Here is a 41,096-nt window from a genome sequence, read left to right as displayed (position 1 = left end):
GAGCAACGCGCGCTCGACCTCGGCATCGCGCTCGCCGGCGGCGCGCACACGCTGCTGCTCGACGAACCGACCGCGGGCATGAACCGCGCGGAGGCGGCGCGCGCGATCGAGCTGATCCGCGACACCACCGCGGGCCGCACGCTGCTGATGGTCGAGCACGACATGGACGCGGTGTTCGCGATCGCGGATCGGATTTCGGTGCTGGTGCAGGGGCGCATCATCGCGAGCGGGTCGCCGGGCGCGATTCGAGCGGACGCGGCGGTGCGGGCCGCGTATCTGGGTGAGCGCGTCGACCCGGGCTCACGCGCTCGGGCCGGTGACGAACCCGGCAACGGGGCAGGCCGATGAGCGCGCTGCTCGACATTCGCGACCTCAACGCGTGGTACGGCGCGAGCCAGGCGCTGCACGGCGTCACGCTGAGCATCGAGCCCGGCGAAGTGATCGCGCTGGTCGGCCGCAATGGCTCGGGCCGCTCGACGCTCGCCCGCGCGATCATGGGCCTCGTGCGCTGCGAGGGCGAACTGCGTTTCGCGGGGCGCTCGGTCGCGGGTCTGCGCACGTTCGAGATCGCGCGGCTCGGGCTCGGCTACGTGGCCGAGCATCGCGACGTGTTCGCCGCGCTGAGTGTGCATGAGAACCTGCTGCTCGGCATTGCGCCGGCTGCCGCATCGCGTGAGCGTGGCAGCGCGCCGCGCTTCACGCTCGACGACGCCTATGCGCTATTCCCGGTGCTCGCCGAGCGCAAGCGCACGCGTGCCGGCGCGCTGTCGGGCGGCGAGCAACAGATGCTCGCGCTCGCGCGGGCGCTGCTCGGCGACCCCGATCTGCTGCTGATCGACGAGCCCGGCGAAGGGCTCGCGAGTCTCGTGATGCAGCAGGTCGCCGATTGTCTGCATGCGCTGCGCGAGCGTGGCGTCGCGATGTTGCTGATCGAACAGAGGCTCGTGATCGCGCAGGACATCGCGAGCCGCGTCGCGGTGATGGGGCACGGGGAGATCGTGTTCGACGGCGCGCTCGCGTCATTTTTGTCGCGTGACGATGTGATGCGCGAGTGGCTCGGCGTGGGTTGACGCGCAGGCTTGCGCGCGCCCGGAGCGGGGCGGGGGCTACGCTTGGGCACGCCAACGCGTCAAGGGTTTTGGATGCTCAAGCATCCTTATTGATGATCCACTCGTGCACCGGATCGTTATGGAAATGCCAGACCCGCTGGCTACCGGCCATCACGTTCAGATAATACGAGTCGTAGCCATACGGCACGATGACCGGGTGATAGCCGCGCGGCACCATCACGACGTCGTGATCCTCGACGGCCATCGATTCGTCGATATCGCGCGAGTCGGTGTACACGCGCTGAAACGCGAAGCCTTGCGGCGGATCGAGCCGGTGGTAATAGGTTTCTTCGAGCGAGCTTTCGTGCGGAATGTTGTCGGTGTCGTGCTTGTGCGGCGGATAGCTCGACGCGTGACCGCCCGGCGTTCTCACTTCGACCACCAGCAACGACTCCGCCGGCTCGGTCTGCGGAAGAATGTCGCACACGTAGCGCGTATTCAGCGACTTGCCGCGCGTCGAGCGCTTCATCGACGCCGGCTCGATCAGCCGCGCCGGATACTCGCCCTTGGCCGGCGCGCTCGCGACACCAATTTCCGCGTCGCGGTTCGCGCGCACCGTCGCGCGCACGTTCGGCGGCAGATACACCGCGTACGGCGCCGCGTCTTCGAACACGCTGTCGCGCGAACCGAGCGAACTCCAAGTCGTATCCGGCGTTTCGACATCGACCGCGCCGCTCAGCACCACGATGCACGATTCGCGCGCCGGTTCGAATACATACACGAGTTCGTTCGCGCCGACCCGGTACGCGGCGAATCCTACATAGCGCCAGCAGGCCGACTGCGGCGTGACGCGCGCGATCGTCTGGCCTTCGCGCTCTGCCTTTACCAATAAGCTCATGCTGCCTCCTTGCCGAGCGGCGCATCGACGAGCGCCCGCAAAGTACCGTACCCCTTCTGCGCATAATCGAACGACGGTGCGACCACGGGGTCCTGCTCCGCCTCGACCACGAGCCAGCCGCAATAACCATGCCGCTTCAGCCGGTCGATCAGCGCCGGAAAATTGACCGCGCCATCGCCGGGCACCGTGAACGCGCCGGCGATCACCGCATCGAGAAAACTCCAGTTGCGATTGTGCGCGAGCTTCATCACGGCGGGGCGCACGTCCTTGCAGTGCACATGACAAACGCGCGCAATGTGCTTGTCGAGCACGGCCACCGGATCACCGCCCGCGAACGTGATGTGCCCGGCGTCGAACAGCAGGCCTACCGCATCGCTGGTGCGCGCCATCAACTGATCGACGTCGGCTGGCGTTTCGACATACGCGCCCATGTGATGATGATAGGCGAGCCGAACGCCACGGCTCAGCGTATAGCGCGCGAATTCATCGACGCGTGCCGCGTAGCCGGCCCATTGCGCGTCGCTGAAAAAGCGCGGCCGTTGATACAGCGGGCGCGGCGCGCCCTGGATCGAATCGGCGACCTCGCCATACACCATCACTGTCGCGCCGTTCTGCGCGAGCAATTCCAGATGCGAGCCGACCGCGTCGATTTCTTCCGCGACGCTGCGTTTGGCCAGTTGTCCCGAGTACCAGCCTGACACGAGCGCGAGGTCGTATTGCGCGAGCAGCGTTTTCAGCGCTTGCGGCTCGCGGGGAAACTTGTTGCCGAGCTCGAAGCCCTGGTAGCCGATCTGGCGGCCCTCGGTCAGCGCGACTTCGAGCGGCGTCTCGCCGCCGAGCGACGGCAGGTCGTCGTTCATCCACGACAGCGGATTGATGCCGATGCGTACGTCGAAAGCAGTCATGCAGAAGTCCTCATGGTTCTCAGTCGTGATCGGCGCCCTGTGGCGGCGAGGGCGGTGCGGAGGGCGCCGCGCGCGCGGCGAGCTGCGCGTCGTACTTCGCGCGGGCGTCGCGTACCTCGGTGCACGTCGATACTTCGGGCACCGCGACTTCCCACCACCAGCCCCCGTCTTCGGTGGTGCGAGCCGGGTCGGTGTCGATGCTGATCACGTACGTGCCGTTGGCCGCGCGTGCGCGTTGCAGTGCCACTTCGAGTTCGGCGAGATTACGCGCATGTTCGGCTTGCGCGCCGAGCGCGCGCGCATGCGCGGCGAAGTCGATGCGCGGCACGCCTTCCGGTCCTTGCGCGCAATCGTCGAGCAGATTGTTGAACGGTGCGCCGCCGCAAGCCTGTTGCAGCCGGTTGATGCAGCCGAAGCCGCGATTGTCGAGCACGACGACGATCAGCTTCGCGCCGAGCATCACCGAGCTCGCGATCTCGCTGTTCATCATCAGATAGCTGCCGTCGCCGAGAATCACGATCACCTCGCGCTCGGGCCGCGCGAGCTTCACGCCGAGGCCGCCCGCAATCTCGTAGCCCATGCACGAATAGCCATATTCGACGTGATACGCGCCGGGCCGGCCCGCGCGCCACAGCTTGTGCAGATCGGCGGGCAGCGTGCCGGCCGCGCAGACGACGATGTCGTCGGTCGGCGAGCGCGTGCTCGAACGCTGCACCGCGCCGATCACATCGCCCTCGTAGGGCAGCACCGCGCCGCGTTGCGGCGCATGCGTGAGCGTTTGCACGGTGTCGCGCCAACTGGCCGCGAGCTTGTGCGCGCGCGCGGTCCACGCGCGCTCGGCGTGCCAGCCTTGCAGCGGCCCGGCGAGCGCATCGAGCGCGAGCTTCACATCGGCTTCGACGACGAAGCCGCGATGCTTGAGCGCGTCGAAGCCATTCGCGTTGATCGCGATCACGTCGGCTTGCGTGAACAGCGTGTTCGAGCCGGTCGTGAAGTCCTGCAGCCGCGTGCCGAGCGCGAGCACGCAGTCGGCGTCATGCGCGAGCGCATTGGCGGCCGGCGAGCCGGTCACGCCGAGCGCGCCCGCATTCAGCGGATCGTTCCACGCGAGCGAGCTTTTGCCCGCCTGGGTTTCCGCGACCGGCACGCCATGCGCGCTCGCGAAGCGGTGCAGCGCATCGGCCGCGCGGCTGTACAGCACGCCGCCGCCCGCGACGATCAGCGGCCGCTTCGCGTGCCGCAAGCGCGCACACGCGGCGTCGAGATCGTCGCTACGCGGTGCGGGCGCATGAGGGCGCACGACGCGCGGCGTGAAAAAGTCCTCCGGAAAGTCCCATGCCTGCGCCTGCACGTCCTGCGGCAACGCGAGCGTGACGGGGCCACACAACGCCGCATCGGTCAGCACGCGGATCGCGCGCGGCAGCGCGCTCAGCAATTGCGCCGGATGCACGATGCGGTCGAAGTAACGCGACAGCGGCTTGAACGCGTCGTTCGCGGATACGCCGCCGTCGTTGAAATCCTCGAGCTGCTGCAACACCGGATCGGGCGCGCGCGACACGAAGATGTCGCCGGGCAGCAGCAGCACCGGCAGACGGTTCACGTGCGCGAGCGCGGCCGCGGTCAGCAGATTCGTCGCACCGGGGCCGATCGACGTCGTCACCGCCATCATGCGGCGGCGAAAGTGGGCCTTCGCGTAGGCGATCGCACTGTGTGCCATCGCCTGCTCGTTATGCGCCCGGAAAGTGGGCAGCGCGTCGCGATGCTGATACAGCGCCTCGCCGATGCCCGCGACGTTGCCGTGGCCGAAGATCGCGAACACGCCGCCAAACAGTGGTTCGACGCTGGCGCCGTCTTCGCTGGCGACGCGTTGCGCGGCGAGGTAGCGCACCAGCGCCTGTGCCATCGTCAGGCGAATCGTGCCGCCGGTGCGGGCGGGCGCTTGCGGCGCGCCGCTGGTGGATGGAGTGTCGTCATGCATGATGCCCTCGTTCATGCGGCTTGCTCCTGATGAGCGTGATGAGGTGTGCCATGCGCCGTCGGTTCGCCGCGCGCATTGCGCCACGCGGCGATCAGCGTTTCGAACGTGTGGCGCACGCGCGCGATCAGTTCGTCATCGCCGATTTCACCGGCGAGCCACGCATGGCTCGGTTCGTGAAAGATCGTGCGGCCGACCGTGAAGCCGCGGCACGTCGCCGCTTGCGCGGCCGCACGAAAGCCTTCGCTCAACTGCTCGACCGCCGCCGACAAGCCGAGCAGCACGACGCCGCGGCAATACGGATCGCGCTCGGCGATCAGCGCGTCGATGGCCTGCCATTGCGCGGCGTCCATCGGTTCGAGCTTCCACCACTCGGGGTAGATGCCGAGGTTGTACAGGCGCTTCAACGCGCGATACACGATGTCCGGCCCCTGCGGCAGCGACGCATGCTTCGGCGGAATCACTTCGAGCAGCAGTTCGTGGCCACTGGCCTGGGTCGCGTCATACAGCGCGCGCAGTTGCGCCTCCTGTTCGAGCCGCTGCTCGATCGGCTCATCGGGGTGAAACTGCACGAGGCATTTGGCGACGTGCTCCTGCGGCCACGCGATCAGCGTGGTGCCGATCGAGCGGCCATGATCGAACACGAGCGGCACGGAATGGGGCAGCTCGACCGGACGGCCGATCCACCAGCCGCGGCCGGTCGCGGCATTCAGCGCGTCCTGACCATAGCGGTCGTCGATCAATACGCCGATGCGTCCCTGCAGGTTCAATGCGCGCTCGGTCTGGGCTACCGCTTCGACGAACAAGCCCTTCAACGAGGCAATGCGCGCTTCGTCGGCGCCGGTCTGCTGCGCGAGTTCGAAGAACGGGTTGCGATGATCGAACGCGAAGCCGAGTACTTCGTGCCACGCTTTGCGCGCCGGCGACACGCGATGCAGTCTTGCGAGCTTCGCATCGCGATCGGGCCGGCGCATGCGCTGCGGATCGGCCTGCGCTTCGCGCAGGAAGTAGTCGAGTTCGGCCGGGGTCGGCATCGCCGGGGCGCAGCCGTGGCGTGATACGACCAGCGCGCCGCTCGCATTCGCGGCGCGCGCGCAGGCCTCGAGCGGCTGATCGCGCAGCCAGCCTGAGAGGAAGCCGGAAGCGAATGCGTCGCCCGCGCCGAGCACGTTCAGCACTTCGACTTCGACGCCGCCATGAATCGGCGCAGCGTCGAGCGATGCAGGCACCTCGCCGTCGATGATCTGACAGCCGAGCGGCCCGCGCTTCAGCACCAGCGTGGCCGGCGTCACGGCGCGCACCATCGCGAGCGCATCGCGCAGGTCGGTCTTGCCGCCGGCGATGCGAAACTCTTCCTCGGTGCCGATCACCAGATCGAACAGCGGCAGTATCCGCTGCAAATGCGTGCTGACACCCTCGCTCGCGACGAAACGCGTCTCGCCGTCGGCCTTGCTCGTCAGTCCCCACAGCACCGGGCGGTAGTCGATGTCGAGCACGGTGCGCACGTCGTTGCGGCGCGCGTATTCGAGCGCGCGGCGGCTCGTGCGATTGACCTGCTCGGTGGAAAAATGCGTGCCGGTGATCAGCAGCGCTTTCGACGACGCGATGAACGCCTCGTCGAAATCGGCCTCGTCGACCGCCATGTCCGCGCAGTTCTCGCGGTAGAAGATCAGCGGGAACGTGTCGCGGTCCTTCAGGCCGAGCAGCACGAGCGCGGTCAGCCGTTCGTGATCGATGCGCACGTGGCTCACGTCGCAGCCTTCCTTCGCGAGCGTCTCGGTCAGGAAGCGTCCCATGTGATCGTTGCCGACGCGCGCGAGCATGGCTGCGTCAAGCCCGAGCCGCGCGCAGCCGAACGCGATGTTCGCCGACGAGCCGCCTAGATACTTCGCGAAGCTCGACACGTCTTCGAGCCGCGCGCCGACCTGTTGCGCATACAGATCGACGGCCAGCCGGCCGAGGCACACGATGTCGCGGGCGCGCCCCGGCGCGAACCGGCTGCTTGCTGCATTACCGCTGGAGGTGCTGGAGTGAGCCATGAATAGTCCTGAGTAACAGTGCGCGGTAAGTGCGCGGTGGCTGGCCGGGCGAAACGCGTCGAGGCCGGACGTGCCGCGCGAATCAGTCAGATCGTCGCGCCTTCGAGTTCGCCGATCATCTTCTGCATCTCGGCGCCGCCGGCCATCATGTCGAGCACTTCATCCTTGCTAATCGTCTGTTTGGTGAAGGTGCCGAGCGAGCGTCCACGATTGAGCAGCGTGAACGAATCGCCGATCGGATACGCGTGGTGCACGTTGTGCGTGATGAAGATCACCGAGATGCCTTTGGCGCGCGCCTTATGGATCAGCTTCAGCACGTTGAAGCTCTGCTTGACGCCGAGTGCGGCGGTCGGTTCGTCGAGAATCAGCACGCGCGCGCCGAAGTGAATCGCACGCGCGATGGCCAGGCATTGGCGCTCGCCGCCCGACATCGTGCCGATCGGCTGATGCGGGTCGCGCACATTGATGCCCATTTCGGCGAGCTTGTCGCGCGCGGTGATTGCGCAGGTTTCGAGGTCCATCACGTTGAGAAACCCGAACAGCTTTCTCTGCGGTTCGCGGCCCATGAAGAAATTGCGCGCGACCGAGAGCAGCGGCACCAGCGCGAGATCCTGATAGACGGTTGCGATGCCGAGATCGAGCGCGTCTTTCGGTGACGTGAAATGCACCGGCTTGCCGTCCACCCGGTAGGTGCCTTTGCTCGGCTGATACACGCCCGCGAGCGTCTTGATCAGCGTCGATTTGCCCGCGCCGTTGTCGCCGAGCAGACAATGCACTTCACCGCGTTTGAGCCGCAGCGTGATGTCGTTCAGCGCGATGATGTTGCCGAAATAGCGGCTGACGTTTTCGAGCGACAGGATGGTGTCGTCGGGGTTCGGTTCGGGGGTGCTCATCGTGAACCTCCGTCTAGCGCGATGCCGCGACGCGGCCGCGTACGTAGTGGTTGAACAGCACGGCGAACAGCAGCATCACGCCGAGAAACACGCGGAACCAGTCGGAATCGACGTTGGTGTACGTGATGCCGATCTGCACGACGCCGAAGATCAGCGCACCGAAGCAGGCGCCGACCACCGAGCCGTAGCCGCCCGTCAGCAGCGTGCCGCCGATCACCGCGGCGATGATCGCCTCGAACTCCGCCTGCAAACCGCGGTCGGCCGCGGCCGAGCCGATATCGCACACCTGTAGCACCGCATACAGGGCCGAGCAGAACGCGGTCAGCACGAACAGCGAGATCTTCACGCGACGCACTGGCACGCCGACATTCTTGGCCGCGTTGGCATCGCCGCCGACCGCGAAAATCCAGTTGCCGAAGCGCGTCTTCGCGAGCGTGAATGCGCAGACCACCGCGAGCACGAACCACCACAGCAGCACCTTGGGAATGCCCGGCACCAGCGGCGCACCGTTGTCGAGCATCTTCACGAGACCGAGGTGGCCAAGCCATACGAACAGACCTCGGAACGCGACGCCCTGGAAGAACGTGTGCGCGAACCAGTCCTGACGCGCGACGTCGCCGACACCGGAGATGATCGTGCGATCGGCGAACATCACCGATAGCGCGAGCGTCAGACCGCGCAGAATGAACAGGAACGCAAGCGTGACGATGAACGACGGCAGACGCGTGCGTATCACCAGATAGCCGTTGAGCGCGCCGAGCAGCATCGAGCCGACGAACGCGAACACGATCGCAAGCCAGATCGGCCAGTGGAAGTACATGGTCGGCAACGCGACCATCATGCCGGCAAAGCCGATCATCGAGCCGATCGACAGATCGAACTCGCCGGCGATCATCAGCAGGCATGCGCCGACCGAGATCAGACCAAGATAGGCGGCGACCTGCGACCAGTTCATCACGCCGTCGAGGTTGAACATCCCCGAGTTGCCGGCGGCCAGGCCGAACACGATGAACACCATCACGGTGCCGGCGAGCGCCGCGAATTCCGGTCGGCCGAGCAGATGGCGGAACCAGGATTCCTCGCGCACGCGTTCGTCGACGGCAGCGGATTGCGAGGCGGTCGTCGCGCCAGACTGCGCAGGGTCCTGCGGATCGGACGGCGGTTGCTTGCGGTGATGGGGATGAAACAGGTCGGCGACACCCATTGAAGCTCTCCTTGATACGCCCGCGACCGGCGAGTCGTCGCAATGCGTTGGGCGTTTGTGAATCCGCCGGGCGGCATGTCCGCTGGGCGGCATATCCGCTTGGCGGCATGTCCGCTGAGCGGGCGAGTGCCGGCAAGACGCAATGCGTCCCACCGGTCACTGCCTTTTTGAACCTTGCCGCTGGCGCGGCGGCCTGATCGCGCGATGCGGTGCCGTGCGCTCAGCGGTACTGACCCGCGTACTTCAGCACCTTGTCGACGTTTTCCTTGGTGATGAAGCCTGGACCCGAGCCGATATTGCGCGGCCCATACGACGGTGCGAGCCCATAGGTCGCGAGGCGCTCCTTGAACTTCGGATTCGCCTGCAGGACCTCGCGGATCTTCACGGGATCGGTGGTGTTGTTCTTCTTCGCGATCGCCAGCACGGCGACCGGGATATAGCCCTGCAAGTACGGTTGCTGGTCGATCGCGAACTGGATCGTGCCGTCCTGGATGCCCTTCGCGATGTCGCTATCGAAGTCGAAGGTCGCGAACCAGATCTTGCCGGCGAGGCCCATCTGCTGCAGCGCCTTCAAGGTCGGGTCGGCCGATAGCGGACCGAGCGTCAGCACCGCCTGGGTATCCGGATGATTGCGCAGGAACGCGCTGACTTTCGACTGCACGCCGGTCGGGTCCTGGCCCACGTCGAGCGTCGAGGTTTTGAAGTTGGCGCCGATCGCTTCGGCGAAACCGCGGCAGCGTTCGAACGAAGCCGGGTTCGTCGCGTAGTGGTTCACGCACAGGAACGACTTGATGCCGGCGGCCTTGGCCTTTTCGCCGGCGGCTTTGCCGGCCGCGAACTCGGGCTGGCCGACGTGCATGATCGCGCCGAGCTTCGCGCTTTGCTCTTCGGTGCCGGAGTTGATCGTGACGAGCGGAATATGTTTCTCGGTGACCTTCCCGATCGAGCTCTTCAGCACGTCGAAGTCGGCGATCGATACGATCACGCCGTCATAGTTGCGTGCGGCCGCCTGTTCGACGAGACGCGCCATGTCGGCGATGTCGCCGTTCGGCGGGTTGCGGTAGTCGGTCTGAACGTTGAAGTCCTCGTCCGCCTGCTTGATCGCGTTCTTGATCGTGTTCCACCACGAGTCCGAATCCGGCGCGTGGCTGATCAGCACGAAGTGGGCGTCCGCCGCGCGGGCGGCCGAGGCCGCGCCGAATCCCGTCGCCAACGTCAACGCCGTCACCAGAATCCTGAGCGTTGCCTTGCCTCTGCAAAGTCTCATTGTCTCCACCTTTCTCGGTCTGTCGTTCGTTATTGAGGGAGCGCCTGGCGGGTGGCTTGCCATTCCGATGACCCACACAACGAGGCCGAAGCGCCATCGCTCACGACCAAGAGTAGGTCATCTTCCGAGGCCTTGCAAAGAAAATTTCATGACAAATAAAAATGGAAAATACGTTCCATTTGATGGGGCGCCCGCCTATACTCGGCAACGTCGGATGCGCGTTGCGGCGGGCCGCGGGCGCGTCTGTCGCATTGCAGGAAACCCCGAGAGGCAGTCATGGCGGAACAGATCACCGAAGAAGCGTTGCCGAGCGTCGACGAATTGATGCAGCGCATCGCGGATACCTACGAGTCGCTGCCTCGGCAGTTGAAGAGCGTGGCGTCATATATCGAGCAGCATCGCTCGAGCGTGATGATGGATCGCACCAGCGATATCGCCGCGAGCTGCGGTGTGCACCCGTCGGCGGTCGTGCGCTTTGCGCAGCGGTTCGGCTTTTCCGGGTTTTCCGATTTGCAGGCGGTGTTTCGTCAGGCGTATACGGGGCAGGGCGTGTCGTCGTCGAGCTATCAGCAGCGCATCCGCAAGCTGATCGACGAGAAGCCCGGCACGCTGTCGGGTGGCGCGGTCGCGCGCGAGTTCATCGCCGCGTCGCGCGGCGGCCTCGAAGAACTCGAGGCGGGTCTCGACGACAAGCAGTTCGACGCCGCCGTGAAGATGCTGCAGCAGGCCGACAACATCTACGTGATCGGCGTGCGGCGCTCGTTTCCGGTCGCGAGCTACATCGTCTATGCGTTGCAGCACACGCACAAGCGCGTGCATCTGGTGTCCGGCTTCGGCGGCATGTATCGCGAGCAGATCCGCAGCGTCAGGAAGGGCGACGTGGTGATTGCGATCAGCTTCGCGCCGTACGGCAAGGAGACGCAGTACTGTCTGCGCGTCGCGCATCATCATCAGGCGAAGACGCTCGTCATCACGGATAGCCAGCTATCGCCGCTCGCGCGCTACGCGAGCACGCAACTCTACGTGAAAGAGGGCAGCGCGTTCGCGTTCCGCTCGCTGACCAGCACGATCTGCCTGTGCCAGGCGCTGTTCATCGCGCTCGCGTACAAGCTCGAACTGAACGTTGAAGAATCCAACGACACTGGAGGCTACGATGACTGACGCGGTAAGCACGATCGACGTCGCGGTATTCGGCGCGGGACGCATCGGCAAGATCCATGCGGCGAATCTCGCGCGGCAGCCCGGCGTGCGGCTCAAATACGTGGTCGACGTGAATCGCGACGCGGCCGCCGCGCTCGCCGCCCAGCATGGCGCGCAGGTCGCGGATATCGACGGCGCGATCGGCGACGCGTCGATCGGCGCGACCGTGATCTGTTCGAGCACCGACACGCATGCGGACCTGATCGTCAAATCGGCCGCGCAGAACAAGCACGTGTTCTGCGAGAAGCCGGTCGATCTGACGCTGGAGCGCGCGCGGATGTGCGCGCAAGCCGTGGAGCGCGCGGGTATCGTGTGCATGATCGGGTTTCAGCGGCGCTTCGATCCGACGTTTGCCGCATTGAAAGCGCGTCTGGACGCAGGCGAGATCGGCACGCCGGAAATGCTGGTCGTGACGAGCCGCGACCCTGGCGCGCCGCCGGTCGACTACATCCGGCGCTCCGGCGGCATCTTCAAGGACATGCTGATTCACGACTTCGACATCTGCCGGTGGATTCTCGACGACGAAGCCGACACGCTGCACGCCACCGGCAGTTGCCTCACCGACCCCGCGATCGCCGACGCGGGCGACGTCGATTCGACCGCGGTGACGATCCGCACGAGGCGCGGCCGCCTGTGCCAGATCAACACCACGCGGCGCGCCGCGTACGGCTACGACCAGCGCTTCGAAGTGCTCGGCAGCACCGGCATGCTGCAAGCGGGCAACATCCGGCCGACCGAAGTCACCGCGTACGCGAAGACGAAAGTATCGACCGACGTGCCCGAGGCGTTCTTTCTCGAACGCTACCGCGCGGCCTACGCGCTAGAAATCGCGCATTTCTTCGACGCGGTCACGCACGGCAAACCGGTGCGCACGACCGTCGCCGATGGCCTGAAAGCGCTCGAACTCGCGGAAGCCGCGACGCGTTCATGGCGCGAGGGCCGTGCGGTCAAACTCGGCGAGGCCGCGTGATGAAACCCGCCACGGAGCGCCTGCGGATCGGCGTGGTCGGCCTTGGGCGGCTTGGCAAGCGGCATGCGGAGAATCTCGCGTATCGCGTGCCGGGCGCGACGCTCGCGGCCGCGTGCAGTCCGCTCGAAGAGGAACTCGCGTGGGCGCGCGATGCGCTACCCGAGCCGCGTCTTTACGCCGATTACGCGGACCTGCTCGCCGATCCGCAGCTCGATGCGGTATGGCTCGTCACGCCGTCGTCGCTGCATGCGCAGCAGATCGTCGACGCGTTACGCGCCGGCAAGCACGTGTTCTGCGAAAAACCGCTGTCGCTCGATGTCGCCGAATGCGAGCGCGTGCTGGCCGAAGCGGCGCGCTATCCGCATCTGCAAGCGACGATCGGCTTCATGCGCCGCTTCGATCCGAGCTACCGTGACGCGTTCGACAAAATCGCCGCCGGCCAGATCGGCCGGCCGTTCCTCGTGCGCTCGCAGACCACCGATAAAAACGACAACGACGGCTTCTTCGTGCGCTTCGCGGCGAGCTCGGGCGGCATCTTTCTCGACTGCACGGTGCACGACATCGACGTCGCCCGCTGGCTGCTCGGCAAGCCGCGCGCGACACGCGTGTTCGCGGCGGGCACGATCGCGCTGCACGAGGGTCTGCGCGAATTCGGCGACGTCGACAACGGCGTGGCGATCTGCGAATTCGAGGGCGGCAAGCTCGCGATGTTCTACGCGTCGCGCACGCAGGCGCACGGCAACGATACGCATAGCGAAGTCATCGGTACGGCAGGCGCGCTGACGATCGGCCGCAATCCGCGCGCGAACCGCGTCGAGATCTACGACTCGACCGGTATTCGCAACGAGTGCACGCCGAATTTTTTCGACCGCTTCGAGGACGCGTTTCTGCACGAGGCACGCGCATTCGTCGCATCGGTGCAAAAAGGGCCGGGGAAGGGCGATGCGGAACAGAGCGGCGCGACGCTCGCCGATGCGCTCGAAGCGACGCGTATCGGCGCCGCGCTGCGCGAGTCGCTGCAAAGCGGCAGGGCGGTGACGCTGTAGCGGTGCGCTGTCCGGCGCCGCCGCGCCGCCTGCTGTAAAATTTGACCCTCTGTCCGGCGTCGTTAGCGACGCCTCGTCCCGAAGGTCATCGTCGATGCAAATTCAGATTCACAAGGAAGTCGATGCGCGCGGGCTCATGTGCCCGCTGCCCATCCTGCGCGCCAAAAAAGCGCTCGCCGACATGGAAAGCGGCCAGATTCTCAAGGTGCTCGCCACCGATCCCGGCTCGCAGCGCGATTTCGCCGCGTTCGCGAAGCAGACCGGCAACGAGATCGTCGAAAGCTCGGCGCATGACAAGGTGTTTACGTTTCTGATGCGGCGCCGTTGAGCAGCATTCAGTAAATCTGTCCGTCCGATGTAAAAAAGAAGGCGCTGTCCCCATTATTCGGGGTACAGCGCCTTCTTCGTTTCGTCCTGACCTTGGCGTCAGCCTTCGAGGACCGGCGAGCGGGTACGCAGATATTCTTCGAAATCGGACGCCACTTCCGGGTGACGCAGTGCGAACTCGACGGTCGCCTTCAGGTAGCCGAGCTTGCTGCCGCAGTCGAAACGCGTGCCGTGATACTTGTACGCGAGCACCTGTTCATCGGCGAGCAGCGACTGGATCGCGTCCGTCAGTTGCAATTCACCGCCCGCGCCCGGTTTGATCGAGCGCAGATGATCGAAGATGCGCGGCTTCAGCACATATCGGCCGACCACGCCGAGGTTCGACGGCGCCACGCTCGGCTCCGGCTTTTCGATGATGCCCGACATCTTGATGATCGAATCTTCCCATTCCTTGCCATCGACGATGCCGTACGACTTCGTGTCTTCCGGGGGGATCTCTTCGACGCCGATCACCGAGCTGTGATAGTGATCGAACACCTCGATCATCTGCGTCATCACGGGCGGCGTGCCGTACAACAGGTCGTCCGCGAGAATCACGGCAAACGGGTTGTCGCCGACCAGCTTCTCGGCGCACAGCACCGCGTGGCCGAGGCCTAGCGCTTCGGCCTGGCGCACGTAGAAGCAGTCGACGTGGCTCGGCTTGATGCTACGCACGAGTTCGAGCAGCTTGTCCTTGCCGCGTGCTTCGAGTTCGGCCTCGATCTCATAGGACTTGTCGAAATGGTCTTCGATCGCGCGCTTGCTGCGGCCCGTGACGAAGATCATTTCGGTGATGCCGGCCGCCATGGCCTCCTCGACCGCGTACTGAATCAGCGGCTTGTCGACGATCGGCAACATCTCCTTCGGGCTAGCCTTCGTGGCGGGGAGGAAGCGGGTGCCAAGACCTGCGACCGGAAAAACCGCCTTCGTAACTTTTAGCATGTGAATACCCTGAGTCCTCTGGTTAAATCCATGCCCGCCGTTGAGGACGGCGGGCGCGTCGATCAGGCCGGCAAGCGAGCCAGCTGGGCCTTCAGCTTGCCGACGGTGGCTTCGAAATCGGCCAGCCGCTTCTGCTCCTGTTCCACGACCGCGGCCGGCGCCTTCGCGACGAAGGCCTGATTCTGCAGCTTACCGTTGCATTTCACGATTTCGGCGCTCAACCGGGTGATCTCTTTCGACAGGCGTTCGCGTTCGACCGCCGCATCGATTTCGACCTTCAAAACGAGCTTGTCCGTTCCTACGATAGCAATCGGCGCGCCATCCGCCTGGGCATCGAGCGCCGCCTCGTCGGCAATGATCTGCACCTCGGACAGACGCGCAAGCGCCTGAGCATAAGGCGCGAACGTACGAAGACGCTGCGCGTTGCCGGTGGCGAGCAACGGCACCTTCACCGCCGGCGACAAGTTCATTTCGCCGCGCAGATTGCGGCATGCATCGATCACCGCTTTGAGGTCGTTCGCCCACTGCTCGGCGTCTTCGTCGAGCTTCGACGGCTCCGCGATGGGGTACTGCTGCACCATGATGGACGCCTCGCCCTCGGCCTTGCCTTCCGGGTAGCATCCCGCGAGCGGCGCCACTTTCTGCCACAGCGCTTCGGTGATGAACGGGATCACCGGATGCGCGAGGCGCAGCACCGTTTCGAGCACACGCAAAAGCGTGCGACGCGTGGCTCGCTGCTGGTTCGGCTGCCCCGTCTGGATCTGCACCTTGGCGAGCTCGACGTACCAGTCACAATATTCGTCCCAGACGAACTTGTATATGGCGTTGGCCACATTATCAAAACGATAGTCCGAAAAGCCCTTGGCGACTTCCGCTTCCACGCGCTGCAGCTGCGACACGATCCAGCGGTCGGCCTGCGAGAAATGCAGATGGCCTTCTGGCCCGCATTCGCCACATTGCGCCGGTTGGCCGAAACCGCAGTCATGGCCTTCGCAGTTCATCAGCACGAAGCGCGTGGCGTTCCACAGCTTGTTGCAGAAGTTGCGATAGCCTTCACAGCGGGCGAGGTCGAAATTGACGTTGCGGCCGAGCGTGGCCATCGACGCCATCGTGAAGCGCAGCGCGTCGGTGCCGAACGCCGGAATACCGTCCGGAAACTCCTTGCGGGTCTTCTTCTCGATCGACGCGGCCTGCTTCGGGTTCATCAGGCCGGTGGTGCGTTTCGCGACGAGCGCGTCGAGGTCGATGCCATCGACGATATCGATCGGGTCGAGCGTGTTGCCCTTGCTCTTGGACATCTTCTGGCCTTCGGCGTCGCGCACGAGGCCGTGCACGTAGACCGTGTCGAACGGCACTTTGCCGGTGAAGTGCGTGGTCATCATGACCATGCGCGCGACCCAGAAGAAGATGATGTCGAAGCCGGTGACGAGCACCGACGACGGCATGAAGTGCTTCAGTTCTTCCGTTTCGTTCGGCCAGCCGAGCGACGAGAACGGCACCAGAGCCGACGAGAACCACGTGTCGAGCACGTCTTCGTCGCGTTTCAGCGCGCCCGTGTAGCCGGCCGCGACGGCCTTCGCGCGCGCGTCCTCTTCAGTCTTGGCGACGAACACTTCGCCGTTCTCGCCGTACCACGCCGGAATCTGATGACCCCACCACAACTGACGCGAAATGCACCAGTCCTGGATGTTTTCGAGCCACTGGTAGTACGTGGTGGTCCAGTTTTCCGGCACGAATTTGATCTGGCCGTTACGCACGACGTCGAGCGCGGTTTCGGCGATCGACTTGCCCGGATTGAACGTGCCTTCGGGCGCCGGCTTGCTCATCGCGACGAACCACTGGTCGGTCAGCATCGGCTCGATCACGACGCCGGTGCGGTCGCCGCGCGGCACCATCAGCTTGTGCGGCTTGACCGATTCGAGCGCGCCCAGCGCTTCGAGATCGGTGACCACCAGCTTGCGGGCTTCGAAACGGTCGAGGCCGCGGTATTTTTCGGGCGCGTTGTCGTTGATTCTCGCGTCGAGCGTGAGGATTTCGATCTGCGGCAGCTTGTGGCGCAGGCCGACCTGATAGTCGTTGAAATCGTGCGCGGGCGTGACCTTGACGACGCCGGTGCCGAATTCGCGGTCGACGTAATCGTCGGCGATGATCGGCACTTCGCGGTTCGACAGCGGCAGTGTGACGGTCTTGCCGATCAGGTGCGCGTAGCGCTCGTCTTCCGGGTGCACCATCACGGCGGTGTCGCCGAGCATGGTTTCCGGGCGGGTGGTGGCGACGGTCAGATGGCCCGAGCCGTCGGTCAACGGATAGTGGATGTGCCACAGGTGGCCGTTCTCTTCTTCGCTGACCACTTCGAGGTCGGACACGGCGGTGAGCAGCACCGGGTCCCAGTTCACGAGGCGCTTGCCGCGATAGATCAGCCCCTGTTCATACAGACGCACGAACACGTCGCGCACGGCGGCCGACATCTTGTCGTCCATCGTGAAGTATTCGCGCGACCAGTCGATCGACGCACCGAGACGACGCACCTGATTCGTGATGGTCGAGCCGGACTGCTGCTTCCACTCCCACACGCGTTCGACGAATTTTTCGCGGCCGAGGTCGTGGCGCGAGACGCCCTGCGCGTCGAGCTGACGTTCGACGACGATCTGCGTGGCGATGCCCGCGTGGTCGGTACCCGGCACCCACAGCGTGTTTTCGCCGAGCATGCGGTGATAGCGGGTGAGACCGTCCATGATGGTCTGGTTGAACGCGTGGCCCATGTGCAGCGTGCCCGTGACGTTCGGCGGCGGCAGCTGGATCGAGAAATCCTTGCGGTTCGGGTCGAAGGAGGGCGCGGCGTAGGCGCGCTTTTCCCATTCAGGGCCCCAGTGGGCTTCGATGGTGTGGGGTTCGAAGCTTTTTGCAAGCGTCGAGGTCGGGTCGCTCGGGGTGTCGCTCATGTTTCTGGTTAAAAGCAGGATTTTGGAGGCGGAGAATGGTTGATTATAGCTAACGAGGGGTTTTGCCTTGCCGGCGGCTTGGTTTGTCGTTGTTCTGGGTTCTTTGGCCTTTCCTTGCTTTGTTATTGGTCTATTAGACCGACAAGCCAGCAAGGAAAGGCCAAAGAAGCCAGAACAACGACAAAAAAGCGCCGCCCCCACCGGGGCATATAATGTCCCCCGAACTGCGCTCCGCGAAAAAAATGCCCGACCTCCTCTCCAATCTGAACCCCGAACAACACGCCGCCGTAACGCTCCCGAACGAGCCCGCCCTGATCCTGGCGGGCGCCGGCAGCGGCAAAACCCGCGTCCTGATCACCCGCATCGCGTGGCTGATCCAGCAAGGCCTCGCGTCCCCCGCGACCGTCCTCGCGGTGACCTTCACCAACAAAGCCGCCCGCGAAATGATGGCGCGCCTATCGGCGCTCTTGCCGATCGACACGCGCGGCATGTGGATCGGCACGTTCCACGGCCTGTGCAACCGGATGCTGCGCGCGCATCACCGCGACGCCGGGCTGCCCGCCACGTTCCAGATCCTCGATACCGCGGACCAGCTGTCGGCGATCAAGCGCCTGATGAAGGGCCTCAACATCGACGACGAAAAGTACCCGGCGAAAAACCTCCAGTACTTCATCAACAACGCGAAAGAGCAGGGCCTGCGCCCCAAAGACGTCGACGCCACCGACAACTTCAACCGCAAGTTCGTCGAGCTCTACGAAGCCTACGATCAGCAATGCCAGCGCGAAGGCGTCGTCGATTTCCCCGAGCTGCTGCTGCGCTGCTACGAGCTGCTCGCGCATAATCCGCCGCTGCGCGCGCATTACCAGGCGCGCTTCAGGCACATCCTCGTCGACGAGTTTCAGGACACCAACAAGCTGCAATACGCGTGGCTCAAGCTGCTCGCGGGCCAGCACAACGCGATCTTCGCGGTCGGTGACGACGACCAGTCGATCTATGCGTTCCGCGGCGCGAACGTCGGCAACATGCGCGACTTCGAGCACGAGTTCAACGTGCGCAATCTGATCAAGCTCGAGCAGAACTATCGCTCGCATGGCCATATTCTCGATGCGGCGAACCAGCTGATCGCGAACAACTCGCGCCGGCTCGGCAAGAATCTGCGCACCGACGCAGGCCACGGCGAACCGGTGCGCGTCTACGAATCGGCGACCGATTCGCAGGAGGCCGGCTGGATCGTCGAAGAGATCCGCGCGCTCATCAACAACGGCCTGTCGCGCAGCGAGATCGCGGTGCTCTACCGCAGCAACGCGCAGTCGCGCACGATCGAGCACACGCTCGTCAATGCGGGCATCGCGTACCGCGTGTACGGCGGCCTGCGCTTTTTCGAGCGTCAGGAAGTCAAGCACGCGCTCGCGTACCTTCGCCTGATCGACAACCCGAACGACGACACCGCGTTCGGCCGCGTCGTCAATTTCCCGACCCGCGGCATCGGCGCGCGTTCGATCGAACAGCTCGCCGACGCGGCGCGTCTGTACAACTGCTCGATGGCCGCGGCGATTCCGTACGTCGCTGGCAAGGCGGGCTCGAGTCTCGCCGCGTTCGCGAACCTGGTCGGCAAGATGCGCGCCGACATGCAGCAGATGAGCCTGCCGGAGACCGTCGAGTACGTGGTCCGCGCGAGCGGTCTCGCCGACTTCTATCAGAACGAGCGCGAAGGCCAGGAACGGCTCGAGAACTTGCAGGAACTCGTCAACGCGGCCGCCGCGTTCGTCAGCGAGGAAGGCTACGGGCTCGATACGCCTGCGCGTTCGATCCCGCTGCGCCCGGGCGCCAGCGCCGCGCCCGAACTCGCGGTCGCGACCGACGATCCGAACACGGTGGTTCTCGACGCCCCGGGCATCGCCGATCCCGCGCAAAACCCCGACACGATGACGCCGCTCGCGGGCTTCCTGTCGCACGCGTCGCTCGAAGCGGGCGACAACCAGGCGCAGGCCGGCCAGGAAGCGGTGCAACTGATGACGGTGCACGCGGCAAAAGGGCTCGAATTCACCGCGGTGTTCATCACCGGTCTCGAAGAAGGGCTGTTCCCGCACGAGAACAGCGCGATGGAGGCGGACGGCCTCGAAGAAGAGCGGCGCCTGATGTATGTCGCGATCACGCGCGCGAAGGAGCGGCTGTATCTGTCGTTCGCGCAGAGCCGGATGCTGCACGGTCAGACCCGCTACAACATCCGCTCGCGTTTCTTCGACGAATTGCCGCAGGAAACGCTGAAGTGGCTCACGCCGAAGGTCGAGGCGGGCTCGCGCTGGGGCGGTCGCTCGGACAACGCCGGCTACGGGCGCGACTGGTTTGCGCGGCCGGGCTACGGCGGCGGTTCGGCGGCCGCGGTGACTTCTGCGCCGGCGCCGGCCTTCGCGAACGAGCAACGCGCGGCCGAAACGGGCTTCCGCGTCGGCCAGCAGGTGTTCCACACGAAGTTCGGCGAAGGCACGATCACCGCGCTCGAAGGCAACGGCGCCGACGCGAAAGCGCAGGTCCGCTTCAAGCGGCACGGCGAAAAGTGGCTGGCGCTGGCGGTGGCAAAATTGCAGGCGGTCGAATGAGCACGCCCTTGAACCTCAGCCATGGTGCGCGCCGACCGCTCGGCATTCTGGCCGCGTTGCCGCAGGAACTCGGCGACCTGATCGAAGCGATGCGCGCCGAGTCCGGCGTGCGCACGGTCAAGTACGGCCAGCGTGACTACCACGTCGGCACCGTGCACGGCACGCCGTGTGTCGTCACGCTCGCGCGCGTCGGCAAGGTCGCGGCGGCCGCGACGGTCAGCGCGCTGATTCACGCGTTCGATGTCGAAGCCGTGGTGTTCACCGGTGTCGCGGGTGGGGTCGGGGTCGATGTGCATGTCGGCGATATCGTCGTCGCGAGTACGCTGATGCAGCACGATCTCGACGCGTCGCCGCTATTTCCGCGCTTCGAGGTGCCGCTGCTCGGCATGTCGCGCTTTGCCGCCGATGCCGCGCTCGCCGATCGTCTCACGCTCGCATGCGAGCAGTTCGTCGCCGAAGAAGGCGCGGCCTGCGCCGCCCGGTTCGGCACGCGCGAGCCGCGCGTGCATCGCGGCTTGATCGTCAGCGGCGATCAGTTCGTCGCGAGCGCGGCGGCCGTCGCGGCTTTGCGCAACGCGCTGCCCGACGCGCTCGCGGTCGAGATGGAGGGCGCGGCGATCGCGCAGGTCTGCTACGAGTACGGCGTGCTGTGCGCGGTCGTGCGCACGATTTCCGATACGGCCGACGATCACGCGCCCGGATCGTTCATGTCGTTTCTGACCGGCATCGCGGGCACGTATTCGAACGCGATCCTCGCGCGCTTTTTGGGCACGCGGCACGCCGCGGGCTGAGCGCCCGCCGATTCATTTCTTCGTGCCGTCGCCGAGCGCGTCGCGCACCTGCTGTAGCGCGGCCGGATCTTCGATCGTCGGCAGATCTCCGGGCTCGCGTCCCTCGGCGAGCGCCGCGATAGCGCGGCGCAATAGCTTGCCGGAGCGCGTCTTCGGCAGCATCGATACCATCACCACGCGCGCGGGCCGCGCAATCGAGCCGAGATGGCGGTCGACCGTCATCGTCAGCTCGGCGGCGAGCCGCGCGCGCTCGCTCGGGTCGCCTTCGCTTTGCGCGCCGCGCAGCACGACGAAGGCCATCGCCGCCTGACCCTTGACCGGATCGGTCACGCCGACCACCGCGACTTCCGCGACGGCCGCATGGCTCGACAGCGCCTCCTCGATCTCGCGCGTGCCGAGCCGATGGCCCGCGACGTTGATCACGTCGTCGGTGCGGCCGAGGATCGTCACGTAGCCGTCCTCGTCCTGCACGCCCCAGTCGAACGTCGAATAGACCTGCTGGTTCGGCACGCTCGACCAGTAGGTGCCGACGAAGCGCTTGTCGTCGCCCCACACCGTCGACATGCAGCCCGGCGGCAGCGGATAGTCGAGCGTCAGCACGCCTTTCTCGCCGGGCGCGCACGGCTCGCCGGTCAGCTCGTCGCGCACGGTCAGGCTATAGCCGACCGACGGTACGCCCGGCGAGCCGAGCTTGGTCGGCAGTACCTCGATGCCGCGCGGAATCGCGAGCATCGGCCAGCCGGTTTCGGTCTGCCAGTAGTTGTCGATCACCGGCTTGTTCAGCGCGGTCGAGATCCATTCGGCGGTTGGTTCGTCGAGCGGTTCGCCGGCGAGAAACAGCGTGCGCAGGCTCGACAGATCGGCTGCCTTCATCAGCGCCGGGTCCTGCTTCTTCAGCACGCGTATCGCCGTCGGCGCGGTAAACATCAGGTTGATCTTGTGCTGTTCGACGAGGCGCCACCAGATGCCGCCGTCCGGGCGAATCGGCGTGCCTTCGTACATCACCGTGGTCAGCCCCGCGATCAGCGGCGCGTACACGATGTAGCTGTGGCCGACCACCCAGCCGACGTCGGACGCGGTGAACATCGTGTCGCCGGCCTTGCCCTCAAAGATGTATCCATCGATGCCGCGAGCGCGACCGCATAGCCGCCCACATCGCGCTGCACGCCCTTCGGCTTGCCGGTCGTGCCCGACGTGTAAAGCACGTACGACGGCTCGTTCGATTCGAGCCATTCGCACGGCACGTGGGCGTCGAAGAACTGTTCGCGCAGCGGCTCGTAGGCGACGAGGTAGGGCGCGTTCAGGCGCTCGGGCGCGAGCTGCCGGTCGATCAGCAGCACGTGCGGTGTCTTGTGCTTCGCGCGCGACAGCGCTTCGTCGACGAGCGGCGTGTAGTCGACCACTTTGCCGCCGCGCGCGCCGGCGTCGGCGGTCACGATCAGCACCGGCTTCGCGTCGTCGATCCGCGCGGCGAGGTTCGGCGCCGCGAAGCCGCCGAACACGACCGAGTGGATCGCGCCCAGCCGCGCGCAGGCGAGCATCGCGAACAGTGCCTCGGGGATCATCGGCAGATAGATCAGCACGACGTCGCCGCGCTTCACGCCGAGCGAACGCATGACCGCGGCCATGCGGTTGATTTCGGCGTACAGCTCGGCGTAAGTGTACTGCCGCTCGATGCCGGTTTCGGTCGATACGTAGACCAGCGCGTTTTGCTGTGCGCGCTCGGCCAGATGTCGGTCGACCGCGTTATGACAGAGGTTTGTGCGGCCGCCGACGAACCAGCGCGCGAATGGCGGCTTCGAGCGGTCGAGCACGGTGCCGAATGGCGTGTGCCAGTGAATGCGCTGGGCTTCTTCGCGCCAGAAGGCTTCGGGGTGTTCGATCGAGCGGCGGTGGAAATCGCGGTAGCGGGTCATCGGCGGCGATCCTCGTGCGGCGGGAGTGGACGGGGGTGGACGCAAGTTGTGCGCCTGGGGCGGCGCGGGCGGATACACCTTGGCATTGTGCGCCGGAAATTGCTCGGATGCGGGGCGGTTTTCTTTCGTTGGTCTGGCTGTCCATCAGGCCGATCCGATTTTCGAAAGTCTGTTGTCATCGCGCATTCATTAACATTGCCTGACAGACCCGAAGCGATTTCTGGCCTATCTTCGGAAGATAGCCAAAAAAGCGTCACGCAAAATGAATAAGAACATTTTCCGGCTGGTATTCAGCCGCTCCCGGGGCATGCTCGTTGCCGTTGCAGAAACCGCCATCGCCCACGGCCGGGCCGCTGACGGCGGAACCCGCACTCCTTGCACTCCTGTCTTTACCACGCAGTTCGCGATGCGCCACGCGGCCTTTGCCGTGCTGGTACTCGCCGGATTCGCTCCCGCTCTGTCGGACGCACAGATCGTCCCCTCTGGGGCGAACGCGCCGAACGTGATCAGTACGGCGAACGGACTACCACAGGTGAACGTGAACCGGCCCTCGGGGAGTGGTGGCGTATCACTAAATACCTATTCGCAATTTGACGTCTCACGTTCAGGCGCGATTCTGAACAATTCACCCGTGATAACGGGCACGCAGCAGGCCGGGCAGATCAACGGCAACCCGAATCTGGGGGCGAACCAGGCTGCGCGCATCATCGTGAACCAGGTCAGCAGCAGCGCGGCGAGTCAGATCAACGGCATGCTCGAGGTTGCGGGGCAACGCGCAGAGGTGGTGATAGCTAACGGCTCCGGCATTTCGGTGAACGGCGGCGGCTTTCTGAATACCTCGCGCGCCATTCTGACGACAGGCACGCCGAACTTTGCCCCGGATGGTTCGCTCACCGGTTTTAATGTGACTCGCGGCAACATCACCGTGCAGGGAGCGGGACTCGACGGCTCGACTGTGGACCAGGTTGACCTGCTGGCCCGAGCGGTGCAGATCAATGCGGAGGTGTACGCGGGGAAAAACCTGAATGTTATCGCCGGTGCAAACCAGATCGGTCACGACTCACTGGCATTCACGCCGATTGCAGGCGACGGACCTGCACCGGCCGTCTCGATCGATGTGAGCCAGCTGGGCGGCATGTACAGCGGGCGTATTTTTCTGGCGAGCAATGAGTACGGCGTAGGTGTTTCGAACCAGGGCGTGATCGCCGCGCAGGCGGGCGACCTGACGCTGCAATCGGATGGCCTGCTGTCCCTCACCGGCAAGACCAGCGCGAGCGGCAATCTTGCCGCCACCGCTGGCGATATCCAGAACAGCGGCACGACCTACGCGCAGCAAAGCGCGACGCTTTCGGCCAGCGGTACGGTCACGAACAGCGGCCTGGTGGCCGCGCAGCAAAATACAACCGTCAACGCCGCCAGCGTGAATTCAACTGGCACGCTCGCGGCGGGCGTGAACGGCGACGGCTCGCTCGCGCAGACGGGTGACCTGAATGTAAGCGCATCCGGCGCTGTCACTGCAGCCGGCCGCAATGTGGCAGGCGGCAATGCGAGCGTGAGTGGCGCGGCGATTAATCTCGCGGGCGCGACCAGTTCGGCGAATGGCGCGCTTTCACTCGCTGCGAACAGCGGTGACCTGAACCTGTCGGGCGCGACTACGACGGCGGGCGGCACGCTCGACGCTCGCGCGGCAGGCACATTCACGAACGACAACGGCGCAATGTCGTCGGGCGGCGCACAGACCATCACGGCTGGCGCACTCTCGAACCGCAACGGCCAGATCGTTTCGGGCGGTCCGCTGACGGCTAACGTGACAGATGCTGTGTCGAACGCGGGCGGCACGATGCAGGCGGCGGGGGCGCTAACGGCGAACGCAGGCAGCCTCGACAATACGGCAGGTCACATCGCCTCACTCAATGGCGATGGCCTGAGCGTCTTTACGACGGGCCTGCTGAACAACGGCGCTGGCGGCACCATCGGCGGCAACGGGAGCGTGACCGCGCAGGCCGGCCAGCTTGCCAACGCGGGCTCGATCACGGCAGTGCAGTCGCTGATCGCCCGCGCCGTGCAGACGCTATTCAACGGCGGCATCCTGGCCGCCAACGGCAACACGACCGTCTCGGCGGGCACGGTGCTGACCAGTTCCGGCACAATCGCAGCCGGCCAGCTGGCGAGCGCAAGCGCCACGACGATCGACAACAGCGCGGGCGCGATCAGCGCGAATCAGATCGCGCTGCAAGGAACGAATCTCGTCAACCACGGCGGCACGATCACGCAGACCGGAACCGGCGCGACGACGCTCGACGTGACCGGTACGCTCGACAACTCGGCAGGCGGCACACTCCAGACCAACAGCACGGACCTGACCCTTGCACCGGCCGCGTTCGACAACGACGGCGGCACGATTACGCATGCGGGTACCGGCACGCTGACGATTGCGCCGGGTAACGGAGCCGGGTCAATCTCGAACGTTGACGGAACGATCATCACTGCCGGTCAGATCGCCGCGCAGGCCGGGAGCCTGAACAACGCGACGGGCGTGTTCGCCGCCCAGGGCAATATCGCGGCGAGCATCGCAGGCGATATCAACAATACGCAGGGCGCGATGCGCTCGCTCGCGTCCCTCTCGCTCGCCAGTGGCGGCGCGCTGACGAATACGAACGGACAGATCCAGTCGGGCACGGGCGCGGCGGGCGATGCGAGCACGCTCGGCGTTCAGGCTGCGTCGATCGACAATACGAACGGTCTCATCAGCAACCTCGGCACGGGCGATGCGACCGTGCAGGGTGGCAGCCAGATCGTCAACAGTGGCGGTGTCATGACGGGTAACGGTCATGTGGCCGTTGACACGTCATCGCTCTCCAATACCCAGGGTGGTCAACTGAGCGGCGCGAGCCTCGCGGTTCAGGCGGCTACCGTCGACAACAGCGGCGGCAGGATCGGCAGTTTTGCGGGCTCGACCGGCGACGTTGCCATCACGACGACCGGCGCGGTGACGAACGCGAACGGCCAGATTGGCGCGACGCATGATCTGTCCGTGAATGCCGCGACGCTGACGGGCGGTGGTACGTACAGCGCGGCTTATGACGTGGCAGTGAGCGTTCAGGGCGATTTCGCGCCGACGCCCGATGTGCATTTCAACGCCGGTCATGACCTGTCCTTTACCCTGCCGGGCACGTTCAGCAATCGCGCGCTGGTTGAGGCGGCGAACAACCTGAACGTCCATGCCGCCGATGTCCGGAACAGCGGAGTCATGATGGCGGGCAGCACGCTCGCGGCGCATTCGAACACGCTGGAAAATACGGGCGTGATGGTCGGCGGCAGCGTCTCGCTGAACGCCACGCAATCGATCACGAACGTCGGGCCGACCGCGCTGATCGGTGCGACGGACAGTAACGGAACGCTCGAACTGCTCGCACCCGATATCGAGAACCGCGACGACACCACGACGACCGACACGCAGGCGACCACCGCGATATACGGTCTTGGCAAGATGGTGCTGGCGGGTGGAAAAAACGCGGACGGCAGTTATACCAGCGCGAACCTGATCCGCAACCAGTCGGCGCTGATCGAGTCGGCCGGCAACATGGAACTGCACACCGCTCAGGTGACGAACACGCGCACGACGATGACCACGACGGGTCTTAACCAGTCGGTCGATCCGGCCCTGCTCGCGCAGCTCGGCATCAGCCTGTCGGGCTGCACGGCGGTCGACATGGCCGCCTGCTCCGGTCAGGACATAGGCTGGGCCATCTCCCAGCCGGATAACCCGGCATTCCTGACCATGATTGGCGGTGTGTACACGATCCCGCCGCACGGCGGCCAGTGGAATAGCGGCTACCAGTACACGACTTACACGGGCGTGGCGGTGGCGAACCTGATCGCCTCCATCAGCCCGCAGGCGCAGATCATGGCGGGCGGCAACCTGGATGCGTCGAAAGTGGGGCTATTCCAGAACTACTGGAGCGCGGTCGCGGCCGTCGGCAACATCGCCGCGCCCGTGACGCTCGACCAGAATAGCTGGCGCGGGCAACTTGCGCCCGGCGTGCAGGTAACCTATTCAGGCCAGTATCACTACAACAATTACGACAACACCGAACACAACTGGCAGTTGCCGTTCGGCAACGCGACGTTCGTGACCTCCAATCCAGGCGGCTACCAGGTCGCGCCGGCTGACATCCGCACCTACGCGCTGCCGAGCTACGAATCGACGTTTGTCGCGGGCAGCACGCTTTCCGGCACGGGCGTGAACATCGATAACACGGCGGGCAATGCAGGTATCCCATCGCCCGGTCTTGCCCCCGGCCAGTCGCTGGGCGGCGTGACTGTTGGCGCAGTCAGCGGCGGTGGTCTGGTCAATCCGGTCATCGCCAATGCGACTGCGCAGAACGTGCTGCAAAACCTCTCGATTCCCCAGGGCGGGCTGTTCAGCCCCGCCACCTCACCGGGTGCAACCTACCTGATCGAGACCAACCCGGCGTTCACGAACCAGAAGTCGTTCATATCGAGCGACTACTACCTGCAACAGCTTGGCCTGAATCCGCAGACGACGGAAAAGCGCCTGGGCGACGGATTCTACGAACTGCAACTGGTCCGGAACCAGATTACGTCGCTCACTGGCAACGCGGTACTCGGCCCGTACACCGACCTTCAGTCGATGTATCAGGCGATGCTCGACGCGGGTGCGTCACTGTCGAAGTCGCTCGATCTGCCGTTCGGCATGAGCCTGTCGGCTGAGCAGGTGGCCGTGCTCACGACCAACGTCATCATCATGCAGACCGAGACCGTCAACGGGCAGCCGGTACTCGTGCCGGTCGTCTATCTCGCGAAGGCCAGCCAGCAGGACATGAACGGTCCGCTGATCGCGGCGACCGACATCGATCTGCGCAACACGCAGACGTTCACGAATAGCGGCACGATGCAGGCAGGCAATACGCTGTCGATCCAGGGCCAGCAGATCGACAACGCGTTCGGCAAGCTGCAAAGCGGCGGCCTGATGTCGCTGGCGACCACTGGCAATGTGGACCTGACCTCGGCCACGGTGAATGCGGGCAGCCTCGCGCTGAACACGGGCGGCGACCTGTTGCTGAACACGGCGGTCAAGACCATTGATCAGGTCAGCGCAACTGGCGCGACACGCACCAGGACCACGCTTGGCCCCATCGCGAACCTGAACGTGGCGGGCGATGCGGTCATCGTCACGGGCGGCAACATCGAGCAGAACGCGGGCAACCTGACCGTGGGCGGCAACCTCGGCATGGCCGTGGGCGGGAACTACGATATCGGCTCGGTGCAGACCGGCGAGCATAAGGTGGTCGCGGGCGCGAACGGCGTGTCGAACACCAGCATCAACCAGACGACAGGCAGTTCGATTAACGTCGGCGGCGTCTCGCAGATCGGCGTGGGCGGCAACCTGAGCGCGACGGGCGCTGATATCAACCTGGGCGGTGGCGGGACGGTTGCGGCGAACGGCGACGTCACGCTCCAGGCGGCGAAGGCGACCTCGACTGTCGACAGCAGCAGTTCCGGTAGCGATAGCCACGTCAGCTACTCAGCGTCGCAGCATACCTCAGCCGATACCCTGACAGGGACGACGCTCCATGCCGGAGATTCACTGACCGTCGCATCGGGCCACGATCTCAACCTCATCGGCAGCACGATCAGTCTCGACCAGGGGACGGCGACGCTGGCGGCAGCGAACAATGTGAATATCGGTGCGGCCACCGCAACCTATGTCGACAATTCGCAGGAACAGCACAGCCACAGCACTATCGTGAGCGGCAAGGAAGTGGCGAGTTCGGGCAACACCACCGCCACGCTCTCGCAGGGCAGCCTGGTTTCCGCAGACGCCGTGACCATCGCCAGCGGTAACGACATCAATGTGAAAGGCAGCACGATTGTCGGCACGAACGATGTCGCGCTCAGTGCTGCGCATGACGTGAATATCACGACGACGCAGGACACCATGCAGTCGTCCAGCAGTTACCAGGAGAAGCGCACGGGCCTGGGAACGAGCGGCCTGAGCGTGACGGTCGGCACCAGCAAGCTCGCGACGACCAGTGAGGCATCGGGTGTCACGAACAACGCGAGCACGGTCGGCTCGCTGAACGGCGACCTGTCGATCCAGGCGGGTAACACCCTGCACGTTACCGGCAGCGATCTTGTCGCGGGCGGGAACCTCGCTGGAACGGCGGCGAACGTCATCATCGATGCGGCCACCGATACCTCGCACCAGGCGCAGACGCAGAAGACCAGCAGCAGCGGCCTCACGATTGGTCTGGCGGGTTCGGTCGGCGATGCGATCAACAACGCGTATTCGGAAAGTCAGGCCGCGAAGAATTCGGCCAGCACGGGCAACGACCGTGCGGCTGCGCTGCACAGCATTGCGGCGGCGGGCGATGTGGCGATAGCGGGCATGGGGGCGAAAACCCTGGCCGATGGTGGCAAGCCCGACATCGGCATCAAGGTCAGCATCGGGTCCAGCAAGAGCGAAAGCCAGTCGTCGGAAGCTCAGACAATGCAGCGTGGCTCCAGCGTGCAGGCAGGCGGCACGGCGGGATTCATCGCGACGAACGGCGACCTGACCATTGCCGGGTCGAACATCAGCGCGAACGATGTCATTCTGGCGGCGAAAAACGAGGTGAACGTCATCAACACGACCGACACCGATTCGACGCGTAGCTCAAACAGTTCCAGCAGCGCGAGTGTTGGCGTGCAGTACACGCTGGGCGGCGGCTTTGGCGTCTCGGCTGCGATGTCGAACGCACATGGCGACGCGAATAGCGACGCGTCGATCCAGAACGCGTCACATGTGAACGGCGCGAACAGCGTCACGGTGATATCGGGCGGCGACACGAACATCATCGGCTCGCAGATCCACGGCAAGCAGATCGCGGCCGACGTGGGCGGCAACCTGAATATCGTGAGTGTGCAGGATGTGACGAACAGCGCCGCGCACCAGAGCAGCACGGGCGGCGGGTTCACGATCAGCCAGGGCGGCGGCAGCGCCAGCTTCAGCGCGCAGAACGGCCATGCCGGTTCGAACTACGCGGGCGTCAATGAACAGGCTGGCATCAATGCGGGAGATGGCGGGTTCAACATCAACGTCAAGGGCAACACGGACCTGACGGGCGGAGTGATATCGAGCACGGCCGACGCGTCGAACAACAGTCTGACAACCGGCACGCTCACGTTCAGCGATATCCGGAACCAGTCGCACTACAGCGCCAACAGCAACGGTATCGGTGCGGGCGTGGGCTTCGGTGGTAACACCGGCAAGGCGGTTGGCCCCGGTTCGGTGAGCGGCCATCCGGGCGTGTCGCCGATGATTTCGCAGAACGAAAGCGGCGACGAGAGCGCAACGACGCGCAGCGCGATCAGCGCGGGCACGATCAACGTGACGAACAGCGCCGGCCAGACTCAGGACGTGGCGAACCTGTCGCGCGACACGACGAATACGAACGGCACAGTTGCGAATACGCCGGACGTGAACGCTATCCTGTCGCAGCAGGCCGACACGATGCAGGCCGCGCAGGCGGCGGGTCAGGCGGTGTCGCAAGGTATCGGCGCGTACGCGGACATGAAGCGCGACGAAGCGGCGGCAGCCTACAAGGCCGCGTCCGATCGCGGCGACAGCGAAGGCATGGCCGCAGCAGCGGCTGACTACAACAACTGGAAGGAAGGCGGCGATTCGCGCGCCGGACTGCACGTTGCGGGCGGTGCGCTGATTGGTGGGCTCGGTGGCGGTAGCGCGTTCAGTACGATTGGCGGTGCTGCTGGCGCGGGCGTGGCGTCGAAGATGGCCGGTTCGCTGAACGATATCTCGAAGGGTGTAGCGTCAGCGACGGGATCGGACCTGATCGGCAATCTCGCGGCCAACATCGCCGCGGGCGTAGCTGGCGCTGCGGTCGGCGGTACAGCGGGCGCGGCGATGGCGTCGAACGTGCAACTGTACAACCAGTCGATGGATGATGAACGTGCATTGACGGGCGACCCTGGTAAGAAATCGCCGTCCCTGTTCTCCCTCGCACTGCAAGGCATTGCGAACGGCCTGAGTGCGATCATTGGCATGGGTGGTGGCGTGCCGCCCGCTGCTAGTCCGGGGATGGTGCTGGCGAATGGCGCGGGACAGGTGCTGAACGCTGTCCCCGGTCTGCCTGGGTATGTGCCCGATAATGCAACGCTGAACGATGGCGGCGACGCTGCCAAAAGTCCGAGTACACCCACAGGAATGAACGGTAGTCCGATGAATGTGCCGCGCGGCACAAACGCGCCAACAACTATCAACGGGTTGGACTACTCAGGTCATTCGATAGATCAAATGCAAGGTCGAGGTGTTCCGCCCTCGGCGGTGAAGAACACGATCGAGAACGGTGTCACCTATCCTACCCGAGAGGGAACGACAGGATACTATGATGCAGCGAACAACCTTAGAGTTGTTACGAACTCTAAAACAGGATTGGTTGTAACAGTAATCCCCGGAGCACCTGGAAAATGAAAAAGACCTTCGTTGGCCTTGATTTGGACGTGAAGAAAATCCTACTTAACGAATGGGATCCAATTGGGATTGCTGACTTTCAGGAAGCAGACGACGAATACGACTCATATGTTCCGTACGTTAGTCGGATGCTACGAGAACACAAGACAGTTGAGGAACTGTACACCTATCTCCGGTGGATTGAAGTTGAGCGCATTTGTCTTGACGGTGATGAGGCACACACGCGAAACATCGCAAACCAGCTGATGGATTTATCTAAGGGCTAAGTTCAACGTACAAGGGACTGCTGGCAATGGGCCTTTGACGTTACACGGGTGATCAAAGCACCACTCGCAGAATCGAGGACCAATTTAGTAATGAAAGTCTCAAAGAGGCTGGCGGCATTGCCGCTTACAGCCCTGATAACGCTCGCGCACGCGCAGCAGACGCCGACGCCCACACCGGCGGATAAAGCAGCAGCGGCACGCGCCAACGCCGAGCAGAACCAGCAGGTCGAGCAGCAACGCAATGCACAGGAACGCGAAGCGACGGTTAATGCGCCTTCGGTGCGCTCGACGGTTGAGCGCGCCTCTGGCTGGCCAGACCTGCCGCCTGAAACGCCGTGCTTCCGCATTGACTCGTTCGTGCTTGACGTGCCAGCGACGCTACCTGACGCCGTGCGCTCGCAAGGCGCATCCGCGTTGCCGCTCGACCGCTTCGCGTTCGCCCGCGAATGGCTCGACCACTACAGGGCGCAATGCGTGGGCAAGGCAGGACTCGACATGCTCACGAAGGGACTGCAACAAGTCATCCTGAGCCGGGGCTACATCACCACGCGCGTGCTGCTGCCCGAGCAGGACCTCTCTACTGGCACGCTGAAGTTCGCACTGGTGCCGGGTGTCGTGCGTGCGATCCGCTTCGCCGAACCTGCCACGCGCGGCACGTGGAAAACCGCCTTCCCGGCCCGCGAGGGTGACCTGCTGAACCTGCGCGACCTCGAACAGGGACTCGAACAGATGAAGCGCGTCAGCAGTCAGGACGTGGACATGAAAATCGAGCCGACTGATGTACCCGGCGAAAGCGACATTGTCGTCACGGTAAAGCGCGCGAAGCCGTGGACAGTCGTCGCCTCGGTGGACAACTCGGGCACGCGGGCCACCGGCAAGCTGCAAGGCAACCTGAGCCTTGGCATCGACAATCCGCTCGGGCTGAACGACGTTTTCAACGTCGGCGTGAGTCAGGACCTCGAATTTGGTGACAAAGGTCTCGGTTCGCACGGCTGGAACGGCTTCTATTCCGTTCCGTGGGGCTATTGGACCGGCACGCTGTCAGCCTATACGAACACGTACTACCAGCAGATCGCGGGCGTCAACACGACTTTCGTGTCGAGCGGCAATTCGCAGACGGTCGATTTCAAACTGGCGCGTGTCCTCATGCGCAGCCAGAACAACGTACTCGGCGTGCAGTTCCGGCTGACGAAGCGCTTTGGCGAGAGCTTCATCGAAGATACCGATATTCCGCAGCAGCATCGCAACAACACCTTCATCGAGGCGGGGCTAACTGACCGTCATTACTTCGGCGCGTCGCAGTTCGACGGCAGTCTCGCGTACCGTCAGGGTGTGGGCGGACTTGGGGCGACAGCAGACTTTTACGAGAATGGTCCGACTTACCGCTTCCGCATGGCTGTGCTCGACGCGAACCTGTCGGTGCCGTTGCAGATCGCGAACCAGCCGCTACGCTACGTCACAACCGTTCACGGCCAGTTCACCAACAACACGCTCAACTATATCGATGACCTGACCATTGGCAGCCGCTACACGGTGCGCGGCTTCGACGGCGAAACGATGCTCGCGGCCGAGTGCGGTTTCTTCTGGCGCAATGAGCTTCAGTTATCGATCGGCTCGACCGGCCAGTCTGTGTATGCCGGTATCGACTACGGCCGCGTGTTCGGCCCCAACGCCGCGTTTCTCGCCGGTACTCAACTCGCGGGCGCGGTGATCGGTGCGCGCGGCAGCGCATCGGCAAAGCTCGGTGCGCTCGCCTATGACCTGTTTGCAGGTACGCCGATCTATAAACCGTCGGGCTTTCCAACTGCGCGCGTGACGCTCGGATTCCAGGTGACGGGGCAGTTCTGACAGACCGCCTGCGCCGTTTCCGCGGTCGCCGCAACGCGGGGCAACGCTAATAGACCGACAAGTCAGCAAGGAAAAGCCAAAGAAACCAGAACAACGAAAAAAGCCCCATCCCGCAGCGATATCACCCCTTCACCCGCTTCTCTTCAACATCCGGCAACAAAACAGTGAGCACCCCAATCAACGGCAAAAACGAACAAACCTTATAAACAAACCCAATACTGGTAGCGTCTGCCAATTGCCCCAGCACCGCGGCGCCAACGCCGCCCAACCCAAAGGCAAAACCAAAGAACAACCCCGCCACCATCCCCACCTTCCCAGGAATCAACTCCTGCGCATAAACAAGAATCGCCGAGAACGCAGAAGCGAGCACCACCCCGATCACAACAGTCAGCACCCCTGTCCAGAACAGATTCGCATACGGCAGCAGCAGCGTGAAAGGCGCGACGCCAAGAATCGACACCCAGATCACATACTTGCGCCCGATCCTGTCGCCAATCGGCCCGCCGATCACCGTCCCCGCCGCGACTGCCGCGAGGAACACGAACAGATGAATCTGCGCGGCCTGCACCGACAGATGGAACTTGTCGATCAGATAGAACGTGAAATAGCTGTTGAGGCTCGCGAGGTAGAAGTACTTGGAGAACACCAGCAACACCAGCACGCTCATCGCGAGGATGATCTTGTTACGCGGCAGCGCCGCATGCGCCGCCTGGCCGCGCGCTTTCCTGACCGACGGATGCCGCTTGTACCAGCGGCCGATCTGCGTGAGCACGACGATCGCGACGAGCGCCGCCGCCGAGAACCACGCGATGCTGCGCTGGCCATGCGGAATCACGATCAGCGCGGCCAGCAGCGGCCCGAGCGACGAACCCGCATTACCGCCAACCTGGAACAGCGACTGCGCGAGACCGTGACGGCCGCCCGAGGCCATCCGCGCGACCCGCGACGACTCCGGATGAAACACCGACGACCCGCAGCCGACCAGCGCCGCGGCGACCAGCAGCACGCTGAAGTTCGGCGCAACCGACATCAGCAGCAGGCCGGCAAGCGTGAAGCCCATGCCGACCGGCAGCGAGTACGGCTTCGGATGCTTGTCGGTATAGCTGCCGACGAGCGGCTGCAGCAGCGACGCGGTGATCTGGTAGGTCAGCGTGATCAGACCGATCTGCCCGAACGACAACGAGAAGTTGTCCTTGAACATCGGGTAGATGGCGAGGATCAGCGACTGGATCATGTCGTTGAGCAGGTGCGAAAAGCTGATTGCACCGAGCACGGAATACACCGTGCGCTGCACTTTGGCGGCCGCCGGCGCGGCGGCGACCGGGGACGCGCTCGCCCCCGTGGCGGATGCGCCGGCGAGGGCGCTTTTGTCGAGGCTCGTTTCCATACGCGAGTAGAAGAAGATCAGGCAAATGGGAGAAAAAATCGGCGCTGGAACCGGTGCGGCAGCGCGCTTCTAGGCGCGTTCCGCCAACTGCTGCGTCGTTTGGTCGCGGCAACCGGCGCTTTGACTATTCAGCCGAAGTTTAATGTGGCCGGAGCGAATTGTAAGGACAAGTTTTGTCGCGAATCGGACACGGGGCAGGATGACTTCGCTTTCGGCTGGGAAAGGCGAATCGTCTGCTCCGCGTTGTCAACGCATTTTTGGCGGGTTTTTGTCTGCGGTATAAAGCGCTCGCGAATGCGTGGCTCACGAAGCGGCGCGTCGGACATGGGACCGGGAGCGGCCGGCGGCGCACGACCCGCCGCCGTCTGATCGCGCGACATTCAAGATCGCGCGGCAGGCTGCCGTAGACCCGGAGAGACAAGCGGGGACGCCGGAACCGATCTTTCCGGCGCGTCGACACATGGGGTGGGGGACTATGGAAGCAGTGGCACAGAGCGCGGCGGCAACGAAGTTCAACGGCCTGTCGGTCAAGGCGACGCTGCGGATCGCGTTCGCGATCCTGCTCGCCGGCACGCTGCTGATCGGCGTGTTTTCGCTGCTGCAGATCGGCCGGCTGAACGCGTCCACGCAATCGATCTACGACCAGGGCCACGTCGCGAGCCGCGCCGCCGAGGAAGCGCGCGGTCACATGCTGCGCGCGAGCCGCGCGCAAAAGATGCTGCTGACCGCGACCACCGCGAAGGAGCGCGACGAACTCGGCGCCGACATCGAGCGCGGCCTCGCCGGTCTGAACGAGCAACTGCGCACGCTGCAGCAGTACGTCGATCCGTCCGACGCGAAGGCGGTCGCCGCGCAGAAGGCGTTCGCTGCGGCGATCGGGACCTGGAGCACCCATCTGCGCGACTTCGTCACGCTCGTGAAAGCGCAGCCGCTCGATCTGTCGCAGATGAACTGGCAGGTCGGCACGCAGGACGTGTCGCTGCTCGTCGAAACCGGCAAGCTCGAAAAGCTCGTCGACGAACTCGTCGCCCAGCGCGGCACCGCCGCGAAGGCGACGATCGACGCGTCCGGCTTCATCTACCAGTCGTCGTTCGTGATGATCGCGGTGATGACGCTCGCACTGATCGTGCTCGCGTTCGGCATCGCGGCGTGGGTCGTGCGGCGGCTCACCGCGCAGCTCGGCGGCGAGCCCGCGTACGCGAAGGAAATCGCGCGCCGCATCGCCGCGGGCGATCTGTCGAATCGCATCGCGCTCGGCGGCAAGGACCGTTCGAGCATGCTGTTCGCGCTGTCCGACATGCAAAGCGGACTCGCGACGACGGTCGCCGACATCGCATCGAGCGCCGATGCGATCGCGACCGCGTCCGGCCAGATTTCGATGGGCAACCTGGACCTGTCGCAACGCACCGAGCAGCAGGCGCTCGCGCTCGAGCGCACCGCGAGCAGCATGGAACAGCTGACGTCGACGGTCCGTCAGAACGCCGACAACGCGAAGCAGGCGAGCGCGCTCGCGAACAACGCGTCGGAGATCGCCGAGCAGGGCGGCGCGGTCGTCAGCCGCGTGGTCGCGACGATGAACGACATCAACGACAGCGCGCGCAGCATCGGCGACATCATCGGCGTGATCGAGGGGATCGCGTTCCAGACCAACATCCTCGCGCTGAACGCGGCCGTCGAAGCGGCGCGCGCGGGCGAGGAGGGGCGCGGCTTTTCGGTGGTGGCGGCGGAAGTGCGCAATCTGGCGCAACGGAGCGCTGCGGCCGCGAAAGAGATCAAAGGCTTGATCCAGACGTCGGTCGAGCGCGTCGGCAATGGCTCGACGCTCGCCGCGGACGCCGGTCAGACGATGGACGAAGTCGTCAAGGCCGTGAAGCGCGTAACCGACATCATCGGCGAGATTTCGGCGGCGTCGTCCGAGCAGAGCGCCGGTATCGAGGCGATCAATCTCGCGGTCACGCAGATGGACGCGGGCACGCAGCAGAACGCCGCGCTGGTGGAGGAGGCCACCGCCGCGGCGCGCTCGCTCGACGATCAGGCGCGCGGGCTGAAGGCGATGGTGGGGCAGTTCCGGCTGTAAAAACCGGCGCGGTGGGAGCCGGAACCCGTTCCCGGCCGCACGACCACCGTGCAGGTCGTGCCCGCCGCCAGCATCAGATCGGCCGGCATCGAGTCGATCTTCACGCGCACAGGCACGCGTTGCGCGAGGCACTTCGGCCCGATCGCTGACGCGCACGTGCGGCAGCCTGGCTTCCTCGAAATAGCCATACACCCAGAACGAGTGACTATCGACGATCGCGAGCTCCGCGGCGTCGGCGGTCGCATAGTCGCAGCCGAACACCGCGAGGTTCATCGAAAGCCGATTTTGGGCGGTCGCCCATGTACGGACTGCCTGTCGCACGGTAATTATCTGACTGCTGTCAACTCCGGCAGCGACTTCAGATAGACCAACGACACACCTATGTCCCTGTCCGTATTTGAGATGCACTCCGTGGAGCTGTTCTGTCAGCGGCCACCGGGTGCCTGTTACGTCATCTGTGACGAGTGGCACTATAAAGCGTGCCTTGGCAAGGCCGCAGTCCGTCAGAGGGCCAGGGCGGAGACCCGGGAGTTTCTCGAGATTGCCGCACTGAATCACAGGAAGTGGGAGGACGACCGGAAGCTGGTCAGGCGCATCCAGAAGAGTAGCTGGCTGTTTTTCCATAGCGCGCGGTACCGTAACCCCGACACCGATGGATGGTGGGTCATCGTTGCTCTTCTCGAAGAGGTTCGCCGGGGCAAACTGCTTGCCATTAGAGGTCCGCGTAATGGCCTGTTTCCGTCACCTTACCGCAGCGCGCCGCTGAGGAATCCCGTTGCGAGGACCGGCAGTCATCCGGACGGCGAACCCATTCGGTCCGTCGAGTATGATCCGGCCACCTGGCAAGCCCAGTTAACCGCTGCGCGCGCAGCCAGGGTGACACCGCCACACATCGAGATACCGCAGGCACTGACCAAGGCGCAGCGGTGGCAGACGCGCAAGGCGCTGATTGCGACGGGCAATGCGGCCATGTCCGGGCGCGTGCGGGCGGCGGCTGAACGGCTCGCGCGCAACAATGTCGCGGTGGAGAAGGCCAGACTCTCCGATCATGTCTACGAGCCGTCCGGGCCGGTGCCGGAAGGGTGGGCGAACCGCAGCGGGGATAGGGGATTTCTACGGCAGTACGGCTTGAAGCCAATAGACCTGGAAATCGAAGGCGCGAACTTCAGGGCGCAGCTCTACGAACCGGATGCGGCGATCTTCGGTGCCGACATGAATCCGACACTCGCCTTCAAGGGAACCGAAATGACGAGCCTGAGCGACTGGTCGAACAACTTTAACCAGAGCGTGGATATGCAATCACCCTATTACAAGAGGGCTGTCAATCTAGGTAAAAATCTAGCCTTCTCAACAGAACCTATCGACATCACAGGTCACTCGCTAGGTGGCGGTCTGTGTTCTGCCGCTTCTTTGGCCAGCGGCAAGGACTGCTGGAGCTTCAACGCCGCCGGTCTGCACCCGAAGACGGTCGAACACTACGGCGGCCAGGTCACGCCATCGAACACCAATGCCTACCATGTGAATGGCGACATTCTGACCGTGGTACAGACGTGGACGCCCCTATCAGGTGCAGCCGGTACTCCCTATCCGCTGCATGGCAGCGGCTCACCCCTGTCGCGCCACTTCATCACGCAGGCAATTGACGGCATCGAGCAGCAGAAGGCGGAGGACATCACCGTACTTGAAACATTGTCAGAGCGAGGCTGAAAGCGATGAAAACACTCAGCCGAATCCTTATCCTGCCGGCGCTGTTACTGGCGCTATCTTCTGCGGTTCATGCAATGAAAAAATTTCCCGCCATTGATTTTTTTAGCGGCCCGCAACTCGAACTGGCGCAGGCCATCGAGCGAGGTGACATGGAGCAGGTCCGGCGGCTGGCACCAAAGACCGATCTGAACACGCCGGGACGCAAGAACATGACGATGCTGTTTTTTGCGTTTCAGGAAGCATTGCAGCGCGACCCGCATCGGCTTGCGGTTGCGTCGGAGGTGGTGAGGGCCGGGGCTGATCCCTTGCAGGCCGTACCGGATTTTGGCAGCCCCCTCGGGGTCCTGCTCAACAGCTCCCACCCGGAATTCCTGAGCGCGATGCTGGACGGGGGCGTTGATCCTAATTTGGTCTACAAGGGAGATCCATTAATTTTCTTTGTTGCAGGAGAGTCGACATCCGCCTCACTCAAGCTGCTGGTGGAGCGTGGCGCGGATCTGAACCGGCGCGATTCGTTGCGCAATTCAGTGCTATTTGAAGCATTAATGAACAACGCGCTCGATCAGATCGACTACCTTCTCGATCACGGCGCAAACCCGTCCACTTACAACATCAACGGCGTATCGTTCCCATTCGCGCTTTCACATGACATCAACAGAAACGCCTCCGCACCTGATTCACCGGCATACAGGAAGCTGGTCCAAATCCGGGACCGCATCATCAGGATGGGCGTGAAATGGCCCCCGGAGACACCGGCGCAGATACGGGCACGTTGGGGAGCCAATCCTCCGCGCCGGCTCGATGACAGCAAGCTTCCGCTGCCTTGACGCCGCTTCACGCTGGCGAGAGGTTAGAAGTTCATAACCGCCTCGCACTCGACAAGGCGGATAGGGCTGAAGGCGACGATGAGGCAGTTCCGACTATAAAAAGCGGCGCGGTCATCAGCTCGCATTGACCGACGGGGAGTGAGACCCGGACCCCGTCCCCGGCCGCACGACCACCGTGCAGGTCGTGCCCGCCGCCAGCATCACATCGGCCGGCACCGAGTCGATCTTCACACGCACCGGCACGCGCTGCGCGAGGCGCACCCAGTTGAAGGTCGGATTCACGTCCGCGAGCAGCTCGTGGCTTTGCGGATTGTCGCGGTCGTAGATGCCGCGCGAGATGCTCTCCACATGGCCTTGCAGCGTGCCGCCGCTCATCAGCCGCACTTCGGCCTGATCGCCGATGCGCACGTGCGGCAGCTTGGTTTCCTCGAAATAGCCATACACCCAGAACGAATGACTATCGACGATCGCGAGCTTCGCCGCGCCGGCGGTCGCATAGTCGCCGCGGAACACCGAGAGGTTCGTCACATAGCCATCGACCGGCGACACGACGCGCGTGCGCTCGAGGTTCAGCTTCGCGGCGTCGAGCGCGGCGAGCGCCTGCTGATAGGCGGCACCGGCGGCGGACGCGGTATGCGTCGCGTTTTCGCGGCTTTCCTTCGACACCACCTGCGAATCCATGTCCGCACGCCGTTGCGCGTCGTCGCGCTTCATCTGCAATTCGGCCTTGCGCGCGGCAACCGCGGCCTGCGCCTGCTCGACCGCGATCTGGTAGTGCGACGGATCGATCTGCATCAGCAGGTCGCCCTTCTTCACGAACTGGTTGTCCTTGACCGGCAGATCGACGATCGCGCCCGACACGTCCGGCGCGACGTTGACGATCTCGGCGCGTACGCGGCCGTCGCGCGTCCACGGTTCGTCCATGTAATGGACCCACAGCACGCGGCCAATCAGGATCGCGACGATGAAAATGACGGCTGTCGCGATGAAGCCCACAAGATTTCGGATGGTCATGTTTCGACTCTGATCAACGATAAACGGCGAGGCCGAGAAGGCCGCACACGGACACGAGCAAACTCGCCCGGAACAGGGAGGGATGCCACACCACGCGATACAGGCCCGTATAGGCGATCACGCGATCGAGTAGCCAGGTCAGCGCGGCGCCCGCGATGAACAGCAGCAGAATGGCCGGCACATAGGCATCGAGCACGGCGATATCACGCGGCATGAGGAGCTCCTTCTTCTTCTGAGATGTGCGCGCGCGCGCCGATCGCCGAGGCGAGCGGCGACTGCGGATCGAGCAGCGCGGTACGGATGAAATGCAGTTGACTGAGAATGCGCAGCAGTTGATGGCGTTCTTCGCGCGATGGCGTAAAGCCGGCCATCAGCTGCTGCACTTGAGCGATCGCATCGGCGGTCGCCGCGAGCGCGCGTTCGAAGTGCCGCTCCCGCGGCCGCTCGAACAGCGCCGCGAGCGCATCGCGCAG

26 protein-coding genes and 3 pseudogenes are annotated in these 41,096 nt (G+C 64.3%); 14 read left to right on the top strand and 15 right to left on the bottom strand.

Annotated elements, in window-relative coordinates; translation table 11 throughout:
- Together AB3X89_RS34155 and AB3X89_RS34150 are read left to right on the top strand one after the other, a co-directional pair.
- Positions 1-348: pseudogene (locus AB3X89_RS34155) on the top strand (ABC transporter ATP-binding protein); the annotation flags it as partial.
- Positions 345-1,070 (top strand): ABC transporter ATP-binding protein, encoded by a 726-nt coding sequence (locus tag AB3X89_RS34150; RefSeq protein WP_368587201.1) that lies wholly within the window; start codon positions 345-347, stop codon positions 1,068-1,070. The pseudogene AB3X89_RS34155 and the gene AB3X89_RS34150, both read left to right, overlap by 4 nt.
- A gap of 76 nt (positions 1,071-1,146) precedes the next feature.
- Here AB3X89_RS34150 and iolB read toward each other — a convergent pair whose 3' ends face one another.
- The 7 genes from iolB to AB3X89_RS34115 all read right to left on the bottom strand — a co-directional run bounded on the left by iolB (position 1,147) and on the right by AB3X89_RS34115 (position 10,230).
- On the bottom strand, positions 1,147-1,947 hold the full coding sequence (iolB, locus tag AB3X89_RS34145; protein ID WP_368587200.1) for a 5-deoxy-glucuronate isomerase: 801 nt from the start codon (positions 1,945-1,947) through the stop codon (positions 1,147-1,149).
- The gene (gene iolE, locus AB3X89_RS34140) at positions 1,944-2,852 is read right to left on the bottom strand and encodes a myo-inosose-2 dehydratase (protein ID WP_368587199.1); all 909 of its coding nucleotides are present in this window, start codon (positions 2,850-2,852) and stop codon (positions 1,944-1,946) included. The genes iolB and iolE overlap by 4 nt, the downstream gene beginning before the upstream one ends.
- A 19-nt stretch (positions 2,853-2,871) precedes the next feature.
- Positions 2,872-4,845 carry a 3D-(3,5/4)-trihydroxycyclohexane-1,2-dione acylhydrolase (decyclizing) gene (iolD, locus tag AB3X89_RS34135; RefSeq protein WP_368587198.1) on the bottom strand — a complete coding sequence of 658 codons (1,974 nt, stop codon included), beginning with the start codon at positions 4,843-4,845 and terminating at the stop codon, positions 2,872-2,874.
- The gene (gene iolC, locus AB3X89_RS34130) at positions 4,842-6,866 is read right to left on the bottom strand and encodes a 5-dehydro-2-deoxygluconokinase (protein ID WP_368587197.1); all 2,025 of its coding nucleotides are present in this window, start codon (positions 6,864-6,866) and stop codon (positions 4,842-4,844) included. The genes iolD and iolC overlap by 4 nt, the downstream gene beginning before the upstream one ends.
- A gap of 86 nt (positions 6,867-6,952) precedes the next feature.
- Entirely contained in the window at positions 6,953-7,759 is an 807-nt protein-coding gene (locus tag AB3X89_RS34125) for an ATP-binding cassette domain-containing protein (protein WP_368587196.1), read from the bottom strand.
- Positions 7,760-7,772: 13 nt separating this feature from the next.
- Positions 7,773-8,963: an ABC transporter permease gene (locus AB3X89_RS34120; RefSeq protein WP_368587195.1), complete on the bottom strand. Its 1,191-nt coding sequence runs from the start codon at positions 8,961-8,963 to the stop codon at positions 7,773-7,775.
- A gap of 220 nt (positions 8,964-9,183) precedes the next feature.
- Positions 9,184-10,230, bottom strand: coding sequence for a sugar ABC transporter substrate-binding protein (locus AB3X89_RS34115; RefSeq protein ID WP_368587194.1), 1,047 nt, complete (start codon positions 10,228-10,230; stop codon positions 9,184-9,186).
- 276 nt (positions 10,231-10,506) lie between these two features.
- Between AB3X89_RS34115 and AB3X89_RS34110 the strand changes: the two genes are divergently transcribed.
- From AB3X89_RS34110 to AB3X89_RS34095, 4 genes are all read left to right on the top strand, one after another.
- Complete coding sequence (locus AB3X89_RS34110) at positions 10,507-11,391, top strand: MurR/RpiR family transcriptional regulator (protein ID WP_368587193.1); 885 nt, start codon at positions 10,507-10,509, stop codon at positions 11,389-11,391.
- The gene (gene iolG, locus AB3X89_RS34105; protein ID WP_368587192.1) at positions 11,384-12,400 is read left to right on the top strand and encodes an inositol 2-dehydrogenase; all 1,017 of its coding nucleotides are present in this window, start codon (positions 11,384-11,386) and stop codon (positions 12,398-12,400) included. Before AB3X89_RS34110 ends, iolG begins: the two co-directional genes overlap by 8 nt.
- A complete protein-coding gene (locus tag AB3X89_RS34100; protein WP_368587191.1) occupies positions 12,400-13,446 on the top strand; it encodes a Gfo/Idh/MocA family oxidoreductase in 1,047 nt (348 codons plus the stop codon). The genes iolG and AB3X89_RS34100 overlap by 1 nt, the downstream gene beginning before the upstream one ends.
- Positions 13,447-13,546: 100 nt before the next feature.
- On the top strand, positions 13,547-13,774 hold the full coding sequence (locus tag AB3X89_RS34095; protein ID WP_026225937.1) for a sulfurtransferase TusA family protein: 228 nt from the start codon (positions 13,547-13,549) through the stop codon (positions 13,772-13,774).
- Positions 13,775-13,872: 98 nt separating this feature from the next.
- Here the strand turns inward: AB3X89_RS34095 and galU are convergent, their stop codons facing one another.
- Together galU and AB3X89_RS34085 are read right to left on the bottom strand one after the other, a co-directional pair.
- Entirely contained in the window at positions 13,873-14,754 is an 882-nt protein-coding gene (galU, locus tag AB3X89_RS34090; protein ID WP_368587190.1) for a UTP--glucose-1-phosphate uridylyltransferase GalU, read from the bottom strand.
- 62 nt (positions 14,755-14,816) lie between these two features.
- Positions 14,817-17,696, bottom strand: coding sequence for a valine--tRNA ligase (locus AB3X89_RS34085; protein WP_368587189.1), 2,880 nt, complete (start codon positions 17,694-17,696; stop codon positions 14,817-14,819).
- Between the two features lie 242 nt (positions 17,697-17,938).
- Between AB3X89_RS34085 and AB3X89_RS34080 the strand changes: the two genes are divergently transcribed.
- Both AB3X89_RS34080 and AB3X89_RS34075 read left to right on the top strand, forming a co-directional pair.
- Positions 17,939-20,296, top strand: coding sequence for a UvrD-helicase domain-containing protein (locus AB3X89_RS34080; protein ID WP_368587188.1), 2,358 nt, complete (start codon positions 17,939-17,941; stop codon positions 20,294-20,296).
- Positions 20,293-21,087 carry a 5'-methylthioadenosine/adenosylhomocysteine nucleosidase gene (locus AB3X89_RS34075; protein WP_368587187.1) on the top strand — a complete coding sequence of 265 codons (795 nt, stop codon included), beginning with the start codon at positions 20,293-20,295 and terminating at the stop codon, positions 21,085-21,087. Before AB3X89_RS34080 ends, AB3X89_RS34075 begins: the two co-directional genes overlap by 4 nt.
- Before the next feature lie 12 nt (positions 21,088-21,099).
- Here AB3X89_RS34075 and AB3X89_RS34070 read toward each other — a convergent pair.
- Positions 21,100-23,003, bottom strand: a pseudogene (locus AB3X89_RS34070) (propionate--CoA ligase).
- Between the two features lie 262 nt (positions 23,004-23,265).
- Here AB3X89_RS34070 and AB3X89_RS34065 point away from each other — a divergent pair.
- From AB3X89_RS34065 to AB3X89_RS34055, 3 genes are all read left to right on the top strand, one after another.
- A complete protein-coding gene (locus tag AB3X89_RS34065) occupies positions 23,266-31,497 on the top strand; it encodes a hemagglutinin repeat-containing protein (RefSeq protein ID WP_368587186.1) in 8,232 nt (2,743 codons plus the stop codon).
- A complete protein-coding gene (locus tag AB3X89_RS34060) occupies positions 31,494-31,763 on the top strand; it encodes a hypothetical protein (protein ID WP_368587185.1) in 270 nt (89 codons plus the stop codon). The genes AB3X89_RS34065 and AB3X89_RS34060 overlap by 4 nt, the downstream gene beginning before the upstream one ends.
- Positions 31,764-31,853: 90 nt before the next feature.
- On the top strand, positions 31,854-33,611 hold the full coding sequence (locus AB3X89_RS34055) for a ShlB/FhaC/HecB family hemolysin secretion/activation protein (RefSeq protein ID WP_368587184.1): 1,758 nt from the start codon (positions 31,854-31,856) through the stop codon (positions 33,609-33,611).
- A 121-nt stretch (positions 33,612-33,732) separates the two neighbouring features.
- On the opposite strand, the gene AB3X89_RS34050 is transcribed toward AB3X89_RS34055, so the two are convergent.
- A complete protein-coding gene (locus tag AB3X89_RS34050) occupies positions 33,733-34,998 on the bottom strand; it encodes an MFS transporter (RefSeq protein WP_368587183.1) in 1,266 nt (421 codons plus the stop codon).
- Between the two features lie 475 nt (positions 34,999-35,473).
- On the opposite strand from AB3X89_RS34050, the gene AB3X89_RS34045 reads away from it, so the two are divergent.
- Positions 35,474-37,075, top strand: coding sequence for a methyl-accepting chemotaxis protein (locus tag AB3X89_RS34045; protein WP_368587182.1), 1,602 nt, complete (start codon positions 35,474-35,476; stop codon positions 37,073-37,075).
- On the opposite strand, the pseudogene AB3X89_RS34040 reads toward AB3X89_RS34045, so the two are convergent.
- Positions 37,030-37,354: pseudogene (locus AB3X89_RS34040) on the bottom strand (hypothetical protein); the annotation flags it as partial. The gene AB3X89_RS34045 and the pseudogene AB3X89_RS34040 sit on opposite strands and share 46 nt — an antisense overlap.
- Before the next feature lie 102 nt (positions 37,355-37,456).
- Between AB3X89_RS34040 and AB3X89_RS34035 the strand changes: the two are divergent.
- Both AB3X89_RS34035 and AB3X89_RS34030 read left to right on the top strand, forming a co-directional pair.
- Positions 37,457-38,782, top strand: a complete 1,326-nt coding sequence (locus tag AB3X89_RS34035) for a hypothetical protein (protein ID WP_368587181.1) — start codon at positions 37,457-37,459, stop codon at positions 38,780-38,782.
- Positions 38,783-38,787: 5 nt separating this feature from the next.
- Positions 38,788-39,609: an ankyrin repeat domain-containing protein gene (locus AB3X89_RS34030; RefSeq protein ID WP_368587180.1), complete on the top strand. Its 822-nt coding sequence runs from the start codon at positions 38,788-38,790 to the stop codon at positions 39,607-39,609.
- A 114-nt stretch (positions 39,610-39,723) separates the two neighbouring features.
- Here AB3X89_RS34030 and AB3X89_RS34025 read toward each other — a convergent pair whose 3' ends face one another.
- From AB3X89_RS34025 to AB3X89_RS34015, 3 genes are all read right to left on the bottom strand, one after another.
- Positions 39,724-40,623 carry an efflux RND transporter periplasmic adaptor subunit gene (locus AB3X89_RS34025; protein WP_368587179.1) on the bottom strand — a complete coding sequence of 300 codons (900 nt, stop codon included), beginning with the start codon at positions 40,621-40,623 and terminating at the stop codon, positions 39,724-39,726.
- A gap of 13 nt (positions 40,624-40,636) precedes the next feature.
- Entirely contained in the window at positions 40,637-40,837 is a 201-nt protein-coding gene (locus tag AB3X89_RS34020) for a DUF1656 domain-containing protein (protein WP_013089944.1), read from the bottom strand.
- Positions 40,827-41,096, bottom strand: a 270-nt coding sequence (locus AB3X89_RS34015) for an FUSC family protein (RefSeq protein WP_368587178.1), incomplete at its 5' end; no start/stop codon positions are given. The genes AB3X89_RS34020 and AB3X89_RS34015, both read right to left, overlap by 11 nt.

Origin of the sequence: Paraburkholderia sp. BR14320 (genome assembly GCF_040948665.1) — a bacterium.
Taxonomy (GTDB): domain Bacteria; phylum Pseudomonadota; class Gammaproteobacteria; order Burkholderiales; family Burkholderiaceae; genus Paraburkholderia; species Paraburkholderia youngii.
This window is presented reverse-complemented; position numbering and strand designations above follow the sequence as displayed.

Excerpts from the sequence above, each read along its gene's own strand:
- galU (WP_368587190.1), bottom strand. The coding sequence starts at position 14,754 with ATGCTAAAAGTTACGAAGGCGGTTTTTCCGGTCGCAGGTCTTGGCACC.
- AB3X89_RS34115 (WP_368587194.1), bottom strand. The coding sequence starts at position 10,230 with ATGAGACTTTGCAGAGGCAAGGCAACGCTCAGGATTCTGGTGACGGCG.
- AB3X89_RS34065 (WP_368587186.1), top strand. The coding sequence starts at position 23,266 with ATGAATAAGAACATTTTCCGGCTGGTATTCAGCCGCTCCCGGGGCATG.
- AB3X89_RS34030 (WP_368587180.1), top strand. The coding sequence starts at position 38,788 with ATGAAAACACTCAGCCGAATCCTTATCCTGCCGGCGCTGTTACTGGCG.
- AB3X89_RS34080 (WP_368587188.1), top strand. The coding sequence starts at position 17,939 with ATGCCCGACCTCCTCTCCAATCTGAACCCCGAACAACACGCCGCCGTA.
- AB3X89_RS34075 (WP_368587187.1), top strand. The coding sequence starts at position 20,293 with ATGAGCACGCCCTTGAACCTCAGCCATGGTGCGCGCCGACCGCTCGGC.
- AB3X89_RS34125 (WP_368587196.1), bottom strand. The coding sequence starts at position 7,759 with ATGAGCACCCCCGAACCGAACCCCGACGACACCATCCTGTCGCTCGAA.
- AB3X89_RS34055 (WP_368587184.1), top strand. The coding sequence starts at position 31,854 with ATGAAAGTCTCAAAGAGGCTGGCGGCATTGCCGCTTACAGCCCTGATA.
- iolE (WP_368587199.1), bottom strand. The coding sequence starts at position 2,852 with ATGACTGCTTTCGACGTACGCATCGGCATCAATCCGCTGTCGTGGATG.
- AB3X89_RS34120 (WP_368587195.1), bottom strand. The coding sequence starts at position 8,963 with ATGGGTGTCGCCGACCTGTTTCATCCCCATCACCGCAAGCAACCGCCG.
- AB3X89_RS34060 (WP_368587185.1), top strand. The coding sequence starts at position 31,494 with ATGAAAAAGACCTTCGTTGGCCTTGATTTGGACGTGAAGAAAATCCTA.
- iolG (WP_368587192.1), top strand. The coding sequence starts at position 11,384 with ATGACTGACGCGGTAAGCACGATCGACGTCGCGGTATTCGGCGCGGGA.
- AB3X89_RS34085 (WP_368587189.1), bottom strand. The coding sequence starts at position 17,696 with ATGAGCGACACCCCGAGCGACCCGACCTCGACGCTTGCAAAAAGCTTC.
- AB3X89_RS34150 (WP_368587201.1), top strand. The coding sequence starts at position 345 with ATGAGCGCGCTGCTCGACATTCGCGACCTCAACGCGTGGTACGGCGCG.
- iolB (WP_368587200.1), bottom strand. The coding sequence starts at position 1,947 with ATGAGCTTATTGGTAAAGGCAGAGCGCGAAGGCCAGACGATCGCGCGC.
- AB3X89_RS34025 (WP_368587179.1), bottom strand. The coding sequence starts at position 40,623 with ATGACCATCCGAAATCTTGTGGGCTTCATCGCGACAGCCGTCATTTTC.
- AB3X89_RS34110 (WP_368587193.1), top strand. The coding sequence starts at position 10,507 with ATGGCGGAACAGATCACCGAAGAAGCGTTGCCGAGCGTCGACGAATTG.
- iolC (WP_368587197.1), bottom strand. The coding sequence starts at position 6,866 with ATGGCTCACTCCAGCACCTCCAGCGGTAATGCAGCAAGCAGCCGGTTC.
- AB3X89_RS34045 (WP_368587182.1), top strand. The coding sequence starts at position 35,474 with ATGGAAGCAGTGGCACAGAGCGCGGCGGCAACGAAGTTCAACGGCCTG.
- iolD (WP_368587198.1), bottom strand. The coding sequence starts at position 4,845 with ATGAACGAGGGCATCATGCATGACGACACTCCATCCACCAGCGGCGCG.
- AB3X89_RS34035 (WP_368587181.1), top strand. The coding sequence starts at position 37,457 with ATGTCCCTGTCCGTATTTGAGATGCACTCCGTGGAGCTGTTCTGTCAG.
- AB3X89_RS34050 (WP_368587183.1), bottom strand. The coding sequence starts at position 34,998 with ATGGAAACGAGCCTCGACAAAAGCGCCCTCGCCGGCGCATCCGCCACG.
- AB3X89_RS34100 (WP_368587191.1), top strand. The coding sequence starts at position 12,400 with ATGAAACCCGCCACGGAGCGCCTGCGGATCGGCGTGGTCGGCCTTGGG.
- AB3X89_RS34020 (WP_013089944.1), bottom strand. The coding sequence starts at position 40,837 with ATGCCGCGTGATATCGCCGTGCTCGATGCCTATGTGCCGGCCATTCTG.